General features: G+C 34.7%; 54 protein-coding genes and 4 pseudogenes (1 of these 58 running past the window's edge). 20 read left to right on the forward strand and 38 right to left on the reverse strand.

Annotated elements, in window-relative coordinates:
- The 3 genes from ACQKNR_RS17420 to ACQKNR_RS17430 all read right to left on the reverse strand — a co-directional run.
- On the reverse strand, window positions 1-4,035 hold a 4,035-nt coding region (locus ACQKNR_RS17420; protein ID WP_427319079.1), incomplete at its 3' end, for a Cna B-type domain-containing protein.
- A 1,372-nt stretch (window positions 4,036-5,407) separates the two neighbouring features.
- Window positions 5,408-5,542, reverse strand: coding sequence for a hypothetical protein (locus ACQKNR_RS17425; protein WP_427319503.1), 135 nt, complete (start codon window positions 5,540-5,542; stop codon window positions 5,408-5,410).
- Between the two features lie 121 nt (window positions 5,543-5,663).
- Window positions 5,664-7,397 (reverse strand): S-layer homology domain-containing protein, encoded by a 1,734-nt coding sequence (locus ACQKNR_RS17430; RefSeq protein WP_427319081.1) that lies wholly within the window; start codon window positions 7,395-7,397, stop codon window positions 5,664-5,666.
- Between the two features lie 206 nt (window positions 7,398-7,603).
- Between ACQKNR_RS17430 and ACQKNR_RS17435 the strand changes: the two are divergent.
- Window positions 7,604-7,750 (forward strand): annotated as a pseudogene (locus ACQKNR_RS17435) (IS6 family transposase); the annotation flags it as partial.
- Window positions 7,751-8,256: 506 nt separating this feature from the next.
- Entirely contained in the window at window positions 8,257-9,087 is an 831-nt protein-coding gene (locus ACQKNR_RS17440; RefSeq protein WP_427319083.1) for a VanW family protein, read from the forward strand.
- A gap of 295 nt (window positions 9,088-9,382) precedes the next feature.
- On the opposite strand, the gene ACQKNR_RS17445 is transcribed toward ACQKNR_RS17440, so the two are convergent.
- A complete protein-coding gene (locus tag ACQKNR_RS17445; protein WP_427319085.1) occupies window positions 9,383-11,770 on the reverse strand; it encodes an immune inhibitor A domain-containing protein in 2,388 nt (795 codons plus the stop codon).
- A gap of 362 nt (window positions 11,771-12,132) precedes the next feature.
- Here ACQKNR_RS17445 and ACQKNR_RS17450 point away from each other — a divergent pair, with 362 nt between their 5' ends.
- The gene (locus ACQKNR_RS17450) at window positions 12,133-12,564 is read left to right on the forward strand and encodes a VOC family protein (RefSeq protein ID WP_427319087.1); all 432 of its coding nucleotides are present in this window, start codon (window positions 12,133-12,135) and stop codon (window positions 12,562-12,564) included.
- A gap of 198 nt (window positions 12,565-12,762) precedes the next feature.
- Here the strand turns inward: ACQKNR_RS17450 and ACQKNR_RS17455 are convergent, their stop codons facing one another.
- From ACQKNR_RS17455 to ACQKNR_RS17500, 10 genes are all read right to left on the reverse strand, one after another.
- Window positions 12,763-13,029, reverse strand: a complete 267-nt coding sequence (locus tag ACQKNR_RS17455; RefSeq protein WP_427319089.1) for an ArsR/SmtB family transcription factor — start codon at window positions 13,027-13,029, stop codon at window positions 12,763-12,765.
- A 358-nt stretch (window positions 13,030-13,387) separates the two neighbouring features.
- Window positions 13,388-14,407 (reverse strand): DUF916 and DUF3324 domain-containing protein, encoded by a 1,020-nt coding sequence (locus tag ACQKNR_RS17460; protein WP_427319091.1) that lies wholly within the window; start codon window positions 14,405-14,407, stop codon window positions 13,388-13,390.
- An 80-nt stretch (window positions 14,408-14,487) separates the two neighbouring features.
- Window positions 14,488-15,189, reverse strand: a complete 702-nt coding sequence (locus ACQKNR_RS17465) for a WxL domain-containing protein (RefSeq protein ID WP_427319093.1) — start codon at window positions 15,187-15,189, stop codon at window positions 14,488-14,490.
- 22 nt (window positions 15,190-15,211) lie between these two features.
- Entirely contained in the window at window positions 15,212-15,862 is a 651-nt protein-coding gene (locus ACQKNR_RS17470; RefSeq protein WP_427319095.1) for a WxL domain-containing protein, read from the reverse strand.
- Between the two features lie 43 nt (window positions 15,863-15,905).
- Window positions 15,906-16,589 (reverse strand): WxL domain-containing protein, encoded by a 684-nt coding sequence (locus tag ACQKNR_RS17475; RefSeq protein WP_427319097.1) that lies wholly within the window; start codon window positions 16,587-16,589, stop codon window positions 15,906-15,908.
- The gene (locus tag ACQKNR_RS17480; protein WP_427319099.1) at window positions 16,582-16,893 is read right to left on the reverse strand and encodes an LPXTG cell wall anchor domain-containing protein; all 312 of its coding nucleotides are present in this window, start codon (window positions 16,891-16,893) and stop codon (window positions 16,582-16,584) included. The genes ACQKNR_RS17475 and ACQKNR_RS17480 overlap by 8 nt, the downstream gene beginning before the upstream one ends.
- Window positions 16,894-16,953: 60 nt before the next feature.
- On the reverse strand, window positions 16,954-19,227 hold the full coding sequence (locus tag ACQKNR_RS17485) for an L-type lectin-domain containing protein (protein ID WP_427319101.1): 2,274 nt from the start codon (window positions 19,225-19,227) through the stop codon (window positions 16,954-16,956).
- A gap of 221 nt (window positions 19,228-19,448) precedes the next feature.
- The gene (locus ACQKNR_RS17490) at window positions 19,449-20,030 is read right to left on the reverse strand and encodes a lipoprotein BA_5634 family protein (RefSeq protein ID WP_427319103.1); all 582 of its coding nucleotides are present in this window, start codon (window positions 20,028-20,030) and stop codon (window positions 19,449-19,451) included.
- A gap of 111 nt (window positions 20,031-20,141) precedes the next feature.
- Entirely contained in the window at window positions 20,142-21,995 is a 1,854-nt protein-coding gene (locus ACQKNR_RS17495; RefSeq protein WP_427319105.1) for an FtsX-like permease family protein, read from the reverse strand.
- A 16-nt stretch (window positions 21,996-22,011) separates the two neighbouring features.
- On the reverse strand, window positions 22,012-22,773 hold the full coding sequence (locus ACQKNR_RS17500; protein WP_427319107.1) for an ABC transporter ATP-binding protein: 762 nt from the start codon (window positions 22,771-22,773) through the stop codon (window positions 22,012-22,014).
- A 343-nt stretch (window positions 22,774-23,116) separates the two neighbouring features.
- Here ACQKNR_RS17500 and ACQKNR_RS17505 point away from each other — a divergent pair, with 343 nt between their 5' ends.
- Window positions 23,117-23,338, forward strand: a complete 222-nt coding sequence (locus ACQKNR_RS17505; RefSeq protein ID WP_427319479.1) for a YxeA family protein — start codon at window positions 23,117-23,119, stop codon at window positions 23,336-23,338.
- A 195-nt stretch (window positions 23,339-23,533) separates the two neighbouring features.
- Here ACQKNR_RS17505 and ACQKNR_RS17510 read toward each other — a convergent pair whose 3' ends face one another.
- From ACQKNR_RS17510 to dhaK, 6 genes are all read right to left on the reverse strand, one after another.
- A complete protein-coding gene (locus ACQKNR_RS17510) occupies window positions 23,534-24,244 on the reverse strand; it encodes a TraX family protein (RefSeq protein WP_427319111.1) in 711 nt (236 codons plus the stop codon).
- 69 nt (window positions 24,245-24,313) lie between these two features.
- Window positions 24,314-26,161 carry an FtsX-like permease family protein gene (locus ACQKNR_RS17515; protein WP_427319113.1) on the reverse strand — a complete coding sequence of 616 codons (1,848 nt, stop codon included), beginning with the start codon at window positions 26,159-26,161 and terminating at the stop codon, window positions 24,314-24,316.
- On the reverse strand, window positions 26,151-26,912 hold the full coding sequence (locus tag ACQKNR_RS17520) for an ABC transporter ATP-binding protein (protein ID WP_427319481.1): 762 nt from the start codon (window positions 26,910-26,912) through the stop codon (window positions 26,151-26,153). Before ACQKNR_RS17520 ends, ACQKNR_RS17515 begins: the two co-directional genes overlap by 11 nt.
- Before the next feature lie 118 nt (window positions 26,913-27,030).
- Entirely contained in the window at window positions 27,031-28,026 is a 996-nt protein-coding gene (locus ACQKNR_RS17525) for a sensor histidine kinase (protein WP_427319115.1), read from the reverse strand.
- Window positions 28,023-28,715: a response regulator transcription factor gene (locus ACQKNR_RS17530; RefSeq protein WP_427319117.1), complete on the reverse strand. Its 693-nt coding sequence runs from the start codon at window positions 28,713-28,715 to the stop codon at window positions 28,023-28,025. Before ACQKNR_RS17530 ends, ACQKNR_RS17525 begins: the two co-directional genes overlap by 4 nt.
- A 258-nt stretch (window positions 28,716-28,973) precedes the next feature.
- Window positions 28,974-30,725, reverse strand: a complete 1,752-nt coding sequence (gene dhaK / locus ACQKNR_RS17535) for a dihydroxyacetone kinase subunit DhaK (RefSeq protein ID WP_427319119.1) — start codon at window positions 30,723-30,725, stop codon at window positions 28,974-28,976.
- A gap of 178 nt (window positions 30,726-30,903) precedes the next feature.
- Between dhaK and dhaS the strand changes: the two genes are divergently transcribed.
- Window positions 30,904-31,470, forward strand: coding sequence for a dihydroxyacetone kinase transcriptional activator DhaS (dhaS, locus tag ACQKNR_RS17540; protein ID WP_427319121.1), 567 nt, complete (start codon window positions 30,904-30,906; stop codon window positions 31,468-31,470).
- Window positions 31,471-31,489: 19 nt separating this feature from the next.
- On the forward strand, window positions 31,490-32,488 hold the full coding sequence (gene dhaQ, locus ACQKNR_RS17545) for a DhaKLM operon coactivator DhaQ (RefSeq protein WP_427319123.1): 999 nt from the start codon (window positions 31,490-31,492) through the stop codon (window positions 32,486-32,488).
- Between the two features lie 135 nt (window positions 32,489-32,623).
- Here the strand turns inward: dhaQ and ACQKNR_RS17550 are convergent.
- Window positions 32,624-32,761: pseudogene (locus ACQKNR_RS17550) on the reverse strand (HPP family protein); the annotation flags it as partial.
- A gap of 112 nt (window positions 32,762-32,873) precedes the next feature.
- Between ACQKNR_RS17550 and ACQKNR_RS17555 the strand changes: the two are divergent.
- Together ACQKNR_RS17555 and ACQKNR_RS17560 are read left to right on the forward strand one after the other, a co-directional pair.
- Window positions 32,874-33,185 (forward strand): ArsR/SmtB family transcription factor, encoded by a 312-nt coding sequence (locus ACQKNR_RS17555; RefSeq protein WP_427319125.1) that lies wholly within the window; start codon window positions 32,874-32,876, stop codon window positions 33,183-33,185.
- A gap of 282 nt (window positions 33,186-33,467) precedes the next feature.
- Complete coding sequence (locus tag ACQKNR_RS17560) at window positions 33,468-34,643, forward strand: MFS transporter (protein ID WP_427319127.1); 1,176 nt, start codon at window positions 33,468-33,470, stop codon at window positions 34,641-34,643.
- An 810-nt stretch (window positions 34,644-35,453) separates the two neighbouring features.
- Here the strand turns inward: ACQKNR_RS17560 and ACQKNR_RS17565 are convergent.
- Entirely contained in the window at window positions 35,454-35,750 is a 297-nt protein-coding gene (locus ACQKNR_RS17565; protein ID WP_002030222.1) for a hypothetical protein, read from the reverse strand.
- Window positions 35,751-35,764: 14 nt separating this feature from the next.
- Window positions 35,765-37,002: pseudogene (locus ACQKNR_RS17570) on the reverse strand (lipase family protein).
- A 127-nt stretch (window positions 37,003-37,129) separates the two neighbouring features.
- On the opposite strand from ACQKNR_RS17570, the gene ACQKNR_RS17575 reads away from it, so the two are divergent.
- Window positions 37,130-37,438, forward strand: coding sequence for a DUF1433 domain-containing protein (locus tag ACQKNR_RS17575; RefSeq protein ID WP_427319483.1), 309 nt, complete (start codon window positions 37,130-37,132; stop codon window positions 37,436-37,438).
- 11 nt (window positions 37,439-37,449) lie between these two features.
- On the opposite strand, the gene ACQKNR_RS17580 is transcribed toward ACQKNR_RS17575, so the two are convergent.
- From ACQKNR_RS17580 to licT, 6 genes are all read right to left on the reverse strand, one after another.
- Window positions 37,450-37,821: an ATP synthase subunit I gene (locus tag ACQKNR_RS17580; RefSeq protein WP_427319129.1), complete on the reverse strand. Its 372-nt coding sequence runs from the start codon at window positions 37,819-37,821 to the stop codon at window positions 37,450-37,452.
- 39 nt (window positions 37,822-37,860) lie between these two features.
- Entirely contained in the window at window positions 37,861-38,445 is a 585-nt protein-coding gene (gene pssA / locus ACQKNR_RS17585) for a CDP-diacylglycerol--serine O-phosphatidyltransferase (protein WP_427319131.1), read from the reverse strand.
- Complete coding sequence (locus tag ACQKNR_RS17590; protein ID WP_427319133.1) at window positions 38,438-38,896, reverse strand: MarR family winged helix-turn-helix transcriptional regulator; 459 nt, start codon at window positions 38,894-38,896, stop codon at window positions 38,438-38,440. The genes pssA and ACQKNR_RS17590 overlap by 8 nt, the downstream gene beginning before the upstream one ends.
- Before the next feature lie 158 nt (window positions 38,897-39,054).
- Window positions 39,055-40,494, reverse strand: a complete 1,440-nt coding sequence (locus ACQKNR_RS17595) for a 6-phospho-beta-glucosidase (protein ID WP_427319135.1) — start codon at window positions 40,492-40,494, stop codon at window positions 39,055-39,057.
- Window positions 40,495-40,589: 95 nt separating this feature from the next.
- Window positions 40,590-42,482 carry a beta-glucoside-specific PTS transporter subunit IIABC gene (locus tag ACQKNR_RS17600; RefSeq protein WP_427319137.1) on the reverse strand — a complete coding sequence of 631 codons (1,893 nt, stop codon included), beginning with the start codon at window positions 42,480-42,482 and terminating at the stop codon, window positions 40,590-40,592.
- A 296-nt stretch (window positions 42,483-42,778) separates the two neighbouring features.
- Window positions 42,779-43,627, reverse strand: coding sequence for a BglG family transcription antiterminator LicT (gene licT, locus ACQKNR_RS17605; protein WP_427319139.1), 849 nt, complete (start codon window positions 43,625-43,627; stop codon window positions 42,779-42,781).
- A 550-nt stretch (window positions 43,628-44,177) separates the two neighbouring features.
- On the opposite strand from licT, the gene ACQKNR_RS17610 reads away from it, so the two are divergent.
- From ACQKNR_RS17610 to ACQKNR_RS17620, 3 genes are all read left to right on the forward strand, one after another.
- Window positions 44,178-44,471 carry a YmzC family protein gene (locus tag ACQKNR_RS17610; protein WP_427319141.1) on the forward strand — a complete coding sequence of 98 codons (294 nt, stop codon included), beginning with the start codon at window positions 44,178-44,180 and terminating at the stop codon, window positions 44,469-44,471.
- A 140-nt stretch (window positions 44,472-44,611) separates the two neighbouring features.
- Window positions 44,612-44,719 (forward strand): YjcZ family sporulation protein, encoded by a 108-nt coding sequence (locus ACQKNR_RS17615; RefSeq protein WP_000505671.1) that lies wholly within the window; start codon window positions 44,612-44,614, stop codon window positions 44,717-44,719.
- Between the two features lie 424 nt (window positions 44,720-45,143).
- Entirely contained in the window at window positions 45,144-46,550 is a 1,407-nt protein-coding gene (locus ACQKNR_RS17620) for an alpha/beta hydrolase family protein (protein WP_427319143.1), read from the forward strand.
- A 339-nt stretch (window positions 46,551-46,889) separates the two neighbouring features.
- On the opposite strand, the gene ACQKNR_RS17625 is transcribed toward ACQKNR_RS17620, so the two are convergent.
- The 3 genes from ACQKNR_RS17625 to ACQKNR_RS17635 all read right to left on the reverse strand — a co-directional run bounded on the left by ACQKNR_RS17625 (window position 46,890) and on the right by ACQKNR_RS17635 (window position 47,952).
- Window positions 46,890-47,048: a hypothetical protein gene (locus tag ACQKNR_RS17625; protein ID WP_427319145.1), complete on the reverse strand. Its 159-nt coding sequence runs from the start codon at window positions 47,046-47,048 to the stop codon at window positions 46,890-46,892.
- A 150-nt stretch (window positions 47,049-47,198) separates the two neighbouring features.
- The gene (locus ACQKNR_RS17630) at window positions 47,199-47,327 is read right to left on the reverse strand and encodes a hypothetical protein (RefSeq protein WP_427319147.1); all 129 of its coding nucleotides are present in this window, start codon (window positions 47,325-47,327) and stop codon (window positions 47,199-47,201) included.
- 292 nt (window positions 47,328-47,619) lie between these two features.
- Window positions 47,620-47,952 (reverse strand): hypothetical protein, encoded by a 333-nt coding sequence (locus tag ACQKNR_RS17635; RefSeq protein WP_427319149.1) that lies wholly within the window; start codon window positions 47,950-47,952, stop codon window positions 47,620-47,622.
- A 468-nt stretch (window positions 47,953-48,420) separates the two neighbouring features.
- Between ACQKNR_RS17635 and ACQKNR_RS17640 the strand changes: the two genes are divergently transcribed.
- Together ACQKNR_RS17640 and ACQKNR_RS17645 are read left to right on the forward strand one after the other, a co-directional pair.
- The gene (locus tag ACQKNR_RS17640; RefSeq protein ID WP_427319485.1) at window positions 48,421-48,501 is read left to right on the forward strand and encodes a YjcZ family sporulation protein; all 81 of its coding nucleotides are present in this window, start codon (window positions 48,421-48,423) and stop codon (window positions 48,499-48,501) included.
- Window positions 48,502-48,829: 328 nt separating this feature from the next.
- Window positions 48,830-49,522 carry a CsxC family protein gene (locus tag ACQKNR_RS17645; RefSeq protein WP_427319151.1) on the forward strand — a complete coding sequence of 231 codons (693 nt, stop codon included), beginning with the start codon at window positions 48,830-48,832 and terminating at the stop codon, window positions 49,520-49,522.
- Between the two features lie 303 nt (window positions 49,523-49,825).
- Here ACQKNR_RS17645 and ACQKNR_RS17650 read toward each other — a convergent pair.
- From ACQKNR_RS17650 to ACQKNR_RS17660, 3 genes and pseudogenes are all read right to left on the reverse strand, one after another.
- Window positions 49,826-50,170: pseudogene (locus tag ACQKNR_RS17650) on the reverse strand (DUF3967 domain-containing protein); the annotation flags it as partial.
- Window positions 50,171-50,382: 212 nt separating this feature from the next.
- Window positions 50,383-50,865: a PRK06770 family protein gene (locus ACQKNR_RS17655; protein WP_427319153.1), complete on the reverse strand. Its 483-nt coding sequence runs from the start codon at window positions 50,863-50,865 to the stop codon at window positions 50,383-50,385.
- Between the two features lie 515 nt (window positions 50,866-51,380).
- Entirely contained in the window at window positions 51,381-51,578 is a 198-nt protein-coding gene (locus ACQKNR_RS17660; RefSeq protein WP_427319155.1) for a preprotein translocase, read from the reverse strand.
- Between the two features lie 200 nt (window positions 51,579-51,778).
- On the opposite strand from ACQKNR_RS17660, the gene ACQKNR_RS17665 reads away from it, so the two are divergent.
- The 4 genes from ACQKNR_RS17665 (at window position 51,779) to ACQKNR_RS17680 (ending at window position 53,568) form a co-directional block, all read left to right on the forward strand.
- Window positions 51,779-51,916 carry a YjcZ family sporulation protein gene (locus ACQKNR_RS17665; protein WP_427319157.1) on the forward strand — a complete coding sequence of 46 codons (138 nt, stop codon included), beginning with the start codon at window positions 51,779-51,781 and terminating at the stop codon, window positions 51,914-51,916.
- 311 nt (window positions 51,917-52,227) lie between these two features.
- The gene (locus ACQKNR_RS17670; RefSeq protein WP_427319159.1) at window positions 52,228-52,569 is read left to right on the forward strand and encodes a PadR family transcriptional regulator; all 342 of its coding nucleotides are present in this window, start codon (window positions 52,228-52,230) and stop codon (window positions 52,567-52,569) included.
- Window positions 52,562-53,044 carry a hypothetical protein gene (locus ACQKNR_RS17675; RefSeq protein WP_427319160.1) on the forward strand — a complete coding sequence of 161 codons (483 nt, stop codon included), beginning with the start codon at window positions 52,562-52,564 and terminating at the stop codon, window positions 53,042-53,044. The genes ACQKNR_RS17670 and ACQKNR_RS17675 overlap by 8 nt, the downstream gene beginning before the upstream one ends.
- Entirely contained in the window at window positions 53,041-53,568 is a 528-nt protein-coding gene (locus ACQKNR_RS17680; protein ID WP_427319162.1) for a permease, read from the forward strand. The genes ACQKNR_RS17675 and ACQKNR_RS17680 overlap by 4 nt, the downstream gene beginning before the upstream one ends.
- Window positions 53,569-53,610: 42 nt before the next feature.
- On the opposite strand, the gene ACQKNR_RS17685 is transcribed toward ACQKNR_RS17680, so the two are convergent.
- Window positions 53,611-55,086 (reverse strand): MDR family MFS transporter, encoded by a 1,476-nt coding sequence (locus ACQKNR_RS17685; protein WP_427319164.1) that lies wholly within the window; start codon window positions 55,084-55,086, stop codon window positions 53,611-53,613.
- Between the two features lie 142 nt (window positions 55,087-55,228).
- Between ACQKNR_RS17685 and ACQKNR_RS17690 the strand changes: the two genes are divergently transcribed.
- Window positions 55,229-55,804 (forward strand): TetR/AcrR family transcriptional regulator, encoded by a 576-nt coding sequence (locus tag ACQKNR_RS17690; RefSeq protein ID WP_427319166.1) that lies wholly within the window; start codon window positions 55,229-55,231, stop codon window positions 55,802-55,804.
- A gap of 46 nt (window positions 55,805-55,850) precedes the next feature.
- Here ACQKNR_RS17690 and ACQKNR_RS17695 read toward each other — a convergent pair whose 3' ends face one another.
- Both ACQKNR_RS17695 and ACQKNR_RS17700 read right to left on the reverse strand, forming a co-directional pair.
- Window positions 55,851-56,510 (reverse strand): PspA/IM30 family protein, encoded by a 660-nt coding sequence (locus ACQKNR_RS17695; RefSeq protein WP_427319168.1) that lies wholly within the window; start codon window positions 56,508-56,510, stop codon window positions 55,851-55,853.
- Window positions 56,511-56,512: 2 nt separating this feature from the next.
- Window positions 56,513-57,058: a hypothetical protein gene (locus tag ACQKNR_RS17700; RefSeq protein WP_427319170.1), complete on the reverse strand. Its 546-nt coding sequence runs from the start codon at window positions 57,056-57,058 to the stop codon at window positions 56,513-56,515.
- A gap of 537 nt (window positions 57,059-57,595) precedes the next feature.
- On the opposite strand from ACQKNR_RS17700, the gene ACQKNR_RS17705 reads away from it, so the two are divergent.
- Window positions 57,596-57,671: the 5' portion of a DMT family transporter gene (locus tag ACQKNR_RS17705; protein ID WP_427319487.1), read on the forward strand. Its footprint extends 812 nt past the window's final position; 76 of the gene's 888 nt are visible here — the first part of the coding sequence; its start codon is at window positions 57,596-57,598; the stop codon falls past the right edge of the window.

The following is a 57,671-nucleotide window of genomic DNA, read 5'->3' on the forward strand; positions in this document are numbered from 1 at the left end:
AAACGTGTACTTCCATTCACTTGCTGCTGCTACTTCTTTTGTATCTACTACTTTACCGTTTTGTAAAAGATCTACTTTGATCATTTCCGGACGATTTTTCGCGTTATCGTCTTTCCATGTTTTCGTTCCTTCTACTTTTGTTTCGCCTACTTTTGTATTTGTGATGTCAGTACCATTTACTTTGGATTCATATCCTGGTACTGCTTGTTCTTTCACTTCATACTTGTATGCCTTACCTTCTGCATCATATGCTGCTAAATCTTTGAATTCGTATTTCCAGCCTGTTGCTTTGCTTACTTCTTGCGTAGCAATCACTGTACCATTTTGTAAAAGGTCTACTTTAATCATTTCCGGACGATCTTTCGCATTATCATCTTTCCACGTTTTCGTTCCTTCTACTTTTGTTTCGCCTACTTTTGTATTTGTGATGTCATAACCTTTTACTTTGGATTCATATCCAGCTACCGGTTGTTCCTTCACTTCATACTTGTACGCTACTCCGTTTGCATCGTATGCTTGGAGCTTTTCAAACGTGTACTTCCAATTTGTTGCCGCTGTTACTTCTTTTGTATCTACTACTTTATCGTTTTGGAGTAAGTCTACTTTAATCGAGATTGGACGATCTATTGCGTTATTATCGTTCCACGTTTTTGTTCCTTCTACTTTTGTTTCGCCTACTTTTGTATTTGCGATGTCATAACCTTTTACTTCGGATTTATATCCATCTACTGGTTGTTCTTTTACTTCATACTTGTATGCATTGCCTTCGGCATCATATGCCGCTAAGTCTTTGAATCCATATTTCCAGCTTGTTGCTTCACTTACTTCTTGCGTCGCAACTACTTGGCCATTTTGTAGTAAGTCTACTTTGATTGTTGTCGGACGATTTGTCGCGTTTCCGTCCTTCCACGTTTTCGTCCCTTCTACTGTTGTTTGCGCTACTTTTGTATTTGTAATGTCATAACCTTTTACTTCGGATTTATATCCATCTACTGGTTGTTCTTTTACTTCATACTTGTATGCATTGCCTTCGGCATCATATGCCGCTAAGTCTTTGAATCCATATTTCCAGCCTGTTGCTTCACTTACTTCTTGCGTCGCAACTACTTGGCCATTTTGTAGTAAGTCTACTTTGATTGTTGTCGGACGATTTGTTGCGTTTCCGTCCTTCCACGTTTTCGTTCCTTCTACTGTTGTTTGCGCTACTTTTGTATTTGTAATGTCATAACCTTTTACTTCGGATTTATATCCATCTATCGGTTGTTCTTTTACTTCATACTTGTACGCATTTCCTTCGGCATCATATGCCGCTAGATCTTTGAATCCATATTTCCAGCTTGTTGCTTCACTTGCTTCTTGTGTATTGATGACCTGACCATTTTGTAGTAAGTCTACTTTAATTGTTGTTGGACGATTTGTTGCATTTCCGTCCTTCCACGTTTTCGTTCCTTCTACTGTTGTTTGCGCTACTTTTGTATTTGTAATGTCATAACCTTTTACTTCGGATTTATATCCATCTACTGGTTGTTCTTTTACTTCATACTTGTATGCATTGCCTTCGGCATCATATGCCGCTAAATCTTTGAATCCATATTTCCAGCCTGTTGCTTCACTTACTTCTTGCGTCGCAACTACTTGGCCATTTTGTAGTAAGTCTACTTTAATTGTTGTTGGACGATTTGTTGCATTTCCGTCTTTCCAAGTCTTCGTTCCTTCTACTGTTGTTTGTGCTACTTTTGTATTTGTAATGTCATAACCTTTTACCTCGGATTTATATCCATCCACTGGTTGTTCTTTTACTTCATACTTATACGCATTTCCTTCGGCATCATATGCCGCTAGATCTTTGAATCCATATTTCCAGCCTGTTGCTTCACTTACTTCTTGTGTATTGATGACCTGACCGTTTTGTAGTAAGTCTACTTTGATTGTTGTTGGACGATTTGTTGCGTTTCCGTCCTTCCACGTTTTCGTTCCTTCTACTGTTGTTTGCGCTACTTTTGTATTTGTAATGTCATAACCTTTTACTTCGGATTTATATCCATCTACCGGTTGTTCTTTTACTTCATACTTGTACGCATTTCCTTCGGTATCATATGCCGCTAGATCTTTGAATCCATATTTCCAGCCTGTTGCTTCACTTACTTCTTGTGTATTGATGACCTGACCGTTTTGTAGTAAGTCTACTTTGATTGTTGTTGGACGATTTGTTGCGTTTCCGTCCTTCCACGTTTTCGTTCCTTCTACTGTTGTTTGCGCTACTTTTGTATTTGTAATGTCATAACCGTGAACTTCAGATTTATATCCATCCACCAGTTGTTCTTTTACTGTATACGTATAAGAAACACCGCTCGCATCATATGATTCTAAATTTGTAAATGTATATTTCCAACCATTTGCCGCTGTTACATCATGTGTTTCGATTACATTTCCATTTTGTAGTAAGTCTACTTTGATCGTTGCCGGACGGTTGGTTGCATTACCGTCTTTCCACGTCTTCGTTCCTTCTACTGTCATCTTAGCTACTTTTGTATTTGTGATATCATAACCTTTTACTTCGGATTTGTATCCCGCTACCGGTTGCTCTTTTACTGTATACGTATAAGCATTACCATCGTTATCATATGCAGGTAAATCTCCAAACGTATAGTTCCAGTTATTCGCTGCTGTTACGTCTCGTGTTTGAATTACGTTTCCATTTTGCAGTAACTCTACTTGGATTGAGCTTGGACGATCTGTTGCATTGTTGTCATTCCAAGTTTTCGTTCCTGAAACAGATGTCATCTTCACTTTATTTGGAATCATAAGCTTTACACCTTTTTGAGCATTCGCATCAATTGTAAAAGGCACTTTTGCTTGTGGATTGAAATCCAAGTAGTTTGGTGCTGAAATTTCTTGTACATAATAATTTCCTGGATCTAGATTAGGAACTTCGACCATACCTTGTGCATCCGTTGTATACGTATCGCCAATTTGCTGACCTGACTCTGTGTACAATTTAAATGACGCATTCGGTATGAACTTTGTTTCATCTCCAGCAATGTGTTTTACGATTCGTAACGTTCCTTTTGGTGGTAAATCACCTTGAGCACCACCACCCAAATCTATATTTTTAACATTGGCACTCTCTGATTTAGATACTTGCTCTTCACCCATAACCTTGTAGTTTACGGTATAATTATTATAAAATTCTTCTAGTTTCTTTCCACTATCAGTTATATTTGCTTTATATTCAAAAACAAAAGTAAGACCATTGGCTTTATCCTTATTAATAACAGCATTAAATCCGTTATCACCAATAAACGTAACCGTTCCATAACCCAGTGCTTGGAATTCTTGTGGTGTCATAGGGCTAGCAAACCCTCCAATACGGAGACTATCTTGATTAAGCGTTTGCCCCTCTTGTAAAGTATCAGTCAAAACAATATCACTATCTACATTTTGTTTTGACGTATTTACATTTAAAACCCATTGTATTTCATCAGTGTTTTCTGGTTTAATCTCACCTGTTTTGTACGAAAACGGTGAAGATCCACCACCACCAGTCGGGCCGATAATCGTTACCGTTTTCTTTTCTAGCTGTGTACCTAAATTCGTTTCAGTTGTTACCGTTTGTCCCTGTGCAACATCAACTGCTTTAACTTGGAAATAAAAATTCCCTCTAATATTTTGAAGTTTCTCAACTGTATCACTAAATGTACATACGACATTAGTTGTCTTTATTTGACAAGTACCAAAATTAACACCTGCATCATTATTTAATGGAATCGTTCCACTATATCCTTTCAATTCCGAAGGTAACGTTAATGTTAGTGTATCCCCAGCTTTCATTTGATTCCCAGATTTATCACTAAACTGTACTGCTATTCTTGTTGTTTCTCCGGAATTAAGCGTCGTTTTATCGATTGCAAAACTATCAACAAATCCTATTGTATTTAACTCCTGTGCACTTGCTATTATAGATGTGAAACTCTGACCTATAGTAAATATAAAAATCATTATAATCGAAAAAATCGAAGTTATTCTTTTTATCATGTCATTCTCCTATAAATTATAATTAGATGGATTCTAATATGAATATACAATGACAATGACTTAATAGGCTGATGGCATTCCGTTTCTTTCAACTGTTATAAACTAAAAAACTTGAAAATAGATTTCTATAAACGATTTCTCTCCCCTCCAATAAGCTTCAATTCTTTAATCTAACATTAATTTTACTAAGTTTACTATTTACAAATTTAATAGTTATTGATATTATTGTAACTATTGAGGTTACGTATATCATCATCCCTATCAAATCTTGAAAGCGTGTATCATATCTGCCATCTTATGGATAGCATAAATTTCTGATTAATAATGTTTTCAATTCAATGCTATCAGTTTATTCATACTACTTTCTATTATTTTCAGATTCATAGCATCAGTATGTACCAATTTGATAGCACCTTCTTATTGATTCATTATTTTATTTACCAGAACCTTTTGCCCCCTCCTACAGGCATTACCCCCATGCTCTCATCCATAATATAAAACTATTTAGATACCAAAAATAGCTTCTGTAACTTTTGTAACTGATTTTGTAATTAAAAAAACCAAACATAAATTAATACCTCATTTGGGATAAACTTTTAATTTTATACTCCCTCCTACATACACCGAAATATCATCCTTAAGTGCTTGTGCTAAACCTCTGCCTAAATTTTGATTCATTTAGTAAAAACCACAAACAGTTTTGTTTATTCATGTACCTCCTATATATCATTTCCTGGTTTTATAATTAAGTAGTCCTATGCTTTTTAAAAGAATGAACAGTAACGTTAACTAATTTGTGTCAGCTTATGAATTTAGAATTGTAATCACAATCTACATGATTTATAAACTTCATGGTTATATCTCGTTATACCAAACCTTCAATTAAATTCTCAGCATAACGACTAGATTCATAATTAATTGTAGTTGCTTATTTCTTTATTTGCATAAAACCAAACTTCACATTGCTAGATCGGCATAATGGACCTCAATTTCCTTTACAAATATTTGTAATAAATGTGCACTTAAGTCATTAAGGTGTCATAAGAATAACAGAACACTCACACTCTACTTTTACCAATTAATCACATCTCAGTCACCTCGCTATCTATACCCGATATAATATATAAAATAAAACAAAGAAAGAGTAGTAAGCGTAAATATCTATCAAATGGGTGTAAAACTGAATTTTCAGTCTATTCTGTTTAAAGGAGATTTTTTCAGCTACTCTTTCTTTGTATTATGAGTTTAGCACTAAATATAAAGTATAACAAGACAAAAAAACTTAATTTTCTCTTAATTTCGACATTTTTCACGAAACAATACTGGCCATTAATTAGTAGGGGTCCCCTATATCTCCATCAACTTAAGAAGTTTATGACACTCTCAAAATAAAATTGTACATTTTTTCACTAGTTGATGTCGTTTTCCCTTTCGTAACAACTACATTAATAATTACAAGTAAAACTACAATTCCTATTAACGCAGCAAAAATCTTCTTTTTTGTCATTACTAATCCTTCAAAATGTAAAATTTCCAAAGTTATCATAACAGATGCAGTTATGCTCCTTTGTCACATTATGTCGAACTAAAATAATAAAAAAGCATCTGAAACAGATGCTTTTTTATTATCAATACATAAACGTAATTGTCACCAAAGAATACCCTTCTTTTGCATTATAAGGCTCCGCTTTATACGAAACTCGATTTGACCCTTTCGGATAACCGATTTCTCCAATTGCCTTTTTCACATCTTGCAGTGCGCCGTTCATTGATTGTTTGTAAAGGACTTCTATCTTTTCTGGCTTCGCACTATAACGTTGCTGTATTTTATTTTTTAATTCGTTATAGTTATTTGCGATGTATTCATTTCCTAAATAGTTTAACTTTGTATCTTTTAATATTTGCTGATATGCAGGTGTTTTCGTACCGCCTGCCGCAATTTTATTTGTCAGTGTATTATAATAGTTGGTTGTAGCTTGCGGATAGTCCCCACGGTTCCACTCATGATTTCTTACAATTTGATCATCTGATAAGTTGAAATATGAATACGTTACGCGGCCTTGTTCATCTGGAACTGGATCATCAAATGTTGTATCAAGGTGATACCATTTGTTTTCGATCTTCACTACATTCCAAGCATGAGGTTGTCCGTCCCCAGTTCCTGTTACAAAATGATTCTCAATTCCAGCTTCTTTTAATAATTGATAGGTTAATAGAGTATAACCTTGGCAAACGGCAGAACGATTTACAAGTGCTTCATATGCTGTGTAGGCTTTATACGACGTATCGTAAGAAACATGTTTTACTACGTAATCATGAATTGCCTTCACTTTTTCATGATCATCCATTCCTGCTTGAATAATAGAGGAAACAATCGCTTTCGCTTGTTTCATGACATACTCGGTTTGTTCTTTCGTTTCACGATACGTAATCTTTAACGTAAATGTGTAATTTCCAGGCGATCCAGAAATTGAATAGGAAACATTCGATCTATTATAATCTGTATACTCATTTTTACTTGCGACTTCTTTATATACGTTAAAAAGTGTATTCATCACTTCTTTTGTATTACTATTTTTCGTTTTATATGGAAGTGTAATAGTCGTTTCGTATGTATTAATACGCTTTTGTACTTCGTCTTTAAACGCTGTTAATAATGCTGCATCTCCTGTATCCTTTACATCAGCATTTTTATATTTCAAAGTTTTATATAAAAACTGCGCATATTGTTCACGTGTTACTGTTCCATATGGCTCAAATTTCCCGTTGCCTGTACCATCTGTGATTCCGTTTGATTGCACCGCACTAATCGCATTTTCTGCCCAAAATGGACTTGGAACATCATTAAATGTATGTTTTTGTTTAGCAGCAAGATGAAAAGCATTTGTAAGAATTTGTGCCATTTCCGCACGACTCACTGAGGCTTTCGGTCTAAATTGGCCATTTTCATCCCCTTTAAAAACCCCTAGATTTGTTAAAGTTAATACCTCTTCTGGAAACATTGTAGAATCTCGATTAATATCGCCGTAAGGATTTTTAAACGTAGAGCCATCTTTCAATACGTAACGAGTTCCATCATTACTAAACGAACCACCTTGCTTATTTGGGACTAGCACACGATAAATTAATGCTGCCACTTGCTCCCTCGTCGCAACATCCCCAAAACCGAATATTCCATTTCCATAACCTGAAATAATATTTTTACTCGCTAAATCTTTAATCGCAGGATAAGACCAATGCGATGTAGGCACATCAGAAAAAACGCCCGCTTCAGCAGCTTTCACATCACCGCCATTTGTATATAATAAAGCACCACCTATTAGTGATAACGATGTAATTGATTTTAATAGTTTTGTATACATAATGCCTTCTCCCAATACGTCTTCTATTTTTTGTTATTTTTTGTCGAAAAATCTAAAAGAATATGACAAAACACATTATACAATTAAAAGTTTTTGGAGGATATACTAAATTTTAAAATATGCAAAAACTCATATTACTATATTTTTTTGTATTGATATTATGCTATTTTACTTGCGAATATACAAATATAAAACGAATTGTTATAGCAGGAATTCAAAGTCTTCGTCATGCTTCACGAACCTTGAAATGTATTGAAACTGTTTACGCTTTATATAAACGAAACCGCAGTCTGAGACTAGACTGCGGTTTTTCGACGCACAATGAATTACAGAAATCACCAAGAGTTGCATAGTCTTTCATTGTAATTAACTTAACTTTTTATTTACTAATAAACTTTGCAACAGAACCTAGTAAAGTCTCAAAAAATAACTTATTATCAATCAATATTTAGTAAAAACATACTAATACTTTAGAATTTCTTTAATTTTCATTATTCTTTGTTTAAGATTATCCTTTATATTTATAATGTGTTTATTTGAATTTATCGTATTGAAGCGGAGTTTCACATAACCATAAGCAATTCGAAAAATGAAACAATAAAATCCCCATTAGATTAATTATGCTGTTTTTTTTGCGTCTTTTATCTATTTATGTTAATTATTATGCAGCTAAAAAACATACAACTTATTGATGGAGAGATACATAAGAATGTAGTTAAAAAACGAGAGAATGCGACAATTAATATTACAGTTCTATGTGGGAAAATTCAGGTAAATCCAAAGGCATTCATACGGCAATTGATCGGGAGCGTAATTACGTAAATGGTAACATATGAAAACGATGGAGAGAGGAAATAAAATGAATTTAGTGAACTTACGTCCTAAACAGCGGTCTAAGTATCGCATTCTATTAGGGACATGGTATTACTCTACAAAGAGGTACATTCAGTGGTTAACAGACGGAAAAACATATGCAAAAACGTTTCAACAAGAAAAACTACCCTGTACAGCGATTCAGCACCGAACGATACTACTTCGTAAGCTTAAAGATGTAGATATGTGGTATCAACAGAATAAAATTGTTAATTTGAAGATTGCTATTAAACAACTAAATGGTATCGTCATTAGACCGGGAGAAACATTCTCTTACTGGCGTTTAATAGGTAAACCTACGAGGAGAAAAGGGTATGTAGAAGGTATGATACTACACTATGGATCTTTTCAAGCAGGCATTGGAGGAGGGCTTTGTCAGCTTTCAAATTTAATATATTGGATGACCTTACATACACCATTGACAGTAACAGAGCGATATCGTCATAGTTTTGATGTCTTTCCTGATTCCAAGCGGACCCAACCATTTGGAAGTGGAGCGACTTGTTCTTATAACTATTTGGATTTACAAATCAAAAATGAAACGGACCAGTCGTATCAACTTCACCTTTATATTACAGATAAGCATTTAGTCGGTGAATGGAGAGTTGCCCATCCGCAGCTTTATCAATATGAGGTTTATGAAAAAGAACACTCAATCCAATCTGCATACTGGGGTGGTTATATACGACATAATGTTATTCAGCGTAGAGTATATAATCAACAAAAACAGTTTATAGAAGACCAATATGTAACGGAGAATCACGCTATAATGATGTACGAACCACTATTAGCTTATAATAATGAAGAAAGTGAGTGACTTATCATTGCTTACAATCAAATCTGATAAGTATTTTGTAATTATATGTAACATGCGCTTATCTCTTACTATTTGATAGTCTATATATTTTTTTACTATAGTCTCTTTCACTTTAAAAGAATAGGCAATTCTCCAGCAATATCATTTCTCGTTTTTAATGAAAATGTAGTTTATATCTTCCTTTCCAATGAACTGGTTCCTAAACTAAACTGCCCCGTTTCCACAACAAGAAGAGAGCTGTCCATAAGTCGGTTTCACCGACTTATGAGACAGCTCCTCTTAGTTTCCCCTTATTCTATCGATGAATCCAAACTGCACCTGCAGACTTATCTTCAGCTTGGCCTACTACTTCAAACTTTAATCCTAGTTTCGGCAACTTACGTCCTGCATCTGGAATCGCGCTGTTGATGTACTGCTTAGAGTCATCAAATTTTGCAACTCCTGGTAAGCCTTTATAGTCAAAGATACCGCGAGTTGGCGAGTCTACTCTCCATGCTGGCGTTTGATCAAATGAGAATGCCGCATCGGCAATTTGATAACGCGTACTGCTCTTCACAGTCGGTTGTCCGTTTAATGTCCCTACGATTGCCTCTGGATGAGAATCTACTACTCCTAAGAATCCTTCACCTGGATGAACACCTACCCAGTTATCTGTAAAGCTTTGATCCGCATACCATACAACCATTCCTGTATTAAATACTGGGCCACGCGCATGTTGTAACGCCGTGTCAGAACCAGCGTAATTTCTCCACTCCACATAGTAGTTATGTTTTTTCTGTTCAAATCCGTTAGATACAGTAAATCCTTTTAATGTCATTGCTGGTTGGCCTTCTGCATCATCCGAGAAAACAACTTTGCCATCTACAGTTAATGCAGCATTATCTAACGCAAATCCTTTATAAGCTACTGCAATATCTGTTAAATACTCAAATTGTAGTTTTACTTTTTTCCCTTTGAATTGGCTTAAATCATATGATTTATCAACCCACTTACCATCAGTTGTATCCATACCGCCTTTTACATCTTTTTCGCCAATTCTATCAATACGTGTCTTCGTTCCATCTTCTGCAATCGCATTTACGTCAAGGAAATCATACTTCGCTTCAAGTTCATAGAATGCCTTATAATCGAACTTAGCATCTTTTGCATTTGTTAAGTCAAATACTGGTGTCTCAAGTGTTGTATGAATGTCATTTCCTTTTGTACTGTAATAAAACTTCTTACCAAATGCCGCTTCGATATTTTTTATATCTTTGTCCGGCAAGTTAACACGAACGATTCCTGGTCGTTTTGATTTTGTAACACTTTGATCTAAATATGTTGCAACACCAACTCCCGTGCGAAGTTTATCATAATCTACCTCAACGATATTCGCCCAGTTACCATTCATATTCTTTTGGAAAAACTCTTTATTTTGTGGTGAGAAACTTGTTGGCTCTGTTCCTGCAATTTTTCCAGCCCAGCTGCCGCCGCTCATAATAGACCATGACTCAATAGGTTCACCTTGTCCGGAGTACTTTGTATCATACTCATCTGGTAAGCCTAAATCATGACCATACTCATGCGCAAACACACCAACCGCTCCATCTTCAGGCTCGATTGTATAATCGTATGCAGCCATCTTTCCGCCCCAATTCGAAACAGAAGATTTTGTGCCATCAATCGCATATGGTTTTGATCCAAGTTTTGAACGATGAGACCAAATCGCATCATCTTTCAATTTACCGCCGCCAGCTTCTTGACCCACGCCAGCATGTACAACCATTAAATGATCAATAATGCCATCTGGCTCGTTTTTATTTCCATCACCATCTTGATCGTATTGATCAAATTGATCATAGTCTGCTAAATTGATCCCTTTTGCTACCGCTGCTTTTAATGCTTCTTTCACAAGATCGCGTGGCCCTAAAGGACCTTTGTTATCATGACCAGTACCTGCATCCGCACCATAATCTGAAGCCTTTCCTGGAACAGTAAGCCATTCCGTTACAGTTCCATCAACTGTATAGCTGCCGCCAGATTGTTCTTCATAATATTGTTTAAATGTGTTAATCTTCGATCCATCAAATAACGTAAATGGTTCATCACCAAATAACATTTTTTGATAATGCTCACGATTAAAGTCCTTAGAATACATGTATCCTGGCTCTTGATCAATATTGTTATGCTTAAAATCGCTAAATTCTACGAGTAAAACAAGTACTTTATCTTTTCGAACAGCCCCATTGTATTCAGCTTGCCTTGCTGATGTAGTAGGTACTTTTCCATTTAATTTTCCAGGATTCAACCCTGCATCTTGTCCAGCTACTGGTCCTGCTGCCTGCTGCTGCGCCTGTTCATTTTCCTTCATTTTTGCATCTTTTACTTTTTTCATAAAATCAGAAGCTTCTTGCGTAAGGCTATCTCCCGTCAAGATTTCTTTCCCAGGGTTTTCCCCTTTCTTTTTCTCAACATATTTTTCGACAGCCTTTGACGTCTCAGCTTGTGACGCCGATTGATCAATTACGCCCCGTTGTTTTAGCGCTTCTGCCAAACGCTCATCCGGTATTAAATGCTCATCTATTGGTAGAGATGATGTTGGTGTCTCAGCATACGCTGCATGACTTCCAAAAGCAAAACTACTACTTAATACTGCTGCTGTTGCTAAAACTGATAAAGGTTTTAACTTCTTATTCTTTTTCAATGCATTTCCTCCCCTATTGTTGCGAATTTTCGTTTTTTTTGCCGATAGAAACATAATATTCGTATTATAACGAATATTCAATCTTTTTCAACAGATAAAATGTTGAGAAATATTTTTTATACAGGGGGAAATACAACATACAAACAGCCCACCCCGTTGCTATTATTCGTGTAATAGTCATACTTGCTCGATTCACTTATATTTTGGCAGTAAATAAATGAGCACTACCTAAGGAATCCTATTAGATTCCTTTTCTATTTATATTCTAATCACCTTTTTAATTATCAGAAAATTATTGAAAAAGTTTTTTCAATAAGCTGCGATATTTGCTCCGATTAGTTCTTTTGGAGTTGTTTTTTCTGATGATTAAAGGGATCTTTGAAACACATATTAATGTAAGAAATTTAGAAAAGGCGATTGATTTCTATCAAAACAAGCTAGGATTAGCATTAGCAAGAAAACTATCCAAAAGAAGAGTGGCTTTCTTTTGGATAGGAGAAAATAAAAAACAAATGCTCGGACTATGGGAAGTACATAATATTGAAAACTTTGAAACGAAACACTTTGCTTTTGGTGTAGTTTTAGAGTTTTTAAGGACTTCTAAATTGTGGTTAGAGGAACGTGGAATAGAAGTGGTGGGAAGTCAGGAGAAAGGAAATCAAGAGCCAATTGTCCAAAGATGGATGCCCGCTGCAAGTGTATACTTTCTGGACTGTGATGGAAATAAATTAGAATTTATTTCTATGTTATATGATAATCCAGATGAATTAGAATATGCATCCTATATGTTATGATTATGTTGCAAAGATAGGAAAGCAATATTAGATATTACGACACGGAGAATAGCCGATACTCAAATTGAGTATCGGCTATTTTATTGTGTTTATCATTTTAGCCAAGAAGACTCCTTCCCCAAGGAACGTGAAGGGTCACAGCCCATTGAATAGGTAGGAGATGAATTGGCTTCAAACAAGGGTTGGCATGAAGCCGTCTTAATCTAATAATATTTCTACAATAGGGATTACCTTTGATTTTTGAGCACTATAATATACCTCTAGCCCCTGCCTATTATTCGTAACTATTTTTTGAGATTTCATTTTTGCCAAATGTTGTGAAACAGTAGATTGGGGGATATTTAAGATATCTACAAGTTCCTTTACGTTACATGTTCCTCTTGTAATTAGTACTTCTATAATTTTAATTCGTGTAGGATTAGCTAATATTTTTAAAAAATCTGCGTTTTTTTCATAAATTGACATATGAACCTCTCCTTTTTATTCATTACATTCAATTTATATTAAATTACGATTAATGAATTTTTAAATTACCATTTTATACCTTCCGAAAATATTTAAATATCTAACGACATGATATTTAAACATTGCAAGCACCATCAAATCCTGTCTTATTTACTTTAATAAAATAAAACAGTACTAATTTTATTGAAAAGCACTTTGTATCATTATATATTCTCTTTATTACACTCACATAAATATCAAGAATGTATTTTTCATACATTCTTGATATTAGTATGTTCATTGAAATTATAAATACGTTTTTATATTAATTATTTTTCTCTATTTCATAGCTTACTTACTTCTAATTTTTGAAAATCTATTACTCTACGTCATTAGTTTTTCTTTTCTTCATCATAACTATTAGTGTTACTGCTAAGATTGCAATTAAACATACACAGACTCCTATAATAATGTACCACTTTGTATTATTATCTTTTAATTCAACTGCATCTTTGTTTAAGGACTTAGATTCTTTTCCCTTAATTTCGAAATCCTTTTCAAATTCCCAAGTGCGATCCATTTTATCATTCGCAGCTAGCTTCAAATGATATTTTCCAGGCTTTAGTTCTTGATTGTCCCAATTAATTGCAAAGTCAAAGTTGGAATTTGGTGCCATCGACATTCCATCTTTTTTCGTTTCATGGAGTACACTATTAGATCCTTTCTTATATACCTTGGCATCTATATTCAATCCACTAACAATCACAGCTTCTGTATTTTGTAAATTTGCTGTTACTACAGTACGGTAGTTTTCTAAATTAGGTTTGACTTCATTTAATTTCAACTTAGGTTCTACTTCTTTTGAAGTTTCTGTAAGCTTTGCGCCAATAACATATGAATAATCGTTTTTAATTTGAACAGATTTTTCTTCTTCTTTATCAGCATTATCTGCTTGCTTATGAATATAGAAACCACCTAAAATGATCCCATCATAACTTTCTTCTGGCATTTGAATCGTAAATTCTACTTTTTTCTCTTCATTTGGTTGTAGCGTATGTTTTGTTTCGCCAGTAATTAATTCTTCAAATGAATATTTCATACTACTATCTTTTTTCTCAAGCTTTTTACTATAGTCAATAACCCCGTTTCGATTCGTAGCAGCCGTATGAGGTTCTATAGTAAAAGTGGAAACTTTATCAGAATGGTTTCTTAATGTCAATGAAATCGTCTGTTTCTGTCCTGGTTCCATTTTCAAATCAAAATATGTTAAATTCTTATCTATTTGATTCTCTGGAATATTCGCTTCTATTGAATATTTCATATCTGCCGCTTCTACGTTTACTCCAAATAATCCTAAGATGCATACAGTAAAAAGTAATATTTTTTTTATTTTATTCATCTGTTTATCCCTTTCTAAAACGAGAATGGACAACCGTCACAAAGCTCTCACTTGTATTGGTTGTCCCATTTCGTTATTTATTATTTCGGTGCGTCAGCAAGTTCCCAATTAATCGTAGCTGTATAGTCTATCCCCGCATCAGCAGAACCTTCTAATACCTTTAATTGGACTTTATCGTTATTTCCTGCTTCTCCAGAAAATACATCTATCCAAGTACCACGCCCAGCGTCTACTCCTGCATCCATTAAGACTTTTGCATCACTATTATTAAAAGTCACATCATGATGAACAGCTTCTTTTGAAACGTTATTTGGTTTTGTTTTTACTTCTCCATTTTTGAAGCTCAATTCTGCGCCTTTTAATACTTTTGAACCATCTTCATTCGTAAATTCGCTTGCTGTTGCTGATAATGTCCAACCAGCGCCTGTTCCGCGGTTATCTGAAACTTGAACAAAAGGATTTTCATTTTGAGCATTGTAAACTTGTGTACCTGAAGTAATCTCATGTTCACCAAACTCAATGTTTGAAACGTAATCAATTGATAACGGACCTTCATTACCAGTTCCGCCATTGCCTGGATCTGTTGGATCTGGATTTACAGGTGGATTAGGGTTTCCTGGATCTGTTGGATCTACTGGATTTGTTGGATTTGTATTTGCTTTAAAAATAATATGATTCTCTGACGTTGCCTTACTTGCCGTATCCGCATGTGCAGTTGTACCAAGTGCTAATGCACTCGAACCTAATAGAGTAGCGATTGCTGCTAGTTTCATTGTTTTCATAACGATTCTCTCCCTTATTATTTTATTCTTGTGGAGCGTTTGATAACGTCCATGTTAACTCTGATTCATAGCTACCAGCGTAATTTCCAGATGGAATTTCTAATGTCGTATTCTCTCTAGCAAATTGATCAGCCCATGTTCCTAAGCCTTGTCCTTTTGCCGCTACCATAACTACATTCGAATCAGCATTAACAACAACTGCTTTTGTACTTGGTGCATCATCATTGTTATTAACATTATTTGTCAATAGATTACCTGCTGGTAAAGTTAATTTAGCTCCTGCTAATGTATGTCCTTCTGCAGACTTAAATTCTTGTGTTTGTGCCACAGTTAAAGTCCATCCATCACCAGTTCCGCGTTTATCTGTTACTTGGACGTTTGGATCTTTATCACTGTCTTGGTTTGCTGTTAATGTTATAGCTCCTGATTGCAGTTGAAAACTCCCAAAATCTAAGCTAGAAACATGATCAATTGTTAAGTTTCCAATTTGTCCTGTTGGTGGATCTGTTGGATCGATAGGATCTACCGGAGTTGTTGTATCTCCCGGTGTAATTTCTACCGTCGCCTGTGATTTCGCTGGGCCTTGTTCTTCTGCTGATACTGCTGTTGCAGACGCTACTCCTACACCTACAAATGTAGCGATTACAGCAGGTACGACTTTATAAAATCTCATTTCTATTCCCCCTATTGAAGTTTTATTTTAAGTTTCCTATTTTTTATGCTTGAGGTGCGTCTAATAGAGTCCATGTTAAAGTAGAAACATATTCACCAGCATAGTTACCACCAGGTACAGTGATTTTCACTTGATCTTGAGCAAATGAATCAACCCATGTTCCCATACCTTTGTGCTGTTCAGCAGTCATGATCGTTTGTGTTGTCGGAGAATCTGTGTCTAATGCAACTGCTTTTGGTGTCGGCTGTTCAGATACGTTACCTGGTGTAGTTTTCATTGTTCCTTCTGGTAAACTAACTACAGCGCCTTTTAATGTTTTTGTATTGTCGTTAACATCTTGGAAAGGTGTTGACGTTACCTGTAATGTCCATCCTTGACCTTCACCACGATTATCCGTTACTTGTACGTTTGGTGATGTACTAGTTGTCGTATATTCTACTTTCCCACCATTTAACTCATGCTCGCCAAACTCTAAAGGAGTAACGTTATCAATTGTTAACGGTCCTACGTTTCCAGTTTCGCCGCCTGGTTCACTTGGCTCAAGTGGATCTGTAGGGTCTGTAGGATTGTCAGCAGGATTCAATTTCACGTGTGCTCCTGAAGTAGCACCTTTTCCATCCTCAGAACCCACTACTGTCTTCCAATCTTCTGCTGCGAATGTAGGCATAGAAGCTGAAAATAGAGTTGCAGTTGTAAGTACGCCCGCTAATAATAACTTTTTATTCATATAAATTCCCTCTCTCTTCTATATTTTTTATATTAGATTTCATTAATAACAAACTAGCTAATCCTATTAAACCAATTCCCATCGCATAATAAGGAGCGGAAGCCTTCCCCCCAGTTTGTGGGAGATTTATTTCACCGCCTGGTTGTGAAGGATTCTTTTCATTAGGATTAGTGGAACTATCATTTCCTTCAACAAACCTTATACCAGCAGTACTTGTAGTCTGATCAGCCAAGGCTTTGTCATATGAAGCTGAAAAAGTGACGATTCCTACTAAAGTAATCATACCTACTATTAGCTTCTTCATAACTCTCCCCCCCAATCTCTTTTAATATTAATCTTAATAGATGAACTAACGAATTATCGATTAAGGCGCGTCTTCTAAAGTCCATGTTAATTCACCAGCATATGAACCGATATGTGCTGATGGATCTACTTTTAGTAATAACCCCTCATCGTTTTTCCAGTTTAGATTAATATCTGAATAGTCTTCAGGAGATTCACCAGACTCCACAATAACAGAAGTATTTAATAATAGTTCTTCTGTCTCTCCATTAGACTTTTTAAAGAATAAGCCTTCTAATGTATGGTTTTCTTTAGAAACAAGGGGTTTTGTAAGTTCTGCTTTTATCTTCCACTTACTTCCTTTTCCTTTGCTATTAATGATATGAATAGGGTAATCGGTTGCCCGTTCGCTAATCTTTGGAGTCGAACCAATTTGTGTTGCAACAAACTCAACATCCTTCATCTCATCAGCAAAAGTTAACCTTTTTATTACATGTAAAGTAAATTTACCAATGTTGGATTGTAAGTTATCTTCATCAACAGCATAAACAGAAATCGTTTGCGGACCTTCATTTACTCCTGAAGTAGGAAGTTCTCCTGCAAATTCAATTGCTTTTCCTGGGGTACTATTCGTAACTTTCGTAAAAGCAACCGGTTCGTTATCACCAATCACATAGTAAAGAGTCAGCTCTTTGCCAGCACCGTCCAAATCACTCACAGTACCAGAGAAATCAAATCCTTTTCCATAATCGATTTCCACCTCTTTATTTTCCTCAGTTAAAGTAATTTTAGGTGGGCTTGATATAGATATCTGTAAGCTTTTCACTTCGGAGTTCGCACCCTCTTCATCTGTTACATAGACTTCTAAGTGGTTGTCTCCTAATTTGAACTTGTCCTTTGGAATCGTATATTTCCAATCTTGGAAAGTGTTTTCCTGGTCTGATTGAAGCTGTTCCTGACCAATTACTTCACCATTTAACTTATATGTAATTGTAACTTTTGTACCATCTTCATCTTTCCATTTCCCACTTACCTCAACATCTTGATCCATAGGTACTTTAATTGTTTCATTTTCTTGATTTAAGCTTACTTCAGGTGCCTTATTTGCACTAATTGTATAGCTTGATTTTGAAGCTCTTGCATGGTAGTTGTCTCCATAAAAATTACTATGCTCACTTACTACAGTATCCTGTCCAACTTGTCCTGTTTTCACATCAAACAAAATTGTTTGCTTCGCATTACTTAAATCCATATCTGAGATAGGTACATTTAACGTACCATCCTTCCAATGCGAATCATCCAAAGGAGTCTCTTTACCTGATGCGTCTTTCAATCTTAGGCTTCCAGGAACGTAACTCACATTGCTATCAATCTTACTTGATACATTAATGTTTTTCCAAGCTTGCTTACCACCAATATAATTCGCTTCCAGGCTGTACGTTAACTGTGTACCACTTGCAACTTTTGTGCCTACTACACTTTCATTAGTCGTACTATCTAGAATGTCTTCTTTTACCTCAGCCTCAACAAGCCCTGGTACCTCATCAAATACGATTCGATTCATTTCAAAGCTTCCACCTGTAGAACCAGTAAAGCCCCAGTACACTTCCGTTGTCCCAAAGACATCATTTACATCGATTGGAACAGAAACACTTGATAATCCTTCTAGTTGATACGTTAGGACACTTTGCTTGCTATCCCAATTAACAGTAAAATAGCGCCAAGTATCGTCAGATAATAGACCCGGAAACTGAAGATCGTTATGAATCATTCTTCGGTCTTTAAAAATTAACCCATTATCATCATATGTCTCTTTTTTCCCCGGATAGTTCCACGCAATATGATCCTGCTGAGGAACCCCTCTATCAAAATCTTTATTAAAGTAGGTATCAAATTCGACTGCAAAAGAATTCATAATTGCCATTCCGAATTTTTTAGGCTCTGTTGAATCCCATACACCTATCCTAGCACCTTCTCCAGTTCTAAAAGCTGCGTTTCCATTTGGATCGTTATGCATGACAAATGCCATTCCATCAGCTGAATCTTCCCCAGAGTCACCAAAGTAGATATACATTGCTGCTTCAAAATCTTTTGTTAAATCCATTTTATTTTCGTTTGTTGACCAAACCGCTCCACTCTGATCCTTTACACTGTCTGTTAACTGAACGATATCGAACTTATCATTTGATATAAGTGTACTGTTAGAGCCTGAAGGTACAGTAAAAATATTATCCAGTTTGATAGCACTCGGTGGAGAATCTTGCATTTCACTTGCAAAAACTTGGCTATTACTTGATAAAAATAATGATGTTCCTAGTAGCAAGGCCAAAGAAGACATCTTTATTGCTTTATGCATTTTCCACCCCTCTCCCTTCTATATTATTTCTACAATAAATATATTCACATAATTTACAGCCCCATAGAAATGAAATAATTCTTTTAAAATAGAAAAAAAATATCTTTTTCATCTGCTATGTTATGGTATACGCAATATAATGAAAGACTTCGTTATTTGATGAAAATGAGTAGCGAAAAAAAAGCTTTGTGAATTTCACAAAGCTTTTTTCAACGTATGACTTATTTTTTGATTTTAACAAGTTGTACTTCTTCTACCTTGCTTTTAGTATCTTGTGCTTCATCTTTAGGGTCTTTATTAAACTCTAATACACCTACAGATTTTTCTTCACCTTTTACTTTGTTATATGCAACATCATCTACGATTGCAAACATATCTGCATAAGAGCGACTATCACCGATGATTGTGTTACCTTCGTATTTTAATTTAACACCGTCAATTGTCATGTTTTCTACTTTTTCTTTCGTAAATAATACACCTTGATCCGCTGTTACAGCTGGTAATTTATCAATTGCTTTTGTATTATCATCTTTTTCTACTTTCTTAAGTAGCTCTTTTTTCACTAGCTCTTCACCAGTTTTTTTATCCATTACAAGTACTTCCTTATCTTCTACTATTGCAAGTTTCATTTTATACACATCTTTTTCTTTTACATCATTTTTCTTCTGATCTGCTAATTGTTGAACTTGTTGTTCTGTTCCGTATACTACGAGACCATTTGATCTCTCTCCTAATAAAGAACAACCTGATAATGCTCCGAATGAAATTGCTGCTGCTAATCCGATTCCTACTAATTTTTTCATTTTTTCTTGTCTCCTTTTTATATACGTAATAGTAAATACAATGTGTTTGCTAAGACTACAATATATACTGCTATATTTTTAGTTTAGCAATGCAAGAGTAGTTTTTAGTTCTCAGTCTTCTTTTGAAAGGACAATTCCTTTATATAATTGCACTGTAATGAAATAGTAAGTCGCGTAAATGACTACGAAAATGGCAATTGGGAACCAAATTTTGAAATATGGATCAGCCAATATGAACGAGAAGATATTCATACCAACTAATACATGTGCAATCCCGACAATTGCCGGAAATAAGAATACTAAGAATAACTCTTTATAAATTGATCTTGTTAATAATTCACGGCGAACACCAATTTTACGTAGCATTTGATAACGTGTAATATCGCTTGATGCACCGGATAGAATTTTAAACATTAAACAACTTGCCATCATTGCTAAGAAAGCAATTCCGAGGAAGAAGCCCATGAAGACTGTTCCACTGGCCATACCATAGCTCATTTCATAAGATTGATATTTACTATGCATCATTTCAGCTTTTACATTTTTATATTTAGCTTGCTGCAACTTGTCGATTTTTTTCCATTCTTTCTTATATGTTAAAAAATCATCTGTTTTCCCAATGACTACAGTGCCCTCTGCTCCTTTTAAACCAACATACATTTTTTGATCGACAATTTTAATTGTTTGATCAGGGTGTACATAAAATGGTTCAAGCGAATAGAAAGCATCATCCCATTCTTGTGGAATTACATTATCAGACTTTTCTTGGCTGAATCTTGAAATCGCTCCTACTGGTAATTCTTCAGAAGCTTTTTTCACCTTATCCTTATCTTTCCCTTCTTTAATACTATTAACATCATTTATGAGAGGGGGATTTTTCTCTAAATCTTCTTTTACATAATAAACATATTTATCATCAGTCTTATAACGGTATTCGCCTTTCTCTTTAAATGTAATACCATCTAAAATTTTCTTTTCTTCAGCTGTTGGGTTGTGAATCGTAACATCATAACTTGAAGGATCATCTAAAGCCAGCATAATGTTATTTTTGAATGCCATACCACCAGAAATTGCCCCAGCTCCCAGCGCAACTAGCATGGCTACAGTTGCTAGTACTTTTGTTAAGCTATTAATACGGAAGTTTAACTGCGCAAATGTAAAAGCATTCAGTCCTTTTTCAGTACGGTTTTTATTACCTTTCAGCTTTTTAATAAACAGAGGTAGGAACGTTCCAAATAACATGTAAGTTCCAGACGTTACAGTAATTAATGCGATTATGATTCCTATTTCTCTTAATTTTTCCATATAAATCATAGAAGCATAACCGATTGCTAATAAAATAATACCAATGACAGCAAAGAAAACAGTTTTCGAACCTTTCACAGAAACACGGTCTGTTTTTGAATCAGCATGAACAAGTTGCAGAACTGTTATACGTGATAATTTAATACTATTCACAATTGCTGATAGCACAAATAATACAAAGAAGAAAATACAAGTAACAATTGTAGATGGAACATAAAATGCATGGTATCCAGGTGCTGTGAAATCGAGTTGCTGCATCAGTAATTTACCAATTAACTGTGCAAGCCCTATACCAACAGCAACCCCGACTACAAGTGATGCGGCACCTAAGACAATTGTTTCAATAAACATAAGTAGTGTAACTTTATGCTTCTTTGCTCCCAACATCATATACATACCAAATTCTTTTTGACGAAGTGACAATAAGAAAGAGTTTGCATACAAGATATAGAAGAATGTGATAATGGCTAATAAAACTGAGCCCGCTTGGAATACAAATCCAATTGACTGAATAACAGAATTCGCTTCAATGAATGCTTTATTTAATGCTAATGTTTGAAACATATAAAAGATTGAAATGGACATAATAAGGCCAACTAATAAGACAATGTAATCTTTTAGTTTACTTTTCAGTCCTGACATGGAAAGTTTGAACAACACATTACAACTTCCTTTCTTATGCTTTGTTTGTACCTAGGTCAGCAAGTACATTTAAAATTTCTTTATAGAACATTTCACGATTTGTTGTGCGGTGAAGTTCTTTATACAGCTCCCCATCTTGAATAAATAAAATACGTTGACAGTAACTCGCACTAAATGGATCATGTGTAACCATCATAATTGAAACATCCTGTTCTTCGTTTAAACTCTTCATTGCTTCCAAAAGACTGGTTGCGTTTTTAGAATCTAGCGCTCCAGTTGGCTCATCGCCTAAAATAATCGCTGGCTCATGAACAAGTGCACGCGCTGCGGCAGAACGTTGTTTTTGTCCACCAGACACTTCTGAAGGATACTTCTGAAGTAACGCTGAAATTCCTAACATTTCCGCTACTTTTTCGACTTTCGGTCCAATCTTTCGTGAAGGTACACCTTGTAGCGAAAGTGGTAATGCAATATTTTCGTAGATTGATAAGTTTTCTAATAGGTTAAAATCTTGAAAAATAAATCCGAGCTTTTGTGAGCGGAAATCTGAGAGTTCACTCTGCTTCATTTTTGTAATATCATTTCCATCAATTTCAACTGTGCCATCCGTCGCGTTATCTAATGTAGAAATGACGTTTAATAATGTTGTTTTCCCTGATCCAGATGGTCCCATAATCCCAACAAACTCACCTTTTCTGATTGAGAATGAAACACCTTTTAATGCGTATGATTGATTTTCACCTTTTTTACCATATACTTTCTTAACACTTTTTACGTCTACAACAGGTTTTTGCATATTCATATACCTCCTATACTTGTTTTTCCTTTTCTTATTTTGCGCCTTTTCGACATAAACTAACATCTGTGAATGTTACAAACACCTTACATTTTTGTAATATAAAAAACATCGCTTATATCATGTGCATAAAACGCGAGTGTGTAGATAGCTGTCTTATTTAACACAGAACAAGTTTAAATGTACTCAGACGAAGGAAATATAAATACAAGGGGTAGTGAATGGGTTATTATTACAGACCGCATAGTAACTGTTTGACGAATTCTTTTTTATTTTTGATTTTTCCTGACACTAAAATATAAAAAATTAGGTAATAGTGTTAACAGGTTGAAATTTAAACCGTATTGGAACAGATAAATATTATGTTAGAATTACAACAGATGGGAAAGAAGGGATTGCAAAATCTGTAGATGATGAATTAATAAAAAAAGACTTTAAATATAAATTATCTGGATTTAACGAGGAAAATACAGAGAAAACTCTGGAATTTAAAGCAAACAAAAATCTTCTTAAGGACGCGTTTTTATGTATATACTATTCTACGGAAAAAAACGTGAAATCTTGAGAAGAGGTTAAGGAAAATGGACTCCCTGCAAAAGTGAAAGAAAAGTTAGGAGAGACATAATATAAAGATATTGTCATAAAAGTATGCCTGGTATACAAAGTTGTGTTCATACTAAAAGGCCAAGTTTTTGGTGAAGTGATGATAGGATACTAGAATAAAAGAGAAAGCTTTGCATACTATGCAAAGCTTTTGTCTTTATTTACTCATGAAATATCCGATTGTATAGATAATCCATAAGTGAACTGGATAGAAAATATAAAACATATATTTGGTGAATGTATTATTTAAACCACGCTCCCCGTTATATAAGAAGAAGAATGGTAATGCAAATATCATCAGCCCTTGGTTATTGAAACCGAATAGTCCCATATCCGTGAAAAGTTCTCCAGCCATAAGTAATGTTGGGACCTCTAATAATGAAAGTAATACATATGTGATAATTAACCACATTTTCCTTTCTTTAAAGAAATAGAAGATCAATGTCATGGCGACGCCCATAAAACTTGCTTCTGTAAACATTCCTAATGCAGTCGCAATCATAACAGCCGGAATTCCTATTAAATAGTTCTTCGTACGCTTTGTATAATCAATCGCACATAATAACACTATTCCAAATCCAAGTGACAAGAAAATATTATTGTGGAGTCCACCTTCCCTTGGAAACATGTACTGAATTAGAGCTGAGCCTGCAAACATAATTGCTGCCCACATAAATACACGCGTAGCATATTTTGTACGGTTACGCGTATAGAAGAATCCTTCCACTATAAAATAGAAGAAAATTGGTGACACAATACGTCCTAGATGATGCATCCATATTGGCATACCTGGAATGTAAGTATACACGTGATCAATGACCATAAGGATCATTGCAAAAATCTTTAATTGAAAAGCATTTAACCTCATAAAATATAAAACCTTCACTTTCTATGTTACTTTTAGATGAAGTATCTATGTTATTAGAATCATGTATTGTTAATTCATAAGTTTTTTCAAATAACTTCGTCGAATGATGAAAAAGCTTATAACAAATAGAAATAAAAATATTCCTACCCCTATTGCTGTGACTCCATAAAATGCTGATGAAAAATGGTTACGCATTCCAAGCGCTATTCCACATAGAAGAGTAGATGCAAGTACAAACGGGATAAAAATTAGTGTCGCTAACTCCTTGGTCACAACAGAAGCTAGTTCTTTCACAGAAAAGCCAAGTTTTCGGATTCCTGCATATTTTTCTTTCTCTCCTTCAAATGACATTTGCAGGTAGAAATAAAGAATGCTCATTGCCGCACTTAAGAAGATAAGGCTCAGCATGAAACCGATAAAGAATAAGAGACTAACAGTAGATTTCTCCGTATTGTATACATGAATTTTTGAAAGAATTAGGTGCTCATTCTCTATCGTGGTAATTTTAGAGAAAATGGTTTCAGGTAGGTCAAGTTTTTCAATCCAATTCTCAACCTCATAAGCAAATACTTTCAATACGGGATAATCGATTGTTTCATAAACCGCATCTGGGACGATATAGTACATTTTTTGAAAACCTGAATTTAAAATATTTCGTTTCTCAAGGCCCGCATATTTAAGTTTTCCAAACGGGTAGTCATGAATAAATTCCGTACTTGGAAGGGTATCTGGAATTCCTGCTACAACATAGTACTCATCATCCTTTAGTGCAATTGCCTTATGAAAGCCAAATGCATTATAATTTGAAACCGACATAAAACCGATATTATGCCTTTTATCTGTTTTAAATGCCGAATAATATGCATCGTATTTACCTTGGTTTGCTAATGTTTTTTCAATAAATGTAATATCTTCCTTTTCAACTTCCGGTGCATTTCCTGAGAGTGAGATGTATTGGAAGCTGTACGGCGCCATTGATTCTACTCTCGTATTTATATTGTAATAGGAACTGTACAGTACATTTGTACATACAAACACACCTAGCAACAAGACTGTTAATACATAGATAAGATGGGAATGCGAGCGTCCTTTAGCCTTTATGTTCGAAACATAAAGCATATTTGTTTTTTTGTAATACGACGATCGTTTTTGTAATACACGAATCGATAACAACATTCCTTGCGTTATAATAAAATAAATGGCTAATAGCGAACTAACAAATAGTAAAATGTAATAGAGCGTTCCAGATGATTCAACCCAATTCATTTCTAATATGAGCGATAGTACTAAGAATCCGCTCGTTATTACGGATAGTAACAACTTCCATGGTGCAGGCGCTATTAACTTTTCCTGTGTTACATCTGCTTTTAACAGATGAACAGCTTCTTCTTTGTTAATAAAGCGTGTTATAAATTTAGAAACGATAAAGAATAACATTGTAAATAGAGCAATCGTTAATGCGATTGCTTGTATTGGTATATACATACCAAAGCTATCAGCCTGTAACACTCTTTTGGTGACCATTAAAAACAAAGGGGCGATTACAAGCCCAAGCACAATCGCTGTTAGAATTGCTACACCAGCAATAAGCATATTTTCTCTGAACACCATCTTACGCACTTGCTTCATAGATGCTCCAGTAATCATAAAAATGCCAAAACTTTTCGTTTTCTTTTTCAAAAACGAAAACATCGAATAAATGATGAAAACGAATGAAAAAATATACACAATAAAGCTCGTAAGCATCATTACAAGACTAAGTGTGCTTTCTTTTTGAATGATCGCCAGCATTGGATGAAATGCTACAATCGAAAATAAGAAAAATATCAAAATAGAAAATACACTGCTTAAAAAATAGGAAATATATGTCCATTTATCGCGCAAAATGTTTTGAAGGACAATATGATTAAAACTCATGTTGTCCACCGCCTAAAAATGCAAGTGTGTCCATAATTTCTTGATAAAACTTCTGTTTATTATTGCCTCGATGCACCTCATTATAAAGAATACCGTCTTTTATAAAGATCACACGATGTGCAAAACTAGCAACATAGGCATCATGCGTCACCATTAAAATAGCTGTGTTAAAAGTCTTGTTAATTGACTCAAACAGTGTCATAACATCATTTACCGCTTTAGAATCTAGGTTTCCAGTTGGTTCATCAGCTAATAATAACCCTGGTTCATGAATAACAGCTCGAGCAATTGCTACACGCTGTTTCTGTCCACCTGAAATTTCAAATGTACGCTTCTTTAAAATTCCTTTAATCCCTAAAAAAATTACAACTTTCTCTAAACGTTTTCTCATCTCCTTAGATTCTACAGAATCAAGTACCAAAGGTAATAAAATATTTTCCTCTACCGTTAAGGTATGAACAAGGTTAAAGTCTTGAAAGACAAACCCTAATTCTTTGCGACGAAACTTCGCTAGATCATCATCATTTAATTCATAAGGATTTTTCGAATGAATTGTAACTGAGCCATTAGTTGGGCTATCGATTGTTGAAATGCAGTTAAGAAATGTTGTTTTCCCACTCCCGGAAGGACCCATTACCGCAACAAATTCATTCTTGTTTAAATTAAAATCAATGCCTTTCAATGCTTGACAGGAAATTTCTCCTGTATATACTTTTTGAAGCTCCTTTACATTTAAAATGATGTTGGACATCATCAGGACTTCACTCCTTTGTATCTTTCAGTATTTGATTATAAATGGGTCTTTTATTTTTTAACATCTTTCAATGTGACAGCAATATGACAAAATTGTCACATTGAAAACGGCTACCTTATTTGATAGCCGTTTCTATACTTCCTGAGAAATCTATTGTAAATATTGTTTCATTATTTTTAGAATGTAAATTGTATGGATGGTTTAATGTAGTAAGGATGTTTTTTACTAAATAAAGACCGATACCAGTGGCTTCACCTTTTGTACGTCCTTTCGTTCCTGTGTAAAATAATTCAAAAACACGTTTTATTTCACTTTCAGGTATCGTTTCTCCTTTATTTTTAATGAGTAACTGCCCATTTGCATAATGGATCATAATAGAAGAGTGTTTCTCTCCATATTTAACAGCGTTACTTAATAACTGGTACACGACAACCTTTAACCATTTACGGTCTGAATAGAGTAATATATGCTCCGGCACAGTGCTTTTTGGAAATATTTCTTCCTCGATAAAATAATCCCTTAAATCGTTAATAACTTCCTGTACGACATGTTTTAACGGAACAGATTCTATTTTTAAATCTGCTAATAATTTAGTAGAACGACTATACGTTAGCAACTGGTTTAAAGAGAAATTTAGCTTATCACATTCAACTTTTACTTTTTGCCATTCTACAAGTGAATTGGGTTCCTTCCACTGATTGGATTGTATAAGCAGTTGAATGACCGAAAGTGGCGTTTTCATTTGATGGACTGCATGAGAAATCATTAATTGCTGATCATGTAAAGAACTCTTATACTCCTCTTCTTTTGATAGAAATAAGGATTGAATGAATTGCAATTGTGTTGCATACGCCTTCTCGTATGGGGCAACTGGTTGATAAATCATGAAACTATCCGTGTGTATACTTTTTTTCTCAATATATTTATACATTTTCTTGCGACGTAAATAACGCAAGAAAAGTAAGACGATTAATAAAAAAAAGGCTAAAAATAGGAAATAGGTATAATGATTTTCAAAACCATCTAATTGATGAATAACAATCGGCAAGCTAATAAACGTAATGATATACAGGATAATAAAGCTCATATGGTCCTTTAAAAATAACTTCATGCAAGTTTCTCCATTAATTGATAGCCGATTCCTCGAATGGTTGAAATTTCTAAAGTAGAATGAATTGCTTCTAACTTCTTTCGTAATCTTACAATATTTACTGTTAATGTATTTTCCTCGACAAATTCTTCCTCATTCCAAATGGCTGTAAGTAGTTGCTGTCTTGTCACGATATTAGGATATGCTTCAAAAAACATTGTACACAGCTGGAGTTCTTTTACCGTTAATGACTCTTCCTTGTTAGATGTGCATAGTCGCATAGTATCCAAGTTTAAAATTGTATTTCCTTTATTTAAAATTCTCACCTGTATATCCTTTGCATATTCACCATATATACGACGAATTTGTCCATTTATTTTTGCAAGTACGACCCCTAATAAAAAGGGTTTTGTAATGAAATCATCAGCCCCATTTTCTATTCCATACACTTGATCCAATTCATTCATACGAGCAGAGAGAATTACAATAGGACAATTCGATATCTGCCTTATTTTACGAGACCAATAATAACCATCGAAGGCGGGGAGAGTGATGTCCATTATGACAAGATGAGGTTGAAAATCTTGAAAAATTTCTAGTACCCTTTCAAAGTCTTCTACAATGCGGCAATGATAGCCGTATTTTTCAAGATGGTTTTTTAATGTGCTCGCGATATTCATTTCATCTTCAACAATCAATAATTTATACATGTAATCCTCCTGTTTTTTTTATTAACTTTATCCTATATCTTAATTTTAAACGATTATTATCTACGGTCAAAATGTGAAGCTATTTACTTTTTAGTTAATAATTTTTTGTATCATTAATCTTATTACTATACTATATGTAAGAATAATCCTCACCTCGAAGTGATGTAATCTTTGCATCAGAACCCAAAATTCCCTATATATCAATCAACTATATTAAAAAACCCCCTCCACCTTAAGGTAGAGAGGATCTTCTACTTTCTATTTCAAACTACACGCAATCTCCGTAAAGATAACTCCAAGTGCATGCGCACCTGCATCAGGATATCCTAAACTTCTTTCACCAACTGTACCAGCGCGGCCCATACGAGCGACGATTTCTTTCGTATACTCTGCTCCCTTAACCGCTGCTTCTGCTCCTTTTTCAAAGGCAGTTTTCATGTCTACTTCATTTAAAGCGCTACCTGACCAAGAGTCTACACATGGAGCAAGTGCATCAACAAGTGTTTTATCACCAACTACCGCTCCTCTGCCGAACGATCTTTCACCGATAGATTGTATACCTTGAAGTGCTGCTTGCAGCATTTCCGAGAACTCTTTAACTGTTAGCTCACGTTTTTCGCCTGCTGCTTTACTAGCTGCGCGGAATGCTCCGCCCCAGATCGGGCCAGAAGCGCCGCCGCAATGTTCCATAATAATCATCGAACAACCGTCAAGAAATGATCCGATTGTTACATTCTCTTGTTCTAAAATAGAATGCCACTCACGTTTTAATTGCTTAAATCCTTTTGCCACACTCATTCCGAAGTCGCCGTCACCTGCATGCGTATCTAATTCACAAAACGGTACTTCATTTTTAATAATAACGTCGCTCATTTTATCAACGAGATAAATCATATTGTTTAATGTAATGACATTATCTTTAATAGCAGCGTGCTCTTCCGCTGTTTCTAGTTCAAATGAAACTTCCTTTTCTTCTGTCTCTTCAAGCACATTCACGTACTCTACACTCTCAACTGGTCCATCTACTTTAAACGCAGGTGTATTACATTCTTTCGATAATAACGTTTTTAGCTCATCATCTAACTTCATTACTGTTAAAGACATACCAGCCATATCGATACTCGTCATATAGTTACCGACGAATACTCTATTGATTTTAATGTTTCTAGCAGCTAATTCTCTCGTAACTGCATTATTAAATAGGTAAAGTTCTTGCAGTGGTGTACCGCCAAAACCATTTACAAGAAGCGCGATCTCCTCGCCATCTTTTACTCCTAAATCTTTTAATAAATCATTTGTCATACGGTTAGCTAATTCATCAGCTGACATCATTTTTTCACGTTTAATTCCTGGTTCGCCGTGAATACCTACGCCGTACTCCATTTCATCTTCGCCAAGTGTAAAAGTAGGTGATCCACTCGCTGGAACTGTGCAAGAAGTTAACGCTAAGCCGATTGTGCGCACGTTAGCCGCTGCTTTTTCTGCGATAGCTTTCACCGCTCCTAAATCCATACCTTCTTCCGCTGCTGCACCGGCAATTTTATGAACGAAAATAACTCCCGCAACGCCGCGGCGTCCTACTGTGTACAGACTATCTTCTACCGCAATATCATCGTCTACTTTTACGTAGTCGACTTCAATTCCATCTTCAGTCGCTAAATGCGCACCGTTTTTGAAATTCATAATATCGCCGCTATAATTTTTAATAATTAATAACGTACCTTTTTTACTAGCTGTCTCTTTAATCGCTTGATATACCTGAATTTGCGAAGGAGAAGCAAACACATCTCCGCACACTGCCGCATCTAACATTCCTTTTCCGACTAGTCCTGCATGTGCTGGCTCATGACCACTACCGCCGCCACTAATTAACGTTACTTTGTTTTCGTTCATTTCTTTCTTCTTAATGACTTTATATTTTTTCAAAAGCTCAAGCTCTGGATGAGCCATAACCATTCCATTGCACATTTCCATTACTAATGTTTCTGGTTTATTTATAATCTTTTTCATTGTGATTCTCCCTCAATTCCTTTAATATATTGTGATATATTTGAAATCTTTTTCTTACTACTCATGTTAAAATGAAAGCGTTTTATAGTAAACGGACAAAATGAACGATTTGTCTAAAGACACCGCTCTCATTTATCGATAGGATTTTTATATTACTAACATTCTAGGGATGATTCAGATGACCTCTTCTATAATTTCTAAAAAGATAATCGCGAACTCATTGAAATATTTAATGGAAACAGAGTCATTTCATAAAATATCAGTGAGCGATATTATGTTACACTGTCAAATGCGTAGACAAACTTTTTACTATCATTTTAAAGATAAATTTGAACTGTTAGGCTGGATTTATAGAGAAGAAACGAAGGAAAACATTATAGACTTTCTCGACTATGAAAAATGGGAAAACATTTTCGATTTATTATTTGATTACTTTTATGAAAATCAAAAATTTTACCGAAATGCATTTAAAGTCATTGAGCAAAACTCGTTTAATCACTATTTATTTGAGCATACAAAAAACTTATATATGAAGATTATTGATGAACTATCGATGAGCTGTAGACTCAGCCTTTCGAATGAGACAAAAAATACGATTGCCTCCTTTTATAGTCACGGCTTCGTTGGAACGATAAAAGATTGGATTGAAAGCAAGTGCGAAGTAGATCCGTCCATTATGTCTACTCTCATGAAAAATATGATAAACAATCAATTACTACTATTACTTGAGCAATCAGCAAAGTAATCATAAGGTGGCAAGAACAATGAAAAAGATTATGAATGATGTACAAAATATCGTTCAAGATATGCTCCGTGGCTTTTATTTTGAACATAACGACAAAGTAAATTACGACGAAACACATAACATCATTTATGTAAAAGATATCGCACAAATGAAGCAAAACGTTGTCATTATAAGCGGCGGTGGTAGCGGACATGAACCTGCTGATATTGGCTATGTAGGAAAAGGAATGCTTACAGCGGCAGTACACGGAAATATTTTCACTCCGCCTACAGTGGAACAAATTGTAGCGGCCGCTCGCCTCATGCCAAGGGATAAAAGTATTTTATTCATCATAAAAAACTTTAAAGATGACGTAGCAAACTTTTTAGCAGCAGAACAAATCGCCAAAGAAGAAGGAAGACAAATTGACCACATCATCGTAAATGACGACGTTTCAATTGAAAATGATGCTTCTTTTAATAAAAGAAGACGCGGCGTAGCTGGCACCGTTTTCGTTCAAAAAATATTAGGCGCGGCCGCTCTTGAAGGTCATTCTTTAGAAGAACTAACAACGCTTGGCCAAGCTGTCGTCCAAAACTTACACACATTAGGAGTCGCCCTTTCACCTGCAAATGATCCAGTCCAAGGAAAAGCTTCATTTTCACTAAACGATGATGAAGTATTTTACGGCGTCGGCATTCACGGCGAAAAAGGTTACCGTAAAGAAGCACTATCTTCTTCTGAAATATTAGCAATCGAACTTATGAACAAACTAAAAAGCATTTACCGCTGGAGAAAAGGCGACAACTTTGCGATCCTCATTAACGGATTAGGTGCGACGCCATTAATGGAACAATACATTTTCACAAACGACATTCGCCGTTTATGCGAGCTGGAAGGCTTACATGTGAAGTTCGTAAAGGTCGGTACGCTGCTAACTTCTTTAGATATGAAAGGTGTTTCGTTGAGTTTTCTTAAGATAGAAAGTTCGGATTGGGAGAAATGGTTGAAGGCAGATGTTAGTGTGGGTGGTTGGTAACAATAAACTAAAAATTATGATGATAAAAGCCTTTAGCTATGATTACAAGTTAAAGGCTTTTTTATATAAAACACACTAGTTTTCTAAAATATGGTAAGCATGAAATATATGCTTGAATTGGTTTTCTCTCGGGAATTACATCCCAAAAGTCGGATAACTTCTTTTACTACACATGTTATTAATGCATAAAGTAATAACTACGATAACAACGGAGCCAATTAAAACCGGTATTATTAAATAACTACTGTTCGTCCTTAAAATAACAAGGCTTGGTCCGCCCTTGCTGGAGCACCTCATTCACATTTAAGGGGATACTCGAATACCTTCTTTTCTTAAAATCACCAAAACCCATTTACAAATCTATAAAAGTAGATATAATATCCTTATGGAACCTTCATTAATTTATAAAGCATTGTCAAATGAAACAAGATGTCAAATTTTATCATGGTTAAAAAATCCAGAAAACCATTTCGACGAAAAACCTTATTTAGAACAAGGAATTAATTTTCAGATTGGAGTGTGTGTAGGAGATATCCAGCTTAAAACTGGCTTAGCCCAATCGGTTACTTCTAGCTATTTATTAACTATGAAAAAGGCAGGACTACTAGACTCTGACCGAATTGGAAAATGGACATACTATCGTCGAAATGAAAAAACAATACAAGCGTTTTCTGAATACGTTCAAAACGAATTATAAAGTAAAAGCTAATAATCAACCTACCAATTGATTATTAGCTTTCACACATTCTGCTTTTATATAGGTATCCAATACATTATTTTTTAAAACTTCGCTACCTATAAAAGCAAGAAACATGGAAAGGAGAAATTTTTTTAACACATCATATCTAGTTATTTAGATATCTGTTATTGTATTTAACATTACATAATTCTAATAGTATTGATATCCTATCATGCTCATTTCTTTGTTAATGAATCGGTTTTACTTTCAAAATAATAATAAGAATGGAGAGTTTTACAAATGAAAAAAGTAAGCCCTTTACTTATTCTGACACTAGCAATAGGTGTGTTCGGAATTATTACTACCGAGATGGGGATTGTCGGTGTATTACCACAAATCACTCAGAAATTTGGCATTTCAACTGCACAAGCAGGATTTTTAGTAAGTATATTCGCACTAGTCGTTGCTATTTCTGGTCCGTTTTTAATTCTGCTCGTCTCTAGTATTAATCGCAAAATAATTTTATTAACAGCAATCTCTATTTTTGTTATTTCAAATATAATTTACGCTTATACAACACAATTTGAAATCATGCTTATTTTTCGTATTTTACCGGCAGCACTTCATCCACTCTTCTTTTCAATCGCTCTTGTAACTGCTGCGAAACTTGTTCCTCCTGAAAAGAGTGGTCAAGCGGTTACAAAAGTTTTCATGGGTATTACTGTTGGCTTTGCTCTAGGCGTACCATTAACCTCTTACCTTGCAGACCAGTTTTCACTAGAAATTGCTTTCTTATTCGGAGCGCTTGTTAACGCCCTTGCATTCATTGGAATACTAATCTCACTTCCTTCTATGCCTGTTAAAGAAAAAATGTCTTTCGGCAAACAAATTCGTATACTCGGCAAACCAGGATTATGGTTAAATATTTTAACCATCACATTCCTTTTTGCAGCCATGTTTTCTGTATACAGCTACTTCGCCGAGTACCTTGCAAAAGTAACTTCTATGAATGGATCTCTTATCAGTATCATGCTATTCATATTTGGTATAGTTATGATTTTAGGTAATCATTTATTTGGTAGTCTCCTGCAAAGAAGCATAGTAAATACAGTAATATCATTCCCTATTTTATATTCTGTTGTTTACATATTAATTTATTATTTAGGTTCCTACCTTGTTCCAATGATTTTTATGGTATTCATTTGGGGAATCGTACATGCTGGTGGATTAATTGTTGGTCAAACATGGTTAATAAACGAAGCAAGAGAAGCACCTGAATTTGGTAATAGCCTATTCGTTTCATTCTCAAATCTCGGAATTACTTTAGGAACAACTATTGGAGGCTGGTTCATTTCAAACCTAGGTATTCACCAGCTTATTTGGAGTGGATTTATATTCACACTACTTTCATTTCTATTAATTATAATAAAACTAAAATTTTTCAATTCTAATAGTCCAGCTTCATTATCAAGATAGTAAATTTTCAGTTCTAAATTTGATAAAAAAACATTATAAATTCTTCTCTATATAAAATACAGGTTATTTTTCTTATAAGATTTTATAAACTATAAAATCTTATGCTCAAAGCCTTTAGCCATAATTACGACTAAAGGCTTTTTTATATAAAAACAAATTTAAAAGGAGCTAATTTTATGGAACATAATCAAAATGGACTATTTCCAAAAATAACAAAATATGGATTAGAAACATATTTCTCAATGAATAAAACAACTTAACATGGTAAAATAATATTTGGATGGGAGTCCAATATATATTATTAAAATTAAGATGGTTCAAGTCGGAGAAAGGCACCTTAGGGTGTCTTTTCTTTATACATTAAAAAGGTCACCTATTTCCGTAGGTGGCCTTTATCTTTATTACACAATACCAAAGTATACTCTCTTTTCCCCTTAAACTTTATGTAATTATACATATTAACGAAAAATACACTTAATGAATATTAAATATAGTAAAATATAAATTGTGGACACGTTCTATAAAGCAGATTCTTTTGACAGGCGTAACATATCAATCATTATAGGGGATGTGGCGTTACTCCGATACTGATCTCAAATTTCTTTTATTTTGTGAACAACAATCTAGTGTATATAAACGATTCTGTTTTATAGGGTGTATTTACATTTATAACAAAGGGGTAATACGGATAGATTCGTATGAAATGAAAATAGTTCAAGTCGGAGGAAGGCACCTTAGGGTGTCTTTTTTCTTGTAGGAGTAGTGACCGGATTGCTGCCATAGACAGAAAATCTATCACTACCTCTTGTACTAATATTTAGGTCCCATGTAATCATAACTTTGATCTAGCGCTTTTAATAAATCAATTGCACCCTTTAACTCTCTTTTATCAGACTCTAATTCTTCCATTCTTCTTTCAATATCTTTTTTAAAAGATTCCAAATCGCTAATGGCCTTTTTCCCTACTCCAAGTTGAGACCAACTTGATAAGAGTAAATCATGTACAGTACTTACAACTCTTTTATTATGGTTTAAGTCTTGAATCATATGATCAAACTGTTGTAAAGCTTGGCTCAATGCTTCTTCATTTAAGTAAATTCTCGGCATCCTAATCTTCTCCCTTAATATTGTTGATCCGTCTTCCTATAATCATCGGCTTTCTTCTCAATAAAATCTGAAATTTCCGTCGCTGTTCGTATGTACCAAAAACTTAAATGCTCTACATGTCCACGTATATTATTTACTTTAGCTTCTACCCGTCTACTTTCAGCTGTTTCTAATAATGTCATCATATTAGAAATTAATTTCGGTACCCTATCTTGAAATTCTTGTGCGTTTCGCTTCATATCTCTTACGGCCTTTTCCAAATTCTCTACAACTACACGAATTTCTCCCCCGCCTAATAAAGCCCCCGGTGAATCGTAAACTCTTTCATTCGTGTCTACATTTAAATTTGATAAAGACCCATTCCCTCCAAAACGGAAGTTCTGATCTGTTTGATAATGATAACCAGGGCCACTTATTGAATTCAAAAATCGGACAACATCTATCCCAAGCTTTTGCTGTAATGGTAACTTTGACATTGCTTCTTTCGAAATTGGTGGTGTGACCGCATAAGTAGATCCTATATGACTTTCATATGCACCAAATGGCCCATAACCAATCGAATCATTTCCATGAACAATGCTTGTGATTCGTCCTTTAAACTCTCCATTATCAGCTCTTTCCTTCAAATCAGGTGGAAGTAAGTGTTTTGCACTTGGGGCATTCCAACTTATACATCTTACGTTATCATTAAATGCTGCAACATATTCAGCTAAAGCGCCACCTAATGAATGACCTGTTGTATATAATTCTATATCTTTGCCTTTATAATGTTCGTTGATTTTTTCCATTACTTTTTCAGCTTGTTCAAATTGATTATGCGTTTCCCAACGTTGATGCTCTTCATTCCAATATTTCTTTGAATCTGCATTCTCAGTTCCTGCTACAGGAGGTGCCGCTGGTTCATGAACACCTTCTCGTAATACAAAATGATTTGTATCTGTTTTTAAATCCTTCATACCTTCACCTGGCTTCATCGGAATGCCTAAAGAGTTTTTCTCTATAATTTTATCCCCTTCTGTCCCTCGGAAAGCTACCATAACTTGCTTTTTCCCATTCACATCTCGTTCAAAGACTACTGCGTCCATTCCGGTTTGTTTGTCGTGGTAAGACATATCCTTATTCACTTTCCATGTCTGTAAAACTTTTTTTGATCTGTATAATCCTTTATCTCATAATTTTTACCTAAATCATTCCTATATGCTCCCTTTGCCAAATCATAATAAGTTTGATCTAAAACTGCACTTTCTTTCATTCTTTCACTCCTATAATAAATAAATTATTCTAATTATATAGTTTATTATTAGGAGAGGATGAGTTTTTTGAAAAAAAAGGCATTTTTATTAATAGCAATTATAATCATATTTTTTATAGGAGGGTTTATGTATATGAACAAACAAAAAAATAATGAAGAAGAAATCATTAATAAAGCAACAGAAAAAACAATTCAATATTTCAAAGAAAAAGAGGGCTTAGATGTAACAATTACTGATCATGAATTTGGACCAAAAGATTTTCAAACTATCTCTATATCAGGGTATGTGACTACTGATAAAACGAAAGAATTTACTGCTTCGGTTGAATACGCAAATAATTATCATATTGGTGCTATTTCAACAGCCAAAAATTTAGAGCTTAAAAACCCTCAAGTATATCGTTCCATACTTGAGGGTTTTTTAATTTCTAATTAAATTGTACTCTTCTATTTCTCCGCATCTTTCATACTGTAATACCCTAAATTAATAATAATTAAGAAATAACCACTCATAATTCCAGCGGCAAATGTCCACATGAAATCATGATGTTCTATTTCATACATAATAATTGCACCGAGTATTGCGGCTGCAAATCGATTAACCATTCCAAGCATCGGTGCTTTTTCTTTTTTTACAATGCTATCTCCGAACTTTTCAATACGCCTTCCCAAAATCCAAACGCAATACATACTAACCAAAAGGCCAATGCTTATCCCTACAAAATGGGCTGGAAAAGGTGTCATAAACCACCCTAATAACATCACCCCTAGCAAGCAATACATTTGTATGTTAAATGATCTTAGTGCCATACGAATCATGCTGTACTCCTTTATCTTTCTTATTGTAATTCCGTATCATCAATCCCATCTTTCTGACTTCAAGTTTTCCGATATATCTTTTTTAAAATGAGGGAATTTGATTTTACTCACCATTAAATAAGCCAATACGCATGTGCCAAACGCCACGGAAACTGGATTATTCAAAAAGCATAAAATAAGAAGACACATTGCCGCGAATGGAATGGGCATGCCTATAAATGTCGGGAGTTTGCTTTGCTGTGTGTTAAATCTAGCAAGCCGAAGCATTCCACAAATACTGTAAGCAAGCGCACATAACATACCGATAGACTGCAAATCTTTTAAAGCGACACTGTATGCAAGAATAGACGGTGCCACACCAAAGGTAACTAAATCCGCAAATGAGTCTAACTCTCCACCTATTTCCGAAACAGAATCAAGTTTCCTAGCGACCATGCCATCAAAAAAATCAAATAACATACCTGTAATAATAAAGACTGCTCCCAAATACATATCGTGAACGAAAACAGCGTAAATCGCCAAAAGCCCACATACAAAATTTGCTATCGTAATCACATTTGGTATGTAACTCATAACATGCTTTTCCTCCCTTCTACTAATTGCTTCATCTAGGTTCTTACTCATTAGAATCCAGATCCTTCTGTTTTTCTTCCAATATAACTTTATTGATTTTCGTTAATGTATCGGTCATTTGCTCTAAAGCATCGATATCGATTTTAGAAAAGTATTTCTCAATTAATACATCATCTAACTCAGACAACCGCTCTATATACTTACTACCGTTTGGACCAAGTGTAAGGAAATACTCCCGTTTATTATTAGGGTTTACTTGTTTCGAAATCATCTTCTGTTTTTCCAATTTCGATAAAACTTGGCTCACAGCGCTTTTGGATATATTAAAAGTACTCGCAATGTGATTTGCTGTCGTGTTTTCATTTAAATTGATATGAAATAGCATGTTCTCTTGCTGTCCTGTAAGACCAAACTCATCCTTTAACTCCTGAAATAGTAAAATGTAGAATTCATTATAGGCTCGATTCATTTCATTAATTACTTCTTTATACGATCTAGTCATAACATTCTTCCTCCGATCATGCTGTTTTTTCATTTTATCTAATAGTTTAGTTAACTAAACTATATTATACCTTTATGTTTGTGTAAAGGGAAATCTATCTCCATACTTTATTCACAATGAAAAAAGAAGACATCCATTAAGATGTCTCCTTTTCATACTTAAGATTTCAAACTCTCACCATTCGTCTCAATTACTTCTTTATACCAATTGAAACTGTTCTTCTTCGATCTTTTTAATGAACCTTTTCCTTCATTATCTTTATCAACGTATATATATCCGTAACGTTTTTTCATTTCTCCAGTAGAAGCACTTACAAGGTCAATTGGGCCCCAGCTTGTGTATCCGATAATATCTACTCCGTCTTGTATTGCTTCTGACATTTCCGTCATATGTTTTTGTAAGTAATCAATACGATAGTCGTCATTTACTTCGTCTTCAGCATTTAATTGATCAATTGCACCAAGACCATTTTCAACGACAAATAAAGGTTTTTGGTAACGATCGTAAAGTTGGTTCGCTGTAATACGGAAGCCTTTCGGATCAATCGTCCATCCCCACTCTGATTTTTCAAGATACGGATTTTCAACAGAACCAAATACATTTCCGCTCGTTATACTTTTTAACACTTCTGGATCCGTACTTGTTGCTCTACTTGCATAATAGCTAAAGCCAATATAATCAACCGTATGCTCTTTCAAAATGGATTCGTCTTCTTTCTCCATTTCAATTGTTAAATTGTTATCTGTAAAGAATCGTTTCGCATATCCAGGGTATTCCCCTCTTGCTTGTACATCAATGAAGAAGAATGATTCACGATCTTGTTCCATCGCGCGTAGAACATCATCTGGATTACATGTATATGGATACGTTGCACCAGCAGCAAGCATACAACCAATTTTTGCATCTGGAATCATTTCATGACACGCTTTTACAGCTAACGCACTTGCGACAAGTTGGTGATGCGCCGCTTGATACTGAATTTGTTTTTTGTTCTCCCCTTCTTTAAAAGCTAGCCCTGCTCCCATGAAAGGTAAATGTAAAAGCATATTAATTTCATTAAATGTCATCCAATATTTCACTTTATCTTTATATCTATTAAAAATCGTTTTTGCATACGTCTCAAAGAAGTTTACAAGCTTTCTATTTCTCCAGCTTCCATACGTTTCTACTAAATGAACAGGAACATCAAAGTGAGCCATCGTAACGACTGGTTCAATGCCATGCTTTAAAAGTTCATCAAATAAGTTATCATAAAACTGTAACCCTGCTTCATTCGGCTGTTCGTCATCACCATTTGGGAAAATACGTGTCCAAGCAATAGATACGCGTAACGCTTTAAATCCCATTTCTGCAAACAGAGCAATATCTTCTTTATAACGATGATAAAAATCAATTGCTTCGTGTGATGGATAAAACTCCCCTTCTACCGGTGTAAATGAATGAATATTTCCTTTCATAATATCCCAACGGTTTTCACCAGTTGGTAATAGATCAACTGTCGTTAATCCTTTTCCGTCTTCTAAATATGCGCCTTCAACTTGATTGGCCGCAATCGCTCCACCCCATAAAAATCCTTTAGGAAAAATAACTTTAGACATATAGAAAAACTCCTTTATATAAGAATTAACGAGGAAAGGCATTGCTGGTTTTAAAGAATACCTTTCGTCGTTTGAACCTGTATGAAATGTGACTACTATTTAACTCCTAACTCTAGTAAGGAATCTCCTGCTTGAATCTTTTCTACTTCAGTGTTTTTAATGCTATATTTATCATAATTTGTAACAACAACTGGTGTTGTCACAATATAACCCGCCTTTTGGATTTCAGCTATATTAAATTCAATTAGTAATTGCCCTTTTTCTACTCTCACTCCTTGTTCAATATGAGAAGAGAAAAATGCGCCATCTAATTTCACCGTGTCCATCCCAATATGGATTAAAATTTCAGCACCTGAATCCGCCGTAATTCCTACTGCATGATTCGTCGGGAAAAGTGCAGAAATCGTACCTGAAACTGGTGAAAACAACTTTCCTTCTGAAGGCTCAATCGCAACCCCTTCGCCCAAAGCACCTGATGCGAATGCAGCATCGTCAATATTTTGGAGCGGCTTAACTACACCATGAAAAGGACTAAAGATTATTTCATCATGGTTTGATGCAGCAATTTTATCAATTGTTCCAGCTGTTTCTGTAGATGTTTGCTTTTTAGTAAAGCCGAATAAGTAAGTAAGAATAAAACCTACTATTAAAGAGACAACCATCGCAACAATTGCGCCCCAAAATCCAGCTGTAATCCCATCTTTCGGACTAATGAATGTTGGAAGTGCAAATATACCAAGCCCGCCTGTCATATACCCTTGTGTACCAAATACGCCAAGTATTGCACCGCCAATTCCTCCAGCAATACAGCTCATAATAAACGGCTTTTTAAGAGGAAGTGTAATACCATAAATCGCCGGCTCTGTAACGCCGAAAATACCTGAAATAAAAGCTGGAATACTAAGTGTTTTTAATTTCTGGTCCTTCGTTTTCATCCAAACACCAAGAACAGCACCAATTTGAGCAAATGAAGCAGCAAATATGAGTGCTAGTATCGGATCGATACCGTGCACTGCTAAATTATTAAAACCAATCGGAACAATTCCCCAATGAAGACCGAAAATAACGAGTACTTGCCAGAAAGCGCCGAGTAGCATACCCGCTACTAACGGGCTTAAATTATAAGCCCAAAGTGTGGCCTGTCCTAAAAATTGTCCTGCCCACGTCGCAATTGGACCAATAACAAGAAATGTAACTGGTACAACGATTAGTAATGCGAAAAATGGTACTACAAATGTTTTCACAACATCCGGAATAACTTTCTTTAAAGACCTTTCTACTTTCGCTCCAAAATAAGCAGCAAGAATAATTGGAATAACAGATGATGCATAATTCATTAAAATAACTGGTATTCCTAAAAACGTAATATGAATTGGTGATTCAAACATCGTTCCTGCAAATAGCGTATATAATGGCTCACTTGCTGTTAAACCTGATAAAGCCGGATAAACTAAAGCTCCCCCAATTGCCATACCGATGAATGGTGACCCTCCAAATTTCTTACTTGCTGTATATCCTAAGAAGATCGGGAAGAAATAAAATAACGAATCGCCAATCGCATTTAATATTTGATACGTTCCTGACTGAGTACTTAACCAACCTAATGCTAAAAATAATGCATTCAACCCTTTAATCATCCCAGTTGCAGCTAATACTCCTAAAATAGGAGTGAAAATGCTAGAAAGAATATCTATAAGACTGCTCTTTTTCTTCTCACTCGCACTTTCTTCCTCTATTTCTTGAAATCCTCCGGTAGCAATGACCGCTTTATATACGTCGGATACATGGTTACCAATAACAACTTGATACTGCCCACCGCTTTTCATAACAGTCACAACATCTTCCATACTTTTCAGTATTTCCGTATTTGCTTTCCCCTCATCTTTTAACTGAAATCGTAAACGCGTTATACAATGCACAACGCCATTTATATTTTCTCTTCCGCCAACATTTTTCAGTATGTCTTTTGCCAATTGCTCATACTTCATAGTCGTTCCCCTCCTTACAATCATCCCATTTATCATTTTTATAAAGTGAAACTTTAATCAGTGGGGGTTTTGTTCATCCACACTGATTATTAGTTGAACCAATCGGGCGTTTACGGGCAGTTGACCTCTCACCTAACTTCTTTGCCCCAGCCGAATTTTGAGGTGGGAGTTTTACTGCCCGTTAATGCGGGATAAAAGAAAAAACCTAAACTAACCATAACGGCGTGATACATACGAATCACTCCATTAAAAGTCAATTTAGGTTTTGCCTGCCAAACAGTAACAATCCCGTTTATTCAATTACATAATTCATTGCGCTTCGTTACACGATGAATGTGCAACGTTAAGTACACCTTTTCATCTTTTGAAAGATGATTATTATGTGCTTTTTGTAAGTATGCTTCAATTTTTTCTGTACAACAATATGCCTCATGATACTTATTTTTCACTTGCTCATATAAAAAATCATCATCGGCCGAATTCAATTCCTTCTGCATTAAACGCTGGGCAAAATATCGTAAATGCGTTACAAACCGACTATAATTAAATGAATTTTCATCTAAGTTCATCTTATAGTGGTACTTAACAACATTTAAAATATCTTGGACGATTTTCGTCATCGCCACCGTTTGCTGCATCGCCGGCTCTCCTTGTTGCGCATTAACGAAATGTAGTGCAATTGACCCCGCTTCATCTTCAGAAAGTCTAACCCCAGTCTCTTCTTCAATAATGTTCAAAGCTTCTAGACCAATTTCAAACTCTTTCTGATAAAACCTCTTAATTTCCCAAAGCAAAGTATTTTTGAGATCCATTCCTTCTTTATGCCGCGTTAAAGCGAAACTTAAGTGATCCGTTAATGTAAGATAAATATAATCACTTAAAGTCCCCGGCAAAACTGTCTTCGCAAACTGAATGATCCTCTCTGTAATTTCTAAATTCTGCACAGGAATTTCAGTTAACAACCTAGCAAGTTTCTCTGATAATTCCTTTGTTTCTATAACAAAGGTTTTTTCTATCTTAGATTCATCAATTGTATCGCCTACTTTTTTCTGAAATCCCAAACCTCTGCCCATAAGTACAACTTCTGTCTCATTATCCTTCGTCGTACAAACAACATTATTATTTAAGATTTTATGGATTCTCATATTGTTCCGCCTTCTTTTTTTACTAAAGTCACAAATGGTAATAAAAAAACCTAAACTGATCCCAAAAGCCTCATTACACCCGTAGCCTCTAGATCAATTTAGGTTTTGCCTGCCGAACAGTAACAATCCTTTTACTTATTAACTTAACCTTATTATACACAATAAGTAAGCGTTTGCAATGATAAATTATTGAACATTTTTTTACAAGAGAAAACAAAGACGATTCATTTTTAGTTCTTCTTTATATTCCATAAAGGACTTCCCTTTCTCATTCCATATACTACATCACATATATGATTCTGAATAATTAAACGTAATTATTACACAAATTCCATATAGACCCATTATTGGTTAGAATGTTATAATTGAATTACCCTACATAGTTACTCATAGTCAGACTGAGAAACTAGCGTCTTATTAAGCAATGCGCATAACTCAAATAAAAAAGACACTTTACAGTGTCTTTTTTATTTACATTCTATTCATTTTTCTTTCATAAGGATTATCTCTTTTTACACGAAATCTATCAAATGATAAAGGAGACTATCAAATGGAACATCCTATTGCAAGAGAACTGCGTTACATACGTGTATGCCTTATCATCTTAATCATTGTCGTTGCATTTTGGAACCGTGAGAAAGTTGTGGAAATCACTGATCATGGTAGCGATCCTACCTCAAACATCAGCAATATGACCCAAGTTGGTGAGAATACATTTGCATACAAAGATGAATCTAATCAAATTAAAATATTTAAGTTTAACCCGGATACGTATGAAATAAAACTAATAAGAGAGTTTATTGCTGACGAATATGAATTAAATAAAGTGGATAATTCCAATTGATAGAAGGCACCTTAAGGTGTCTTTTCTTTATTTTCAAAAGGACCTGCTCAATTCATGCGTAAAAACATAAAGTAAATGGAATCCGTTAAAAAACATGAGTGATCCCTTGTTTTCCCCTCTTATCTAAAGGAGGAACTATTATGGGCTTTGGTGGTAGTTGTGGCGGCTGTGGCTTTGCTGGAGGCTTCGCTTTATTAGTTGTGTTATTCATTTTATTAATCATCGTTGGAGCTTCTTGCTTCTGCTAAAAAACTATCGGAAAAGACACTCATATATGGGTGTCTTTTCTTTATAAACTAAAAAGTATGAGAAGTGAAGCCTTTAGCCATAATTACAACTAAAGGCTTTTTTTGTATATAACTAAAAAAGGAGATAACTTTATGGAACATAATAAAAATGGCATGCTTGCTTTAATCGTTTTCTTTGTAGGACTAGCATTTTTTGTTATCGGTATGGTTTATCATTTATGGGGATCAATTTAAAAATAAATAGCGATTCATTTAAGAAAAAGTACTCACATGAGTACTTTTTTCTTAAGATGTAATGTAAAGACGTTCTAATCTTACTTACATGCATACAATTATCAATGACGGTTATATAACCGAGAAGATTATAGATTATCAATTTAGCAATCTACATGTATATGATTGGGAAGGGAGATAAAAGCTGAAAATGTTAGAAATTATTTTTGCTGTTGTGTTACTTTTGTCTAGCATCACTCTCATCTTTATCCAGCGTGGTGTGACGAAAAAGAATGTATTCATTTTAATGATAAATTACGCATTCTTATTGGCAACCATCGTTGTAATTGGCGCAAATTGGCGGATGATACCTGCTTATTTCTTAACACTCATTTTAACATTACAAGTTTTTTTGAAACCCAAAACTACAGTCGTTTCCAAGAAATTAGCTATAAAAGTTTTAAAAAGTGTAGGAATTATTGTGACTGCTATCGCAATGTTTACGTTCCCCTTACTTTTTCCGATCATAACACTCCCAGAGCCTACGGGAAAATATACAGTAGGAACGAAGGCTTTTCATTTAATTGATAAAAGTCGAAAGGAAACCGCTGTACCGAGTAGTCATGGAAATCGTGAGTTAATGATACAAGTGTACTATCCTGCCGAAAAAGGATCAGGGAAACCTTCTGCTTATTTTGAGAACATAGACGCGCTAGCTGAACAATTGGCAGTAACAAAAGGTGCTCCGTATATCGTAACGACACATTTAGGACTGACAAAAACACATTCTTATCAAGACGCTAAGCCAATTCAAGCTAAGGAAAAATTCCCCCTCCTTTTATTCGGGCACGGAATGGAATTATACGGGCAACAAAATACATTCCAGTTAGAAGAACTAGCCAGTCAAGGTTATGTAGTAATCGCTCTTAATTTTACAGGATATGCAGCAACAACAATTTTTCCTAATGGAAACCGTGTAGACTCCATACCAATTGAATTTACACCTACCGCCTTAAATAATATGGTTCGAAAGTGGGAACAGGATACTTCTTTTGTTTTAGATAAAGTAATGGAGGGTACTTTTGATAAAAACTTTAAAACGATTGGAGATTTAATCGACTATGACAAAATTGGCATGCTAGGTCACTCTTATGGAGGGGCAACTTCCGCACAAATGTTAGTAAAAGATAATCGGATTAAGGCCGCAATTGATATGGATGGTGGATTGTACGGGGAGCCAATGCCTAAAGATGGTCCTCAGAAACCATTCATGTTGATGAATGCGGAGGCTACGATTCATTATATGAAAGAAGCGGAAAATCAAAAGACAGGCGGAATTCAAGATGAATTGTTTGAAATATCCTATTTAAGAAATACAACCGTTGAAAAACCTGGTGTATACACAGTAGTAATTCCAAAAGCGAATCATAATAGTTTTACAGATTTAGCAGCATTTTCCCCTATTATGAATGAACCCGGCGAAGATGTAGCCGCAAATCATAAACTGATTAATAAACTAGTGACTAGCTTTTTCGATCAAACTTTAAAAGGAATAAATGAAAAACATTTAGAAGAAATTCAGAAGCAACATCCTGAACTTCATCTCATTAAGCACTAATATCATGAAACCCCTCATTATGCTTGAGGGGTTTCTATTTTCTAACTTAAAATGTACGTATTTAATAGACCTCTTAGTAGTGTTACTCTATGCCCATCAAGTTAAGATATCCGTTGTTCCCTAAAACGAAAAAAAGAGTTAAATTTACATAAATAACTGCCAAGAGATAAAAATTTCGTTTTGGGGGTACCTCAAAATCTTAGCTTGATGGTGATGGGGTGCTACCCATAAAAGAAAATGAGTCTTATTAAATTAGGACTCTTTTTTTCTTTTCTGAAAGTAAACTTTTGAATAGAAATTTACTTTCGATATCATTAAAGAATGTTAAAAAAACGACCTTTAATCAATCGTTTTTTTAACATTTCCTTTTTCTAAAACCACAGAAAAGATAAGTACTATAGTTAACACCATAATAAACCTTACTTCACTTCCATCACTTACAAAAAATGAATACAAAGTATAAATTAAAATTAATATTCCATAAATAAATTTATGCAATGGACTCCCCCCTTTTTCTGTGAATTTTTTAGTATAAAAGTTTAATTCAAGTCCTGTATCAAATTGATAAGAGAAAAGTACCTGTGATATACATAAAGTGCTTTTCTCTTATCAATTTATCTATTTCCACTACACTTATTTATTTTCTTTTTATAACTTAAACCTCTTCAAATCGTACTTTTCTAGAGTTTGCTGCAATTCATTTTGTTCATATGGAATATGTTTATCTGTCTGTATATCTTCAACATTTGCTCCACCTGTTAATACTGTTGTAATCATTTTGTATTGCCCTCCTTTTGTTTGATTACTTGTATCATAAAACAAGTATCTGAAGTTGATATGTAGTCTATCTAGAGTGTATGTAAATTTAAAAAATCTCTAACAAAATGTTTGTATTGTAACGTTCCTACCAAAACTATTGCTCCAAACACCATGATTTGAAGAGACAGTACCCCATGTTCTAGCCTCAATTCCTGCTACAGTTCTATATCGAATAAAACTAGTTGATCCCAATAATATAAAAAGAGCATCACTTTTTGGATGCTCTTCGTTATAACTAACTATATATTATTTAATTTCCTTCTTTTGCTGGTACCATTTTTCCTTGTTGAGAACCCGTACCTTCTGTTCTTTCAACAAATTTTGCACCTTCTGGTTTTTCAAGGTTTTCAGTTTCAAATACAGGATTTGATTCTGTACCTTCTTTTATTGGTAAATTCTTTCCTTGTTGAGAACCTGTACCCTCTGTTCTCTCAACAGATTTTGCATGCTCCGGTTTTTCAAAGGCGTCGCTATATTTTGAGTTTTCTACTTTTTGATCTAATTTTATATCTTCTGCACCTACTCCACCACCGGCTAATAATCCTGTACTTAAAAGTGTTCCTGCTAATAATGTTTTAAACATTTCTATCATCTCCTTGTGTTTGATGACCTTTATCTTAAAACACGTATCTGAAGTTGTTATGTAGTTTATCTAGAGTGTATGTAAATTTTAAAAAACTCTAATAAAATGTTTTTTTCATAGTTTTAGCAAAGCCTAATGATTTTAAATTAGTTTTATTTATACACTATTTTTTTTGAAATGTTAATGAACATCTTATAATAACGAAAGTAAACTTTTAAATATTAGTTTACATTCAAATCCCCTCAAATATTGACTTCTCACCAAATCCCCTGATATCCTCAATTTATACAACAAAAGTATACATTCAAAACACTATAAGTAAAGAAGATATCGAATCATAAATCAATATCTTCTTTACTTTCAAAAGGACCTTCTCAATTAATACGTAAAAACATAAAGTAAAATGAATCCGTTAAAATGCATGAATGACTCCATGTTTAATCCTCTTATCTAAAAGGAGGAACTATTATGGGCTTTGCTGGAGGATTTGCTTTATTAGTTGTATTATTTATTTTATTAATCATCGTTGGAGCTTCTTGCTTCTGCTAAAAAAACTATCAGAAAAGACACTCTTATAAAGATGTCTTTTCTTTATGAAAAAATCCCCAAACTTCAGAACTAAATGCCCTTTTGTAATAACCAATTCATACATAACCTCTTCTAATTTTTAAACTAACACTTGATTGAACTGATTTTGTAATTTCTGATTAATAAAATACTAATAATCATAGATTATTGTCGGTATCTCATTAACAAACTTCAATAAGTAAATTTTAAAAACTATTATACATGCTCATACATAAATGAAAAAAACGCATATATTGGAACTGAATAGTTTTAAAAATATAAAATAATTTCAAAAAGGAGATTAGATAATATGAGCGAAGAATGTCCAATTACGGTGCCATGTCAAGTCGCAGGACAAACTCAAACACCATTAAGTGATGAAGCTGCAACACCCATTCTTACTCCAGCACCAATTGTAAAAATACCAGTTGTATTAGCAGAAAGAACAGTTCAAATTGTTGTGGAATCCGATATTACATTAGCACCTGTAGCAACTGAAATTAAACGTGTCCTAAAAAATGTATTTTTAACACAATGTAAGTTAGTTCCTGTAGCATTTACTCCAGTACCAGGTACAGTTTTCCGCCGAGTTACAAGAGCAAAATTATTTGTACAAGGGTTTATTCGTAAAAACATTGAATATGCGGGTGATGGATGTAATTCAGTGCTATTTGATCGCATTGCAAATGTTCCATTCTCTGGATTTGCAGATTTAACAGAGGGTGATTTTCTAACACTGCCTTTAATAGCAGCTTCTTCAGACGCAACATCTCACTTTATTAATCCAAAAGACGGTGATTTACCACGTTTAGACAAATACTTCTTCGAAAATGCAGTTGTTTATAACGAACAACCGTATTGCGAATTAGTCAGCGCTAACTTCTTTGAATTAGACTTTTCCCCTTGTCCAACAGAATTAAACGCAACATTTGATACAATTCGTGAAAAAATTGTACTAGATCTTACTTTGAAAGTTTTACAAGTACAACAAGTACAAATATAAAACAAAGAAGCACTCATTTTGAGTGCTTCTTTGTTTTATACATTTATAAATAAGAAAACTTCTTATTTTTCAAAACCAACCTAAGCAAAAGAACACCAATGCCCGTTGGTGTTCTTAGGAGGAAGACTATAAAATAAAGGTAAAATGAAATAAGCGAGCGGAACCATTCCAATAATATAATATATGTTTCACTAACATTTATAGTGCCAAAAATTAAATATTATCATTAACAATAAATAGAAAACTCACTTCCTATCTTTTTTCAAATAAACAGCAAAAGTCCCTCTACCATTAGATTTTAATTTATTTACCAAACAGGCGAATCCAAAACGACTTCTTCTGTTCTGAAGCTGCTATAAGACGCTTACTATCTTGTATTTCTCTTAATACCTGCATTAATTGAACATCTCTTTGTTCTTCTCTTATTATTCTTTAAGCATCAGTTTCCTGTAAAAGTTTACTTTGTTGATCCAATCTTTGAATTAACTCTAAATTAAGTTGTTCCAATCGTTCTATACGTTCTGCTAATGCTTTTATGTGTTCTGTATCCGCTACGCTATCCGTAGCAACAGTTGCTACCTCATTTCCTGAAACACTTGCCATTGCTAGATTTATAGCCTGTTCTAGCGTTACTTTCTTCTCGCTCATTGTACAAAAACCACATCTCTAGCAAGATTCCGTAAGGCATTTGGAGATAAAAAACTTTGAATCTCTTGAGCAAATAGTTGTAATTCGTCAGACACAGAAACAGACATAAAAAACGCTATTCTTTCCTATGATTCTACAGAAAGAATAGCGTTTTTTTTCATTTTAGGGGGCATTTCTTTTTATTAGCTTGATACCGATGTGACGATACCCCTTTATTGTTTTTCAGACTTCGCTTGTTCTAGAATGTATGCTTCTTCTTGTTCCGGTGTCGCTAATTCGTATGCTTTACCAGTGCTGTTATTGTCCCATTCCCATAATAAATTATGCTCCTCAACCGATTGAGAGAAATCGCCTTCATACCAACGAACCAAAATCTTGAGGTACTGTTCTTTATGTTGTAAGGTTCCACTATTACTTTCATCAATCGCTCGACGCACTTTTTCGATGTTTTCTGGAGTCATTTTGATAAAACCTTGCTTTTCCTGAGATAATACTTTTTGATGAGTCATTTTGTGCATTGCATTGATTATATGACGATCAGAATTAAGATCAAGTATTACCTCTTCCCCTTTAATTCTCTCAGTCTGCTTTTCCTTAACGTCTGAGCCTGCATACTTACTGACTTTGTAGCCAGTAAAAATACCAACTGCTATAGCAATAACTAAGGTTGATGTGATTTTAATCCACTTTTTCAAACCTCTTATCCCCCTTTTATTGAAGTGTACCATAAAAGAAGAGCTGTACCTCCATATCTATCTGTGAGATCTACATAACGTATCATTATCAGTAGTCAACGATGCATAAAATTTTCGTTTGGGTAGGACTTTAAAATCTTAGCTTGATAACAATATGGTATTACTCCTAAATCTACTAAGTTTTTAGAATTGCTATAAGTATTTTAATATGTTCTGCTGTCTTCTACTTTAAAACAATAAAAAAAGGCCCCATTACTGGGGTGCTCAAAAAATAATATAAGTAAATGAATTAAAACAAATAAAAGACTACTAAAATATATACGATTAACATCATATATTCTGTATATATGTAACATTGCATAAAAATACTTATTATTACATGCTATACTAAAACAGGAGTCGATAATTGTTATTTTCTTCTTAGTTTTAAAGCAATATGGATATACCTTCTGATCACATTTGGATTGTACAAGTAAAAAAAGACATCTTAATTGATGTCTTCTTTTCTTATATTTTTATGAATTCTTTTGTGTAGATGCTCTCCAATCACGAAAAGATGTTGGGCGTCCAGAATAAGCTCTTTGCTTTGTAACAACTGGTTTTTCTTCAAGAATACTCAAAGCTATTTGCATTTTCTCCAGCTGTTCTCGCAAAGCTTGCTGTTCAATCTTTAAATCCGTAAGTAAACGTAAAATCATTTCAGAATTAGCCATAAAGATCCTCCTTCCCCCAATACACAGAATAAAATACAATATGTAAATGACAAACTACCCGTGACAAAAACAAAGCCGTCCATTCCCTAAAATCCCAAGTTTCTTTATTTTTTTCAAAAGGACTTACTCCATTTATCCGTAAAAAACATAAAGTGAAATAAATCCATTCATATATGGACCTTATGGAAGGAGGAGTTAATATGGGCTATGGCTATGGCTATGGCGGTAGTTGTGGTGGAGGCTGTGGTTTCGGCGGTGGATTCGCCTTACTTGTTGTGCTATTCATCTTATTAATCATCGTTGGCGCTAGCTGTTGGGGCGGCGGATTCGGCTGCTAATAAGAGGCACTCTTGGGAGTGTCTTTTTTTGTTTTTGGATGTACAGCCAATATACATATTACTTCATATAGTAGTTTATCAACGCTAAAAGTCACTGTCACAAAAAAACAGTAGGCTTTTATTTTGTTACTTAACAAGATTAGAAAAGGATTACAATTCACCCTATTGTATTTTTTGTTTAATATTCCTTGTTATTTTCCCTCTCGAGAATTGCAAATTTTAAAATTGACACGGCATTTCATTCACCTTATACTGTTATTAACAGCACACTGTTAATAACAGTAATATAATTCATTATAGGAGGTCTATTCATGAAACATACAGGAAGACATACAGGCGCATTTCTTTTGTTATTTCTAGCCGAGGAGGATAACTATGGCGGGCAATTATTGCAAAAGTGCGAAGAAGAACTTCCAGTCAATCCAATCGATAGCGCTATTCTATATCGCACGCTAAAGAAATTAAAAAATGAAGGTGCGATTGAATCTTATGTAAGTACAACTCATCAAGACAAACCGAGAAAGATGTACAAAATTACCCCTGCTGGAAAGGAACAATTGGCAGATTTTCAAATGGATATTGAAGAAAAAATGAAAAACTTATCCTTTTTCCTAGACAAATATAAAGACTTAAAGGAATCCAATCATGATTAATGGTGTCATCCTTTACACTTTAGCCATTATTCTTACGGGAATTTCTTTTATGAAAGATCGTAATAAAACGAAAGACGCTCTATTTAAGTCATGGAAAATGTTTCGAAATCTTCTACCTGCCATGCTTTCCATCATGCTTTTCGTTGGACTATCACTTTCTATATTAACGCCGGCCTTCATCTCTTCCATCATTGGAGAAAAGTCTGGATTCTTAGGTATTGTTTATTCTGCAATCCTCGGCTCTGTGGCACTCATCCCAAGCTTTGTCGTGTTCCCTCTTGGAAATACATTAGTACAACATGGTGCAGGACTCCCTCAAGTTGCAGCACTTATGTCTACACTCATGTCAGTAGGGCTTACAACCATGCCGATGGAGCAAAAGATATTTGGGAGAAGATTTGCTTACGCACGTAATGCATCTGCATTACTCATGTCTCTCCTATTCTCATATATCATTTGGGTGGTGATGGTATGAAGGAACTAAAAAGATATCGCTTCTTTTTCATTTTACTACTGGGGCTCTTTGTATTAACTTTTATAAATCAATCTTTAGGCTGGACCGCATTACAACTAACAGGGAATAGTATTTTAGATATGCTGTTTCTCCTTCCTCCTGTCTTAATATTTGTAGGATTACTTGATCAGTGGGTGAAGAAAGAAACGTTAATTAAATATATGGGAGAAAAATCAGGCATCTATGGTATCTTATTCTCCCTATTATTAGGAGGAATTGCAGCTGGCCCCCTCTACGTCGCCTTTCCAATCGCCGCACTACTATTAAAAAAAGGTGCGAGCGTTAGATACATCGTATTTTTCTTAGGCGTTTGGACAACTGCGAAGTTACCGATTATCGTATATGAATTTTCTTCCTTTGGAGCGACATTTACACTTATTCATATTTGCTTCGGTCTAGTATTCTTCTATGTAATGGGCATTATTTTCGAGAAGTTTTACGATCAGCGGCAATTGTTGCGGTATGATATTACAACAGAAATGTAAAAAGACATCTTTCCCTCAAGAAGGTGTCTTTTTATATGAAACTTAATTTTCGTTCTGTAAAACCCTCGTTGCTTTTACTCCCTTTTTCTCTTCTTTTAAGAACAACGATACGATTAAAGCAACAACAATAAAGATTAATCCAAGTGTAAATGCACCTTGGAATCCTGATGTTAAACCGTTTAACTTCTCTACTGGATCCATTGGATTTGCGGAGCTTTCCATATACTGAGTTGTTCCTGAAGACATTTTCGATATAAATATAGCTGTACCAATTGCGCCAGCTACTTGCTGTAACGTATTAAACAGTGCTGTTCCGTGCGGATATAGATCTGGTGTTAATTGATTTAAACCATATGTTTGTGCTGTCATTACAAACATGAGTCCAACCATTAATACGCTATGCATAATAATAATTTGTAGCATTGATGTGTCAGGAGTAAGACCTTTAAATAAGAACATTGCAATCCCTACTAACACGATGCCGGGAATGATAATAACTTTCGGACTAAATTTATCAAATAGTTTACCTGCAATCGGTCCCATTATGGCGCTAATAATGCTACCTGGAAGCATTATAACTCCTGATTTAAAGGCTGTAACAAGTAAAACTGTTTGCAAGAACATCGGCAATAAAGTCATTGTTGAGAATAACGACATCATAACAATGACAATTAATCCAACTGATAATGTAAACATCGGAACTTTAAATGCGCGTAGCTCTAAAATTGGATTCTCGATTTTTAATTGGCGAACGACAAAAATGGATAGTGATATAAGCCCAACAATTAAAGCGCCATACACTTTCGCATCTGACCATCCTAAATCACCTGATGCACTAAAGCTATACACAATCCCGCCGAATCCTAATGTCGATAAAAGAATAGATGGATAATCTACTTTTGGCCTTGTTAACTCTGAAACATTTTGAATGTACTTCATTCCAATTACAATGGAAATAATTACGATCGGAACGACAAAGTAGAATAACCAGCGCCAATTCAGTGAATCAACGATTACTCCAGATAATGTAGGACCAATTGCTGGAGCTGACATCATAACGAGTGCGATTAACCCCATCGTAGCACCACGTTTTTCAGGCGGACAAATAATTAAAATCGTATTCATTAATAACGGTGAAATTAACCCCGTCGCTACTGCTTGGACGATACGGCCGACTAATAAAACAGAAAATGTCGGTGCGAATCCAGCAATTAATGTACCAACTAAAAACGTTACCATTGCGATTAAGAACATTTGTCTCGTTGTAAGCCATTGCTGAAGTAAAGCTGTAATCGGTACTAAAACACCAACAACTAACATGTATGCTGTAGAAAGCCATTGGATTGTTGAAGCTGTTACGTCAAATTCTTTCATTAATACAGTTAACGCATTACCAAGTAACGTTTCGTTTAATAATGCAACCATTGCCCCTAAAAGTAATGCAATTAAAATGGGGGTATGTTTCATATTAGAAGTATCAACTTTGCCACTTGCAGGGCTCTTAGTTGTCATATTCATTTCGTAATTCTCCTCCTGTTTTTTACTCAAAAAGCTTTATATACACTGGAACACATGTAATATAATATACATATGTAGATTAAAAAGGGAGAATCAATTTTCAGCCATTGTATATTTAATCTACAAAAAAGGAGAATTGTAGATGAACGATAATGAAAAACAACTTGATTTACGTATTAGACGTACACATAAATTACTATGGGATTCCTTATTTGAATTAATGACACAATCAAAACAAAAATATAGTTCCATCACGATTAACCAAATTTGTGATCGTGCGATGGTACATCGAACAACATTTTACAAGCATTTTGAAGATAAAGATGCTTTATTAGCATTTGGATTTAAACGATATGGTGAGATGATTGCTGAAATACCGCTTTCTGATCGATTAAGCAAGCCGTTTCAAGTGATGGAACAATTTCTGCATCATGAGGAAATCGGTAAAATATTAGAATCGCAAATGTCTGACGAACAATTTATTAACCGTATACATTATTTGAGCCATGAAACAAGAAAGCAGGAAACGGAAGCGTTGAATCGGCTTTGTAAAAATCATACGATGCCGAATGATTTAATAACGGAATTTTATTCAGGAGTAATCACCGCATTAAGTGCGTGGTGGTTTCGAAATGAAAGAAAAGTTCCTGCAGCAGAAATGGATCAACATTTCCATCAACTCATTAATCAAAATATTTTTCAGTTCGGAAAGGAATAATTTCACCCATAAAAAAAGCCCATATGAAATGGGCTTTTTTTACATACTATTTATTCTCTTTTAACTTCTCTAGCTCCCGCTGTACTTCTTCTTGCAAATGCTGATCTAACACTTCTTGCTGATTCGGAGACTTTAAATTGTAAAAATAGTTACTGGCAGCTGTTTCTGCTTCTAATTTCTGCACGTAAGATTCAATGCGTGCAAAACCTTTCGCTGTACTTTCTGTATGGAACGAATCAATCGCTCTGTTTCTTTCTTTTATCGCTTGCGCCGCATTTAACCGCGAAACAAGAACTAGTTCTTTATATTGCAGCTCTCCATATTTCTTTTGCAATTTGTCAATTTGTTCATAAAGCGTCGCTGTTTGTTCTTTTGTTATTTCATACTGCTTGCGATATAGTTCCGCTTTTTTCTCACTCACAATTTTTTCTTGCAAGGCTAACTGCGCCATATGATCTTCTTCGCGTGATACGGCAAGCTCAGCTTGGCGAGTTCTCTTCGCAATAAGAGCATCCGTTTCTGAAATTAATGCTTCATATTTCTTTTCTAAATAATATTGATGAGAAAGTGCTTTTTCAGCCTTCGTAATTTGCTGCTCTGTTTCACGAAGATATTGCTTTAACATACTAACGGGATTTTCTATCTTATCTAACGTTTGATGCACATCCGCTACTACAATATTTTTAATACGTTTTAAAATACCCATGATTACTTCTCCTCCTTGCGAATATTACGTTCCCATTGATCTAAAATATCTACTTGTTGTTGTACTTGAAAATCGCTGTATAAATCCATATCAGTTGCCATTCTTTTTTCTTTTAATTTTTTATATGCCCAAACGATCATTGCAACAAATGCAAGTACCGGAAGGACCGGTAATAAACCAATAACTAGGAGCAATATCCCTGTCCACTTTTTAACCATATTCCCTTCAGACTTACGAAGCATGAACCAACCGAAAAGAACAAATCCAAACGCTAACAGGAATGGTATAAAGAATAAACCTTCAAACTCTTTTTCATGGTGTTTTTCATGATGCTGATCTCGCTCAAAGTTATTAAACTTTTCTTTTTGCGTAACGAAAGCTTCTCTTTCTTTATCGTGAGAAACAGTATACGCTGCTTGCTTATGCTTCTCATGATCCCACCTTTCGAACTTCATACTATGTAATCCAAACAATAGGAATGCCAGAAGTAACGGAAGGATCACAATCCATTTTAACCAACGCCATTTTTTACGTTTATTCTTTTTCATCTGTCCACCACCATCTATCATTCGTTTTGAAATAAGTAAAAAATGTATTACCTCCCTTTATCTTTGATACATTGAGTGTACGACTTAGACGTGAGAAGAGAATGAAAGAAACATGATGAATATATGAGAAATATCTAAAAATTTTCTCATAATTATTCCAAAACGAAAAAACCCAACTTCTCCATATCAAATAGAGAAATTGGGTTCTGTTTCATTATTTCTATTCACTTTAGAAACTCACATACCTATTTTCTTCAAATCCGAACTTTCAATGATTGAATGGGAATACCTAGTTTTCTTAACGCTCACCATCCACTTCGTTCATACGCTGACCTGATATTTGTTCTTCTGAACGAGGTTGTTGGATAGGAATTTTTAAAAGGAAAGAGGCCATTTTATCAGATTATAAAATAGCCTCTTTCCTTTTAAGAAAAAACCGTCGATAAATTTTTATTTCAAATATTCAGAATTGGAATTAAAATAAACAATAGGGGAAGGGGTATGAGATTACAAATTATACATAACGAGGGAATAGAAATGAAACTACAATTAAAAGCTGATTTAATGCTACTACTAGTTACATTCTTTTGGGGTGCCTCCATCTTACTTACAA

Source organism: Bacillus sp. NPDC094077, from assembly GCF_050279465.1.
In the GTDB taxonomy this organism is placed as follows: Bacteria; Bacillota; Bacilli; order Bacillales; family Bacillaceae_G; genus Bacillus_A.

Bases quoted from the DNA above. Each gene is read 5' to 3' on its own strand.
- ACQKNR_RS17425 (WP_427319503.1), bottom strand. From the start codon at position 5,542: ATGACAAAAAAGAAGATTTTTGCTGCGTTAATAGGAATTGTAGTTTTA.
- ACQKNR_RS17430 (WP_427319081.1), bottom strand. From the start codon at position 7,397: ATGTATACAAAACTATTAAAATCAATTACATCGTTATCACTAATAGGT.
- ACQKNR_RS17440 (WP_427319083.1), top strand. From the start codon at position 8,257: ATGAATTTAGTGAACTTACGTCCTAAACAGCGGTCTAAGTATCGCATT.
- ACQKNR_RS17450 (WP_427319087.1), top strand. From the start codon at position 12,133: ATGATTAAAGGGATCTTTGAAACACATATTAATGTAAGAAATTTAGAA.
- ACQKNR_RS17455 (WP_427319089.1), bottom strand. From the start codon at position 13,029: ATGTCAATTTATGAAAAAAACGCAGATTTTTTAAAAATATTAGCTAAT.
- ACQKNR_RS17460 (WP_427319091.1), bottom strand. From the start codon at position 14,407: ATGAATAAAATAAAAAAAATATTACTTTTTACTGTATGCATCTTAGGA.
- ACQKNR_RS17465 (WP_427319093.1), bottom strand. From the start codon at position 15,189: ATGAAAACAATGAAACTAGCAGCAATCGCTACTCTATTAGGTTCGAGT.
- ACQKNR_RS17470 (WP_427319095.1), bottom strand. From the start codon at position 15,862: ATGAGATTTTATAAAGTCGTACCTGCTGTAATCGCTACATTTGTAGGT.
- ACQKNR_RS17475 (WP_427319097.1), bottom strand. From the start codon at position 16,589: ATGAATAAAAAGTTATTATTAGCGGGCGTACTTACAACTGCAACTCTA.
- ACQKNR_RS17480 (WP_427319099.1), bottom strand. From the start codon at position 16,893: ATGAAGAAGCTAATAGTAGGTATGATTACTTTAGTAGGAATCGTCACT.
- ACQKNR_RS17485 (WP_427319101.1), bottom strand. From the start codon at position 19,227: ATGCATAAAGCAATAAAGATGTCTTCTTTGGCCTTGCTACTAGGAACA.
- ACQKNR_RS17490 (WP_427319103.1), bottom strand. From the start codon at position 20,030: ATGAAAAAATTAGTAGGAATCGGATTAGCAGCAGCAATTTCATTCGGA.
- ACQKNR_RS17500 (WP_427319107.1), bottom strand. From the start codon at position 22,773: ATGCAAAAACCTGTTGTAGACGTAAAAAGTGTTAAGAAAGTATATGGT.
- ACQKNR_RS17510 (WP_427319111.1), bottom strand. From the start codon at position 24,244: ATGAGGTTAAATGCTTTTCAATTAAAGATTTTTGCAATGATCCTTATG.
- ACQKNR_RS17515 (WP_427319113.1), bottom strand. From the start codon at position 26,161: ATGAGTTTTAATCATATTGTCCTTCAAAACATTTTGCGCGATAAATGG.
- ACQKNR_RS17520 (WP_427319481.1), bottom strand. From the start codon at position 26,912: ATGTCCAACATCATTTTAAATGTAAAGGAGCTTCAAAAAGTATATACA.
- ACQKNR_RS17525 (WP_427319115.1), bottom strand. From the start codon at position 28,026: ATGAAGTTATTTTTAAAGGACCATATGAGCTTTATTATCCTGTATATC.
- ACQKNR_RS17530 (WP_427319117.1), bottom strand. From the start codon at position 28,715: ATGTATAAATTATTGATTGTTGAAGATGAAATGAATATCGCGAGCACA.
- dhaK (WP_427319119.1), bottom strand. From the start codon at position 30,725: ATGAAAAAGATTATAAATAAACCAGAAACATTAGTAATGGAAATGTGC.
- dhaS (WP_427319121.1), top strand. From the start codon at position 30,904: ATGACCTCTTCTATAATTTCTAAAAAGATAATCGCGAACTCATTGAAA.
- dhaQ (WP_427319123.1), top strand. From the start codon at position 31,490: ATGAAAAAGATTATGAATGATGTACAAAATATCGTTCAAGATATGCTC.
- ACQKNR_RS17555 (WP_427319125.1), top strand. From the start codon at position 32,874: ATGGAACCTTCATTAATTTATAAAGCATTGTCAAATGAAACAAGATGT.
- ACQKNR_RS17560 (WP_427319127.1), top strand. From the start codon at position 33,468: ATGAAAAAAGTAAGCCCTTTACTTATTCTGACACTAGCAATAGGTGTG.
- ACQKNR_RS17565 (WP_002030222.1), bottom strand. From the start codon at position 35,750: ATGCCGAGAATTTACTTAAATGAAGAAGCATTGAGCCAAGCTTTACAA.
- ACQKNR_RS17575 (WP_427319483.1), top strand. From the start codon at position 37,130: ATGTATATGAACAAACAAAAAAATAATGAAGAAGAAATCATTAATAAA.
- ACQKNR_RS17580 (WP_427319129.1), bottom strand. From the start codon at position 37,821: ATGATTCGTATGGCACTAAGATCATTTAACATACAAATGTATTGCTTG.
- pssA (WP_427319131.1), bottom strand. From the start codon at position 38,445: ATGAGTAAGAACCTAGATGAAGCAATTAGTAGAAGGGAGGAAAAGCAT.
- ACQKNR_RS17590 (WP_427319133.1), bottom strand. From the start codon at position 38,896: ATGACTAGATCGTATAAAGAAGTAATTAATGAAATGAATCGAGCCTAT.
- ACQKNR_RS17595 (WP_427319135.1), bottom strand. From the start codon at position 40,494: ATGTCTAAAGTTATTTTTCCTAAAGGATTTTTATGGGGTGGAGCGATT.
- ACQKNR_RS17600 (WP_427319137.1), bottom strand. From the start codon at position 42,482: ATGAAGTATGAGCAATTGGCAAAAGACATACTGAAAAATGTTGGCGGA.
- licT (WP_427319139.1), bottom strand. From the start codon at position 43,627: ATGAGAATCCATAAAATCTTAAATAATAATGTTGTTTGTACGACGAAG.
- ACQKNR_RS17610 (WP_427319141.1), top strand. From the start codon at position 44,178: ATGGAACATCCTATTGCAAGAGAACTGCGTTACATACGTGTATGCCTT.
- ACQKNR_RS17615 (WP_000505671.1), top strand. From the start codon at position 44,612: ATGGGCTTTGGTGGTAGTTGTGGCGGCTGTGGCTTTGCTGGAGGCTTC.
- ACQKNR_RS17620 (WP_427319143.1), top strand. From the start codon at position 45,144: ATGTTAGAAATTATTTTTGCTGTTGTGTTACTTTTGTCTAGCATCACT.
- ACQKNR_RS17630 (WP_427319147.1), bottom strand. From the start codon at position 47,327: ATGATTACAACAGTATTAACAGGTGGAGCAAATGTTGAAGATATACAG.
- ACQKNR_RS17635 (WP_427319149.1), bottom strand. From the start codon at position 47,952: ATGTTTAAAACATTATTAGCAGGAACACTTTTAAGTACAGGATTATTA.
- ACQKNR_RS17640 (WP_427319485.1), top strand. From the start codon at position 48,421: ATGGGCTTTGCTGGAGGATTTGCTTTATTAGTTGTATTATTTATTTTA.
- ACQKNR_RS17645 (WP_427319151.1), top strand. From the start codon at position 48,830: ATGAGCGAAGAATGTCCAATTACGGTGCCATGTCAAGTCGCAGGACAA.
- ACQKNR_RS17660 (WP_427319155.1), bottom strand. From the start codon at position 51,578: ATGGCTAATTCTGAAATGATTTTACGTTTACTTACGGATTTAAAGATT.
- ACQKNR_RS17665 (WP_427319157.1), top strand. From the start codon at position 51,779: ATGGGCTATGGCTATGGCTATGGCGGTAGTTGTGGTGGAGGCTGTGGT.
- ACQKNR_RS17670 (WP_427319159.1), top strand. From the start codon at position 52,228: ATGAAACATACAGGAAGACATACAGGCGCATTTCTTTTGTTATTTCTA.
- ACQKNR_RS17675 (WP_427319160.1), top strand. From the start codon at position 52,562: ATGATTAATGGTGTCATCCTTTACACTTTAGCCATTATTCTTACGGGA.
- ACQKNR_RS17680 (WP_427319162.1), top strand. From the start codon at position 53,041: ATGAAGGAACTAAAAAGATATCGCTTCTTTTTCATTTTACTACTGGGG.
- ACQKNR_RS17685 (WP_427319164.1), bottom strand. From the start codon at position 55,086: ATGAATATGACAACTAAGAGCCCTGCAAGTGGCAAAGTTGATACTTCT.
- ACQKNR_RS17690 (WP_427319166.1), top strand. From the start codon at position 55,229: ATGAACGATAATGAAAAACAACTTGATTTACGTATTAGACGTACACAT.
- ACQKNR_RS17695 (WP_427319168.1), bottom strand. From the start codon at position 56,510: ATGGGTATTTTAAAACGTATTAAAAATATTGTAGTAGCGGATGTGCAT.
- ACQKNR_RS17700 (WP_427319170.1), bottom strand. From the start codon at position 57,058: ATGAAAAAGAATAAACGTAAAAAATGGCGTTGGTTAAAATGGATTGTG.